46 protein-coding genes (2 of these 46 cut by a window edge) are annotated in these 57,671 nt (G+C 47.7%); 27 read left to right on the top strand and 19 right to left on the bottom strand.

Annotated features, from left to right (window positions below):
* The 3 genes in view from ADIS_RS02930 to ADIS_RS02940 are tightly spaced (at most 3 nt apart) and all read right to left on the bottom strand, a layout consistent with a single transcriptional unit that may run on beyond the window.
* Window positions 1-376: the 5' portion of an MIP/aquaporin family protein gene (locus tag ADIS_RS02930; protein WP_010852810.1), read on the bottom strand. The gene continues 371 nt to the left of window position 1, outside the view; 376 of the gene's 747 nt are visible here — the first part of the coding sequence; its start codon is at window positions 374-376; its stop codon lies beyond the left edge, outside the window.
* A 3-nt stretch (window positions 377-379) separates the two neighbouring features.
* Window positions 380-1,882 carry a glycerol kinase GlpK gene (glpK, locus tag ADIS_RS02935; RefSeq protein ID WP_010852811.1) on the bottom strand — a complete coding sequence of 501 codons (1,503 nt, stop codon included), beginning with the start codon at window positions 1,880-1,882 and terminating at the stop codon, window positions 380-382.
* Window positions 1,883-1,885: 3 nt separating this feature from the next.
* Window positions 1,886-3,454, bottom strand: a complete 1,569-nt coding sequence (locus ADIS_RS02940; RefSeq protein ID WP_035804520.1) for a glycerol-3-phosphate dehydrogenase/oxidase — start codon at window positions 3,452-3,454, stop codon at window positions 1,886-1,888.
* A 187-nt stretch (window positions 3,455-3,641) separates the two neighbouring features.
* Between ADIS_RS02940 and ADIS_RS02945 the strand changes: the two genes are divergently transcribed.
* Window positions 3,642-4,403 carry a DeoR/GlpR family DNA-binding transcription regulator gene (locus ADIS_RS02945; protein WP_010852813.1) on the top strand — a complete coding sequence of 254 codons (762 nt, stop codon included), beginning with the start codon at window positions 3,642-3,644 and terminating at the stop codon, window positions 4,401-4,403.
* A gap of 50 nt (window positions 4,404-4,453) precedes the next feature.
* On the opposite strand, the gene ADIS_RS02950 is transcribed toward ADIS_RS02945, so the two are convergent.
* The 3 genes from ADIS_RS02950 to ADIS_RS02960 all read right to left on the bottom strand — a co-directional run bounded on the left by ADIS_RS02950 (window position 4,454) and on the right by ADIS_RS02960 (window position 8,010).
* On the bottom strand, window positions 4,454-5,761 hold the full coding sequence (locus ADIS_RS02950; RefSeq protein ID WP_035804470.1) for a nucleotide sugar dehydrogenase: 1,308 nt from the start codon (window positions 5,759-5,761) through the stop codon (window positions 4,454-4,456).
* Between the two features lie 240 nt (window positions 5,762-6,001).
* Window positions 6,002-7,093 (bottom strand): non-hydrolyzing UDP-N-acetylglucosamine 2-epimerase, encoded by a 1,092-nt coding sequence (gene wecB, locus ADIS_RS02955; protein WP_010852815.1) that lies wholly within the window; start codon window positions 7,091-7,093, stop codon window positions 6,002-6,004.
* Between the two features lie 92 nt (window positions 7,094-7,185).
* Window positions 7,186-8,010 (bottom strand): endonuclease/exonuclease/phosphatase family protein, encoded by an 825-nt coding sequence (locus ADIS_RS02960; protein WP_010852816.1) that lies wholly within the window; start codon window positions 8,008-8,010, stop codon window positions 7,186-7,188.
* A gap of 366 nt (window positions 8,011-8,376) precedes the next feature.
* Between ADIS_RS02960 and ADIS_RS22160 the strand changes: the two genes are divergently transcribed.
* The 5 genes from ADIS_RS22160 (at window position 8,377) to ADIS_RS02985 (ending at window position 20,220) form a co-directional block, all read left to right on the top strand.
* On the top strand, window positions 8,377-12,336 hold the full coding sequence (locus ADIS_RS22160) for a PAS domain S-box protein (RefSeq protein WP_010852817.1): 3,960 nt from the start codon (window positions 8,377-8,379) through the stop codon (window positions 12,334-12,336).
* A gap of 93 nt (window positions 12,337-12,429) precedes the next feature.
* The gene (locus ADIS_RS02970) at window positions 12,430-13,878 is read left to right on the top strand and encodes a Gfo/Idh/MocA family protein (protein ID WP_010852818.1); all 1,449 of its coding nucleotides are present in this window, start codon (window positions 12,430-12,432) and stop codon (window positions 13,876-13,878) included.
* A gap of 188 nt (window positions 13,879-14,066) precedes the next feature.
* Window positions 14,067-17,408 carry a VCBS repeat-containing protein gene (locus ADIS_RS02975; protein ID WP_155907086.1) on the top strand — a complete coding sequence of 1,114 codons (3,342 nt, stop codon included), beginning with the start codon at window positions 14,067-14,069 and terminating at the stop codon, window positions 17,406-17,408.
* Window positions 17,392-18,807: a vanadium-dependent haloperoxidase gene (locus ADIS_RS02980; RefSeq protein ID WP_238325363.1), complete on the top strand. Its 1,416-nt coding sequence runs from the start codon at window positions 17,392-17,394 to the stop codon at window positions 18,805-18,807. Before ADIS_RS02975 ends, ADIS_RS02980 begins: the two co-directional genes overlap by 17 nt.
* A gap of 63 nt (window positions 18,808-18,870) precedes the next feature.
* Window positions 18,871-20,220: a vanadium-dependent haloperoxidase gene (locus ADIS_RS02985; protein WP_010852822.1), complete on the top strand. Its 1,350-nt coding sequence runs from the start codon at window positions 18,871-18,873 to the stop codon at window positions 20,218-20,220.
* Here ADIS_RS02985 and nadD read toward each other — a convergent pair.
* The 4 genes from nadD to ADIS_RS03005 are packed head-to-tail and all read right to left on the bottom strand — an operon-like array spanning window position 20,214 to window position 22,265.
* A complete protein-coding gene (gene nadD / locus ADIS_RS02990; RefSeq protein ID WP_010852823.1) occupies window positions 20,214-20,780 on the bottom strand; it encodes a nicotinate (nicotinamide) nucleotide adenylyltransferase in 567 nt (188 codons plus the stop codon). The two genes, ADIS_RS02985 and nadD, sit on opposite strands and share 7 nt — an antisense overlap.
* A gap of 2 nt (window positions 20,781-20,782) precedes the next feature.
* Complete coding sequence (gene gmk / locus ADIS_RS02995) at window positions 20,783-21,358, bottom strand: guanylate kinase (protein ID WP_010852824.1); 576 nt, start codon at window positions 21,356-21,358, stop codon at window positions 20,783-20,785.
* A 13-nt stretch (window positions 21,359-21,371) separates the two neighbouring features.
* Window positions 21,372-21,641: an anti-sigma factor gene (locus ADIS_RS03000; RefSeq protein WP_035804474.1), complete on the bottom strand. Its 270-nt coding sequence runs from the start codon at window positions 21,639-21,641 to the stop codon at window positions 21,372-21,374.
* Window positions 21,642-21,668: 27 nt separating this feature from the next.
* Window positions 21,669-22,265: a sigma-70 family RNA polymerase sigma factor gene (locus ADIS_RS03005; protein WP_010852826.1), complete on the bottom strand. Its 597-nt coding sequence runs from the start codon at window positions 22,263-22,265 to the stop codon at window positions 21,669-21,671.
* Window positions 22,266-22,390: 125 nt separating this feature from the next.
* Between ADIS_RS03005 and ADIS_RS03010 the strand changes: the two genes are divergently transcribed.
* The 4 genes from ADIS_RS03010 (at window position 22,391) to murA (ending at window position 27,641) form a co-directional block, all read left to right on the top strand.
* A complete protein-coding gene (locus ADIS_RS03010; RefSeq protein ID WP_010852827.1) occupies window positions 22,391-23,290 on the top strand; it encodes a lysophospholipid acyltransferase family protein in 900 nt (299 codons plus the stop codon).
* 20 nt (window positions 23,291-23,310) lie between these two features.
* Window positions 23,311-25,560 carry an ATP-dependent helicase gene (locus tag ADIS_RS03015; RefSeq protein ID WP_010852828.1) on the top strand — a complete coding sequence of 750 codons (2,250 nt, stop codon included), beginning with the start codon at window positions 23,311-23,313 and terminating at the stop codon, window positions 25,558-25,560.
* 96 nt (window positions 25,561-25,656) lie between these two features.
* The gene (locus ADIS_RS03020) at window positions 25,657-26,334 is read left to right on the top strand and encodes a DUF4290 domain-containing protein (RefSeq protein WP_035804476.1); all 678 of its coding nucleotides are present in this window, start codon (window positions 25,657-25,659) and stop codon (window positions 26,332-26,334) included.
* Window positions 26,334-27,641, top strand: a complete 1,308-nt coding sequence (gene murA / locus ADIS_RS03025) for a UDP-N-acetylglucosamine 1-carboxyvinyltransferase (RefSeq protein ID WP_010852830.1) — start codon at window positions 26,334-26,336, stop codon at window positions 27,639-27,641. The genes ADIS_RS03020 and murA overlap by 1 nt, the downstream gene beginning before the upstream one ends.
* 89 nt (window positions 27,642-27,730) lie before the next feature.
* On the opposite strand, the gene ADIS_RS03030 is transcribed toward murA, so the two are convergent.
* The 3 genes from ADIS_RS03030 to ADIS_RS03040 all read right to left on the bottom strand — a co-directional run bounded on the left by ADIS_RS03030 (window position 27,731) and on the right by ADIS_RS03040 (window position 32,572).
* Window positions 27,731-30,790, bottom strand: coding sequence for an efflux RND transporter permease subunit (locus ADIS_RS03030; RefSeq protein WP_010852831.1), 3,060 nt, complete (start codon window positions 30,788-30,790; stop codon window positions 27,731-27,733).
* The gene (locus tag ADIS_RS03035; RefSeq protein WP_010852832.1) at window positions 30,790-31,875 is read right to left on the bottom strand and encodes an efflux RND transporter periplasmic adaptor subunit; all 1,086 of its coding nucleotides are present in this window, start codon (window positions 31,873-31,875) and stop codon (window positions 30,790-30,792) included. Before ADIS_RS03035 ends, ADIS_RS03030 begins: the two co-directional genes overlap by 1 nt.
* A gap of 190 nt (window positions 31,876-32,065) precedes the next feature.
* Complete coding sequence (locus tag ADIS_RS03040; RefSeq protein ID WP_010852833.1) at window positions 32,066-32,572, bottom strand: septal ring lytic transglycosylase RlpA family protein; 507 nt, start codon at window positions 32,570-32,572, stop codon at window positions 32,066-32,068.
* A 108-nt stretch (window positions 32,573-32,680) separates the two neighbouring features.
* On the opposite strand from ADIS_RS03040, the gene ADIS_RS03045 reads away from it, so the two are divergent.
* Both ADIS_RS03045 and ADIS_RS03050 read left to right on the top strand, forming a co-directional pair.
* Window positions 32,681-33,910 carry a metallophosphoesterase family protein gene (locus ADIS_RS03045; RefSeq protein WP_010852834.1) on the top strand — a complete coding sequence of 410 codons (1,230 nt, stop codon included), beginning with the start codon at window positions 32,681-32,683 and terminating at the stop codon, window positions 33,908-33,910.
* Window positions 33,907-36,942 carry an SbcC/MukB-like Walker B domain-containing protein gene (locus ADIS_RS03050; RefSeq protein WP_010852835.1) on the top strand — a complete coding sequence of 1,012 codons (3,036 nt, stop codon included), beginning with the start codon at window positions 33,907-33,909 and terminating at the stop codon, window positions 36,940-36,942. The genes ADIS_RS03045 and ADIS_RS03050 overlap by 4 nt, the downstream gene beginning before the upstream one ends.
* Window positions 36,943-37,058: 116 nt before the next feature.
* On the opposite strand, the gene ADIS_RS03055 is transcribed toward ADIS_RS03050, so the two are convergent.
* From ADIS_RS03055 to ADIS_RS03065, 3 genes are all read right to left on the bottom strand, one after another.
* Window positions 37,059-37,766 (bottom strand): gluconate 2-dehydrogenase subunit 3 family protein, encoded by a 708-nt coding sequence (locus tag ADIS_RS03055; protein ID WP_010852836.1) that lies wholly within the window; start codon window positions 37,764-37,766, stop codon window positions 37,059-37,061.
* A gap of 4 nt (window positions 37,767-37,770) precedes the next feature.
* Entirely contained in the window at window positions 37,771-39,510 is a 1,740-nt protein-coding gene (locus ADIS_RS03060) for a GMC oxidoreductase (protein WP_010852837.1), read from the bottom strand.
* Window positions 39,511-39,660: 150 nt separating this feature from the next.
* A complete protein-coding gene (locus tag ADIS_RS03065; protein ID WP_010852838.1) occupies window positions 39,661-40,350 on the bottom strand; it encodes an arylesterase in 690 nt (229 codons plus the stop codon).
* 134 nt (window positions 40,351-40,484) lie between these two features.
* Here ADIS_RS03065 and ADIS_RS03070 point away from each other — a divergent pair, with 134 nt between their 5' ends.
* The 7 genes from ADIS_RS03070 to ADIS_RS03100 all read left to right on the top strand — a co-directional run bounded on the left by ADIS_RS03070 (window position 40,485) and on the right by ADIS_RS03100 (window position 47,061).
* Window positions 40,485-41,162, top strand: a complete 678-nt coding sequence (locus ADIS_RS03070) for an ABC transporter ATP-binding protein (RefSeq protein WP_010852839.1) — start codon at window positions 40,485-40,487, stop codon at window positions 41,160-41,162.
* Window positions 41,155-43,674: an ABC transporter permease gene (locus ADIS_RS03075; protein ID WP_010852840.1), complete on the top strand. Its 2,520-nt coding sequence runs from the start codon at window positions 41,155-41,157 to the stop codon at window positions 43,672-43,674. Before ADIS_RS03070 ends, ADIS_RS03075 begins: the two co-directional genes overlap by 8 nt.
* Window positions 43,675-43,682: 8 nt before the next feature.
* Window positions 43,683-44,267, top strand: a complete 585-nt coding sequence (locus tag ADIS_RS03080) for a hypothetical protein (RefSeq protein WP_010852841.1) — start codon at window positions 43,683-43,685, stop codon at window positions 44,265-44,267.
* Window positions 44,268-44,339: 72 nt separating this feature from the next.
* Window positions 44,340-44,795 (top strand): MarR family winged helix-turn-helix transcriptional regulator, encoded by a 456-nt coding sequence (locus ADIS_RS03085; protein WP_010852842.1) that lies wholly within the window; start codon window positions 44,340-44,342, stop codon window positions 44,793-44,795.
* Window positions 44,796-44,915: 120 nt separating this feature from the next.
* Window positions 44,916-45,443: a YceI family protein gene (locus ADIS_RS03090; RefSeq protein ID WP_010852843.1), complete on the top strand. Its 528-nt coding sequence runs from the start codon at window positions 44,916-44,918 to the stop codon at window positions 45,441-45,443.
* 62 nt (window positions 45,444-45,505) lie between these two features.
* Window positions 45,506-46,441, top strand: a complete 936-nt coding sequence (locus ADIS_RS03095) for a ring-cleaving dioxygenase (RefSeq protein ID WP_010852844.1) — start codon at window positions 45,506-45,508, stop codon at window positions 46,439-46,441.
* A 17-nt stretch (window positions 46,442-46,458) separates the two neighbouring features.
* Window positions 46,459-47,061: an alpha/beta hydrolase gene (locus tag ADIS_RS03100; RefSeq protein WP_010852845.1), complete on the top strand. Its 603-nt coding sequence runs from the start codon at window positions 46,459-46,461 to the stop codon at window positions 47,059-47,061.
* Between the two features lie 82 nt (window positions 47,062-47,143).
* On the opposite strand, the gene pruA is transcribed toward ADIS_RS03100, so the two are convergent.
* The 3 genes from pruA to ADIS_RS03115 form a co-directional block, all read right to left on the bottom strand.
* Window positions 47,144-48,781: an L-glutamate gamma-semialdehyde dehydrogenase gene (gene pruA / locus ADIS_RS03105; RefSeq protein ID WP_010852846.1), complete on the bottom strand. Its 1,638-nt coding sequence runs from the start codon at window positions 48,779-48,781 to the stop codon at window positions 47,144-47,146.
* Between the two features lie 128 nt (window positions 48,782-48,909).
* A complete protein-coding gene (locus ADIS_RS03110) occupies window positions 48,910-49,608 on the bottom strand; it encodes a YjjG family noncanonical pyrimidine nucleotidase (protein ID WP_010852847.1) in 699 nt (232 codons plus the stop codon).
* 7 nt (window positions 49,609-49,615) lie between these two features.
* Complete coding sequence (locus ADIS_RS03115) at window positions 49,616-49,999, bottom strand: ArsR/SmtB family transcription factor (protein WP_035804479.1); 384 nt, start codon at window positions 49,997-49,999, stop codon at window positions 49,616-49,618.
* A gap of 143 nt (window positions 50,000-50,142) precedes the next feature.
* On the opposite strand from ADIS_RS03115, the gene ADIS_RS03120 reads away from it, so the two are divergent.
* The 8 genes from ADIS_RS03120 to htpG all read left to right on the top strand — a co-directional run.
* The gene (locus tag ADIS_RS03120) at window positions 50,143-50,787 is read left to right on the top strand and encodes a carboxypeptidase-like regulatory domain-containing protein (protein ID WP_010852849.1); all 645 of its coding nucleotides are present in this window, start codon (window positions 50,143-50,145) and stop codon (window positions 50,785-50,787) included.
* A 162-nt stretch (window positions 50,788-50,949) separates the two neighbouring features.
* Window positions 50,950-52,596, top strand: a complete 1,647-nt coding sequence (gene pafA, locus ADIS_RS03125; protein WP_010852850.1) for an alkaline phosphatase PafA — start codon at window positions 50,950-50,952, stop codon at window positions 52,594-52,596.
* A 634-nt stretch (window positions 52,597-53,230) separates the two neighbouring features.
* The gene (locus ADIS_RS22890; RefSeq protein ID WP_010852852.1) at window positions 53,231-53,374 is read left to right on the top strand and encodes a hypothetical protein; all 144 of its coding nucleotides are present in this window, start codon (window positions 53,231-53,233) and stop codon (window positions 53,372-53,374) included.
* Between the two features lie 343 nt (window positions 53,375-53,717).
* On the top strand, window positions 53,718-54,638 hold the full coding sequence (locus ADIS_RS03130; RefSeq protein ID WP_162141549.1) for a BF3164 family lipoprotein: 921 nt from the start codon (window positions 53,718-53,720) through the stop codon (window positions 54,636-54,638).
* A 260-nt stretch (window positions 54,639-54,898) separates the two neighbouring features.
* Window positions 54,899-55,147, top strand: coding sequence for a helix-turn-helix transcriptional regulator (locus tag ADIS_RS03135; RefSeq protein WP_010852854.1), 249 nt, complete (start codon window positions 54,899-54,901; stop codon window positions 55,145-55,147).
* On the top strand, window positions 55,134-55,469 hold the full coding sequence (locus tag ADIS_RS03140; RefSeq protein WP_035804482.1) for a HipA N-terminal domain-containing protein: 336 nt from the start codon (window positions 55,134-55,136) through the stop codon (window positions 55,467-55,469). The genes ADIS_RS03135 and ADIS_RS03140 overlap by 14 nt, the downstream gene beginning before the upstream one ends.
* The gene (locus tag ADIS_RS03145; protein ID WP_010852856.1) at window positions 55,462-56,412 is read left to right on the top strand and encodes a HipA domain-containing protein; all 951 of its coding nucleotides are present in this window, start codon (window positions 55,462-55,464) and stop codon (window positions 56,410-56,412) included. The genes ADIS_RS03140 and ADIS_RS03145 overlap by 8 nt, the downstream gene beginning before the upstream one ends.
* A 128-nt stretch (window positions 56,413-56,540) precedes the next feature.
* Window positions 56,541-57,671: the 5' portion of a molecular chaperone HtpG gene (htpG, locus tag ADIS_RS03150; RefSeq protein WP_010852857.1), read on the top strand. It continues 756 nt past the right edge of the window; the window shows 1,131 of its 1,887 coding nt (coding positions 1-1,131); the start codon lies at window positions 56,541-56,543; its stop codon lies off the right edge, out of view.

Consider the following 57,671-nt stretch of genomic DNA (forward strand, 5'->3'; position numbering starts at 1 on the left):
CTGGCGCGGTACCAAAGGGAGCAAACTTTAAGCCTGGATCAGGTGTGGCATCAAAATGATCCTTGTATACCAACCAGGCAATGCCCGAACCAAACATTGCCCCAAGCACCTGCGCAAGCACATAGTGAGGAACCATGCTCCACGAAAAATCACCCGTCAATGCCAGCCCTACGCTTACGGCCGGGTTGAGGTGTGCCCCACTGTATGGGCCGGCTACTACCACTCCAATAAAAACCCCCAGCGCCCAGGCCGTGGTGATCACGATCCACCCCGAGTCAAACCCTTTGGTCTTGTTCAGGACCACGTTGGCAACGACCCCGGAGCCCATGGCGATCAACAGGGAGGTTCCTACAAATTCAGCAACAAATGTCGTCATAGTTTAATCCTCCATCCAGTTTAATGTTCTGCCAATCGCCTTATGCCAAAAACGAAGGTTTTTCGACACCTGTTCCTGATCCAATTTCGGCTCAAACGCAGCGTCTGCCTCCCACAGTTCCCGCAAATCCTCCACGCTTTTCCAAAAGCCTACGGCCAGGCCAGCCAGATAGGCCGCTCCAAGTGCCGTCGTTTCCAACATCTGAGGCCGCTTAATCTGGCACTGAATCAAATCTGCCTGAAATTGCATCAAAAAGTCATTTGCAGTGGCTCCTCCGTCCACCCGCATTTCTTTTGTTTCCTCTCCTGAATCCTTTTCCATCGCCTTCAGTACGTCATACACTTGATAGGCAATAGCCTCTAGGGCAGCCCTCGCCATATGGGCGCGGGTGGTTCCACGGGTGATCCCAAAAAAGGCCCCTCTGGCATCCTGATCCCAATACGGCGCACCTAGGCCGGTCAGCGCAGGCACGAAATAAACCCCTTCGTTATCCGTCAAACTTTCGGCGAGTGCTTGGCTGTCACCTGCCTGGCGAATGATTTCAATACCATCCCTAAGCCACTGAATGGCCGCACCTCCGATAAATACACTGCCCTCTAGGGCGTAATTCACTTTCCCGTCAAGTCCCCAAGCGATGGTTGTTAGCAGCTTGTTTTTGGATTGCACCGGCTTTTCTCCCGTATTCATCACCAAAAAACAGCCCGTTCCGTACGTAGTCTTTGCCATCCCCGGCTTCAGGCAAAGCTGCCCGAACAGGGCTGCCTGTTGATCACCGGCAATACCGGCTATCGGAATCTTGGCAGAAAACACATCACCCGCCGTGGTACAAAACCGCTCACTGCTCGGCCTTACCTCCGGCAAAATAGACACCGGGATATCAAACAGATCCAATAATTCCTCGTCCCATTTCAACTCGTGGATATTAAAAATCATCGTCCTACTGGCGTTGGTAAAATCTGTCAGGTGCTCCTTGCCGCTGGTCAGCTTCCAAATCAACCACGTATCCACCGTGCCAAAGCAGACCTCTCCCCGCTCGGCTTTTTCCCTTGCACCCTCCACATGGTCCAAAATCCACTTAATCTTTGTAGCGGAAAAATAGGCATCGATGATCAATCCGGTTTTCCGGTTGATCAACTCGGCATACCCCTGGTCTTTGAGTTGGTTGCAATACGCCGAAGTCCTTCTGTCTTGCCATACGATGGCGTTATACAGCGGTTTGCCTGTCTTTCTGTCCCAAAGGATGGTGGTCTCCCGCTGATTGGTAATCCCGATACCTGCTAGTTGGGACGCCGTAATGCCCGCCTTGGTAATGGCTTCTGTTGCTACACTTGCCTGGGAGGTCCATATCTCGCCCGGATCGTGTTCCACCCAACCGGGTTTGGGAAAATGCTGTTCGAAATCTTTTTGAGCAACCGCCACGGACCGTCCGGAATGATCAAAAAGTAGGGCTCTGGAGCTGGTGGTGCCCTGGTCCAGTGCGAGGATAAATTGGGTTTGGTTTGTCATGAATCAAAGGCTATCTATTCGGTATTTATCTGCTAATTTATTAAAATCTGCCAATTCTTTGTCTTTCCAAGGCTGGTCTTTTCCCAGTTCTTCGGCCATCAGGTCAGCCACCCTCGGAGCCATTGCCATGGCGGCATGGGCATCCAAAATCAGCATGCGCATTCTTCGCGACAAGACATCATCCACTCTCATCGCCATCTCCCGTCGAACAGCCCACACAACCTCTGCCTCGGTATATGGATACGAATCATGCAGGCGACGACCCAATGAAGGATTTTCCTTCACCAGCTTTCTCAGTTCATCGGCATCTGTCCCGTACCACTTCCAATGTCCTTCCTCCACTAGGTCGGTATGTCCGTGAAGCCGGATATCTACAGAAGTACTGGGCCTCAATGCAAGGGCACCCATTTTACCGATGGCTTCCAGGGTATCCTCCCCCATTTTCCTAAAGGTAGTCCATTTACCACCAGTGAGGGTAACCAAGCCGGATTTAGACATAATAATCTTATGGCTTCGAGATATCTCCTTCGTTTTCTGGCTCCCTTCCTTTGGTGCAGCTAAAGGCCGTAGACCGGCAAAAACAGACAACACATCCTTTCTTGAGGGAGGCTTGACCAGATAATGGCTCGCCGTCTCCAAGATAAAGTTAATCTCCTTGGCCAGAGGCCTCGGCTCCATCTTTGCCTTTTCCCGCAGGGTATCAGTAGTACCTACCACCAGCTTATCCTGCCAAGGCACCGCAAATAACACCCTGCCATCTGAAGTCGCTGGGATCATTAGTGCGTCCGAACCGCCCAAAAACGACTTGTCCACCACCAAATGTATGCCCTGACTGGGCTGAATAGTCTTTCGAATCCCGGGTTCATCCATTTGCAAAATTTTGTCGGCAAATACACCGGTCGCGTTTACCACGGCTTTCGCATGTATCCGGTACTTCGATCCGCTTAAGGCATCTTTAACCATCAGACCGTTTAAGCTACCAGTTTCATCCTTTGTCAGATCCAGTACCGGAAAGTGATTTACCAGGCAACCACCCAACTGGTCACAGGTCTGCGCAATGGCCAATGCCAAGCGCGCGTCGTCAAACTGCCCATCGTGGTAAACAATCCCTCCTTTTAGCCTCTTGGCCTTAATTTGGGGTAGTCGGAGGATGGTTTCATCACGGGATATAAACCGGCTCTTTCCCAACCTAAGACTACCGGCCATCCAATCATAAATTTTCAGGCCGACGGAGTATTTCCACCTATCCATCCAAGTGTAAACAGGTATGATAAAAGGCTGATTTTCCGTTAGGTGGGGAGCGTTTCTCAATAGCCTGCCCCGCTCCCTCAATGCCTCAAACACAAGCCCTATCTCTCCCTGAGCAAGGTAACGGACTCCTCCATGCACGAGCTTTGTGCTACGGCTTGAGGTGCCCTGTGCAAAATCCGCTTTTTCAAATAAAACCACACGCAAGCCCCGCGAAAGTGCATCCAACGCCACCCCCAGTCCGGATGCCCCACCACCAATGATGGCCAGGTCCCAAACCGTTCTTTCGTCGCTAATTCTTTTTATGTTGGTTTTTCTGTCCATTTCCGAATCATTTTTCCAAAAGTAGCACAAAAGGAAACAAATAGAAAGAAAGAAAAACATTATCTAGTAAAAATACTTTCTTTTTGACTTACTTTGTGCTAATATTAGGTCTCCATACAGCAACTAAAGATCAATCCTTCAATACAAGACTAAAACTGATCATCCCTTTGGGCAACTAACGGACCGCATGACCATAGCAGAAAGACATAAGTATATCCTGGATAACCTGCACAGGGCAGGCTATGTGAGTGTGGCAGAGCTCAGTAAGGAGCTTAATGTCACCATGGTAACCGTACGGAAAGATCTACGGATTTTGGAGGGTAAGGGACTGCTTTACCGCACCCATGGAAGTGCCACGCCTGCTGCACCCTATGTAAATGATAGACCGGTGGACGAAAAGAAGCTGGTACACGTAGACCAAAAAACCCGAATTGCCCAGAAAGCCGCTTCCTTTTTACAAGATAGTGACGCCATCATCATCGGTTCAGGCACCACGGTGGTTGCGTTTGCCCATGCGATTCCAAAAGACCTACCCCTTACGGTGCTTACAGGCGCCATGAATGTTACAATGGCGCTGATCGCCAATCCAAATGTAGAATTGGTACAGCTAGGGGGAGTGGTACGAAAAAGCAGCAGTTCAGTCGTTGGCCACTACGCAGAAGAAATGATCCGCCATTTTGCCTGTAGTACCTTATACCTAAGTGTGGACGGGATCGATTTGGGATTCGGGCTTACAACAACGAATATGATGGAAGCCCACCTGAACATGCAGATGATCCGATCTGTGCAAAAAACAATCGTACTGGCTGATTCCAGCAAATTTGGCAAAAAAGGATTTGGCAAGATCGCCGCAATTGAGGACGTCGATACGATCATCTCAGATACCGGCCTGTCGCAGCATTACATAGAGAAAATGGAAGAAAAAGGCATTGAGGTGATTGTCGTCTAGCTATTCACAACAAGCTCCTCAATGCCAATAATTTAAATTAAAACCCATTCTTACAGGCGTGCATCCACTAGTTCTTTGTCCAAAACAGCCTTGACGTCGAAGACCACTTTGCTGTCCGACTTGGAAATAGGCCAGTTTTTGAACTCCTTATGGGCTACTGCCAAGATAACCGCGGAGTAGTCGTCCAAGTTCGGCTTTTCTCCACCGTTCAAGATGGAGATACCGTATTCATGCGACACTTCTTCCTTATTGGCCCATGGATCGTACACATCGACGTCCATATCAAAGGTCTTTAGCTCTTGGTAGATATCAATCACCCTGGTATTTCGTACATCGGGGCAATCCTCCTTGAAGGTAAAGCCAAGAATCAGCACTTTGGAATCGATTACCTTCAGGTCCTTTCTCATCATCAACTTAATGACCTCAGTGGCGACATGCTTGCCCATGCTGTCGTTCAGCCGACGGCCGGCCAAGATGATTTCCGGGTGGTACCCTACTTCCTGTGCTTTTTGGGCCAAATAATAGGGATCTACCCCTATACAATGTCCTCCCACGAGACCCGGCCTAAATGGCAGAAAGTTCCATTTGGTCCCGGCGGCAATAAGTACCTCCTGCGTATCGATGCCCATGAGACCAAATATCTTGGACAGCTCGTTTACAAAAGCGATGTTGATGTCCCGCTGCGAGTTTTCTATCACCTTTGCGGCCTCGGCCACTTTGATGGAAGGAGCCTTATGGGTTCCGGCTATGATCACCGTTTGGTATAAGGCATCTACGTAATCCGCCACTTCCGGCGTGCTGCCTGAGGTGACCTTAAGAATCTTCGCCACGGTGTGTTCTTTATCACCGGGATTAATTCGTTCGGGGGAATAGCCCACATAAAAGTCCTCGTTGAATTTCATCCCTGATACCTTCTCCAACACGGGTACGCATTCGTCTTCGGTTACTCCGGGATAGACCGTAGATTCATAAATAACAACGTCTCCCTTTTTAAGAACCTTGCCCACTGTTTCGGAGGCTTTGATCATCGGGGTCAGGACGGGGCGATTATACCGATCGGTAGGCGTGGGCACAGTGACCACAAAAATGTTCGCTTCAGCCAACAGATCCGGCTGATCCGAACAGTAGAGTCCGGGCTTGCCGGTGTATCCATCCGTTACGACCTTTTGCAAATCCTCATCTTCCACCTCTAAGGTAAAATCCTTTCCTCCATTGAGTTCTTTTACCCGCTTAGAAGAAATATCAAATCCTATCACGGGAAATTTTTTGGCAAACTCTACTGCCAGTGGTAGACCTACATAGCCCAAGCCAATGATGGCTATGGTGGAATCAGAAAACGGTTTTAATGGTGCACTCATTTTTTTCAACGAATTTTTTTATATCAAAATTAACTAGCGATCAAGGGATCAGGAAAAAACATGGACTACATGTGTCAATAATTGGTAATCCAATAGTTACCACTTTTCCCAGCTTTTCGGGATAGCCTGTATGGATGAATCCTGTCACTCGGGGACTTTCAACAGTAGTATAGTCACTGCGCTGTATTTGTCATGCCCTAAGTCGAATCTCCATCATGCTGTCCACGGTGAGGAAAAGGACTAAACCTTATCAAGCAATATGGACACGATACGCCGTGCAGTTCCGCCATCCCAAAGTGCCGGGATGCTGCCTTTCTTCCACTCGTCTCCAAAAAGCTTTTTCATGGCCGGAGCGATTGCTTTTGGATCCGTACCCAAAAGCTCATTGGTACCCTCGGTTATGGTCTCGGGCCGTTCGGTGTTATCCCTAAGGGTCATGCACGGAACGCCCATTACCGTTGTCTCCTCGGTTATACCACCTGAATCCGTAACCACGGCTTTGGATCGCTCTACGAGGTAATTGAATTCCAGGTACCCCAATGGTTCCACCATGTGCAGTCTCTCATGGGCGATACCGATTCTGTTGAGCATGGCTTTGGTTCTTGGATGTACCGGGAATATCAACGGCAATCCTTGGGTATTTGCCACAATCTCATCAATCAAAAACTTAAGTTTCTCTTCTTGATCCACGTTTGCAGGCCTGTGGAGCGTCATCACCAGGTACTCCTTATCTTTCAGGCCCAGGGTATTCCAAACCTCAGGCTGCCGAAACCTTGGCCTATGCTTTAACAGCGTATCGATCATGGTATTCCCCACGAAAAATATCCGATCCTCCCCAATACCCGAATTTCTGAGGTTGTTGTTGGCAACATCCGAGGTGGTAAAAAAGAAATTGGTGATGCTGTCCGTCACCAAGCGGTTGATTTCCTCGGGCATGGTCCAGTCTCCCGATCGTATGCCAGCCTCCACGTGGGCGACGCGCACATGTAATTTCTGGGCAGTGATCGCACAGGCCATCGTTGAAGTTACATCCCCCACAACCAAGCAAATATCAGGTTTACCTCCCTCCAAGAGCAGTTTTTCATACCCGATCATGATTGCTGCGGTCTGTTCAGCCTGGGTTCCACCACCGGCACCCAAATTTACATCCGGCTGCGGTATCCCCAGTTGCTCAAAAAAACTGTCGGACATGTTTTTGTCGTAATGTTGTCCTGTGTGGATCAGCCGGAAATCAATATCCTTTCCCTCTCCCTGCGCCGAAATCACCGCATCAATGATGGGGGATATCTTCATAAAATTCGGACGCGCCCCTGCTATCAAATCTACCAGCATAAAATAAGAATTTGTGTACTAAATCAGTGATATATAAAATTTCATTATGCAAAGATGCTCGTTGTAATAAGAAAACAAAACAAAAAACCTAACTAATTCAAAATCAACCTAACCAATACCGGCAAATGATCCGAAGCATAGGTTTCTGTGATCACCTCATGGGAAATAATCCTAAAGGCATCCTTAGGCCTGACCATCACAAAATCTATCTCCTTTACGGGATTAATCTCGGGAATCGTCGGGGCACAATCTACCAAACAACTTCTCAAAAACATCTTGTCCAGGAAATTTATCGGCGACTTACCCGCCTCCGAATTGAAATCCCCAGCCAAAATGAGCGGTCTATCTGATCGTGCACCAAGAAACTCTGCCAGCGATTTCGCCTGCTTTAGGGTGACCTCCTCCCGCTTAAACTCCAGATGGGTTCCTGCAAAGGTAATCGCCCCTCCTCCAGGTAGCATGACATCCACATAGACAGCCGTTCGGGGCTCTGTATCCGCATCATTGGGCAGATCCCACCCACCCTTTGCCAAAATTGGGTACTTCGACAAAATCGCATTGCCATACTCCCCACCTGCGTGATCGATGGACTTATAGAAATACCAATACATTTCAGTCAACTCGCCCAATCGGGCCGCCTGATGCAGGTATCTGCCCGACCGCTCGGTAAAAACATCCACTTCCTGGAGTGCCACCAAGTCTGCGCCACTATCCCTTATCACCCTTGCGATTGCTTCTACATCGATTAATCCAGGCTGGGAGGGTGGATTGCAGTGGTGAATGTTATAAGACAATACACTGATTTGCTGGGCATACACATCCATGATGCCGATTCCACAGATCAAGAAAAGGCTGCTAAGCAAAAGACCAAAAAACGGACGTAAAAAAAAGCTAAATACCCCGGCTGTCTCCTTCATACTTCTATTATACCATTCGTGAAAACGAAAATAGGTACTTCCTAGCGCTTTTCCTAAAAATTCCTTGTAGCCGCGGAGACAGGCATGCGCATACCAACGGTCTTTTTTCCTGACAGCCGGATTTTTTTTTCAAAACCGCTCAAAAAAACCTAATACCAACCCCTTCTATTCAAATACATCTTTTTGTGTTATAAACTATAAAAATTGGTATTCAAAAATTTTTTAAAATTAAACGCTTATTTTTAAAAATAAACTTAACTATTATTAGGAAAAATTTCAGATTTCCCCTAACATTAGCGACTGAAACCCTTCTATCACCTTAAGGCAGCCATGCTTCAAAATCCTGTACAAATACACGCATCCTTCGTGTCCCAGGCAAACCTTTCTGGAAAAGAGGGCGGATCTCATCCGATAAACGGGTGTGAACCTCTTGTTCAGCTGGCTGAAATGCTTTCCCTTTCATTAGGAGCACGCGCAGGCATAATAGCTTCCTCGATAGCCTCCTCGTCGGGTATATACGTAAGTGATCTTGGTATATCAGCATTGGATTTGGAAGAAATCGCATCAGTCTGTCATTCCACTGTACTAGATGCCAAGGAAATATTTTTTGGTGACCTACTAGGTGAACCACTACCCATGGGTCTCCACACCCAATTTGTTGATCCGGAGCAACTCAAGGTGATAGGCAAGCCTATATTGGATGAAAATGAAGTCCCAATTGGGTCTATTTCACTCATTGTGGCTGCCGAAGTTAAAATCAACCATTCGCAAGCCCGTTTTATCGATTTGATCGCCAAACAGAGCCAAATCCACATACAGAGCTTAGAAGACGCTTTACATCCCAACAAGCCTTCCTTGCCTAAATTAAGTATTTTAAAAGTACTGGCTGAATCAGCCGACTTGGCGTTTTTGCTAGATACCGAAAACAAGGTGATTTGCTATCATACCAACCCAGGAAAAAAGCTCTATGTGGATCCATCCTATTTTTTGGGAAAGAGTCCGGCCGACATCCCTTATCTTGGCAGTGTACGCGAGAAGCTGGCATGCCAACTACAGCAGGCAAGGGCTACCTCTGGACGGATACGGGAGCAATATTTTTTTAAAGCGGGCGATCACAGCAGGTGGTACCAGATCAGTGTGGAACGCATTGAGCTGCCGGGTGAAAAACCTGCCATTTACTGTATGGTAGAAGATATTCATGCCCGGAAGAAAAAAGAAGCCTTCATTCGGGAGCGGGAAAGGGAGTTTGACTTCCTTCTCAAGAAAGACTTGGCGTTGCTTTGCAGATGTACCTTAGAAGGTGAAATCATGAGTATCAACCCGGCAGGAGAAAAACTGCTTGGTTATACCCCGGGATCACTCAAAGGCGTTCAGTTCCGGAATATGATCAAAACGGAGGAATCTCTTCGTGTCGCTTTTGAAACATGCCTGAAGGATTTCGGCTCATTCTACGGCCCACTGGAGCTGGGCACCTCAGATGGACAGTCCAAGCATTTTCAGCTGGGGGCCACTGTCACCAGTAGAAGTTCCGAATTCCCGGTATTGCTTATCCACGGCATAGATGTCACGGAAACAATCAACCGGCAATCTGAAGTGGCAAAAGAGCGAAGCCTGCTGCGCACGATTATTGACAACATCCCCGTAAACATCTATACCAAAAACATAAATGGCCAAAAAACCTTGGTCAACCGCGCCGAGCTTGAGTTTATGGGATGTGAAGAAGACGCTGAGGTGCTTGGAAAAACAGATCACGAACTCTTCCCAGATTCCATAGCAGTCGCGGCGCTTGAAGAGGATCAATTGGTATTGGCAAAAGGAGAAAAGATCATCAACAAAGAAACAATCCTCGTTCATGCCGATGGCTCCACCCGCTACTGCCTCATCTCGAAAATCCCTCTGTTGAACGAAAACGGCCAAATCGAAGGAATGGTTGGCATCACCAACGACATCACTCCCCGCAAGGAAACCGAACTGCTGCTTTCAGAAAAAACAAAACGGCTAGACTACATCATAAAAGGCACCCATGCCGGCACATGGGAATGGAACATTCAAACCGGCAAAAGGATTTACAACCAGCGATGGGGCGAAATCATCGGGTACTCGGAAGCTGACATGGCAAACGGTGAACTACCTGGCTTCGGTGAGATCTGCCATCCGGACGATTTATCGAAATCGAATAAATTGCTGGAAGAACACTTCAGGGGAGAATCTGAGTACTACCAATGTGAAATTAGGTTGAAACACCGAAAAGGCCATTGGGTATGGGTCATGGATCGTGGAAAAATAGGATCATGGACTGAGTCCGGCGAGCCCTTATTAATGTATGGAACCCATCAGGATATCAGGGATCGGAAAATTCTGGAACAAGAGATCAAATCAAACCTTGAAAAATTCAGAAGGCTGTTTGACCTTTCACCTATCGGAATTGTCCTGAACGATTACGAAACCGGCCGCTTTCTGGAAGTAAACCATGCGCTTTTGATTGCCACAGGGTACCAAAAGACTGAATTTCTACACCTAAACTTCCGGCAATTGGCACCGAATGACTTTGGGCAGTTTGAACAAAAGCTTAGAGGAGATCTCTCCGAAAAGGGGTATTATGGGCCTTTTGAAAAAGAATTCCTAACCAGGGAAGGCAAAACCATCCCCGTGTTGATGAAAGGTGTCCGATACAAAGACGACCAAGACCGATGGGTAATACTTTCGGTCGTTCAGGATATCTCCGCACACAAAAAGCAGGAAAAACAACTTAAAGAAGCCAAGGAAGTCGCCGAAAACGCAAATATGGCGAAGTCCGCCTTTCTGGCCAATATGAGCCATGAAATCCGAACACCGCTGAACGGTGTAATTGGCTTCACGGATCTATTGATGAAAACGCCACTTTCCGAGACGCAGCTGCAATACATGGAAACGGTGCATCAATCAGCGCATTCATTGCTTGACTTGATAAACGACATCCTCGACTTTTCAAAGATCGAAGCGGGTAAGATGGACCTTTCCATCGAACGGGCGGATCTATTCCAACTTGGCGAGCAGGTGGCTGAAATCACCAAGTACCAAGCCCATTCCAAAGGGTTGGAATTGGTGGTCAACATACCCCGCAGTCTCCCGAGATTCATTTTTGTGGATGATGTACGGCTAAGGCAGGTCTTGGTAAACCTGCTCACCAACGCCGTGAAATTTACCCAAAAAGGAGAAGTGGAGCTAAAGGTCAGCGAGGTTCAAAAACTTGGAGAGCAACGTAGTGTCTACCGGTTTGCCGTCCGCGATACAGGCATTGGCATAGCCGAAGAAAAACAGGAGAAAATCTTCGAGGCATTTTCGCAAGAGGATGCCAGTACCACGCGTAAGTTTGGGGGAACAGGCCTAGGCCTCACCATTTCCAATAAGCTACTCGGGCTGATGGAATCGAAATTGGAATTGAAGAGTGCGGTCGGGGTAGGAAGTGAATTCTATTTCGACCTGCCAATAGCGGTTGAAGTAGGTGAAAAAGCCAGTTCCAAGAATCTCTCAACCATCAAACACATTCTGGTAGTCGACGACAACGCAACCAACCGGGCCCTAATGCAGGAAATGCTTCAGGAAAACGGCATCCTAGTAAGTTTGGCTGAAAACGGTATCGCCTGCCTACGGACGCTGGAAACGAATGAAACCATTGACCTCATTCTGATGGATTACAGAATGCCATTTCTTAACGGATTAGAAACTGCTGAAAAAATCCGGCAGATAAAGTCGGTAGACCAACGTGGTATACCCATCATTCTGCTATCCAGCTCCAGTGAAGAAAACCTGGACGTCAAACGTCTGAGCGAGCTAAATATCAAACAAAAATTGGTAAAGCCCGTGAAGCTGGAGCAGATCAATGATGCGATCAGAAAGCTCAAAAACAAAGCCTCCCATCTGGAAACTGGAAGACATTCGGAACCGGAAGCACCTTCTGAAACTCCCTCCTTTTCGGTGTTGGTAGCAGAAGACAACCCCGTGAACATGAAGCTGACAAAAGCCATTTTACAACGGGTAAGTCCAAACATCGAAGTAATCGAGCGGTTCAACGGCCTGGAAGCCTACGAATACGTTACGACCCATACGCCAGATTTAATCCTAATGGACGTCCAAATGCCCCTGATGAACGGCTATGAAACTTCCCGGGCCATTCGCAATCTGGAAAATGGAGCCTCAGTTCCTATTCTGGCACTGACGGCCGGCACGGTAATGGGCGAAAAGGAACGATGCCTCGAAGCGGGCATGAACGACTACCTGACCAAGCCTATCAACCAGGAAACGTTAATCAAATTTATCAAGGAGCACATTCAGAAAAAGCTTTAAATCACCCAAATAATTGGGCCGATAAATGGTCGGTTTAGCCCAAAACGTGGTATAGACAATATACGTGTACGTTCAATCCATCTACCCCCATTTATGAAAGAAGAAAACAACCCAAAAAACACAGATTCACGGAGAGAGTTCTTAAAGAAAACCTCTCTGGCTGCGGCCTCCTCTTTTTTTATTGTCCCCAGGCATGTGCTGGGTGCTGGGTACATTGCCCCTAGTGACAAACTAAACATCGCAGGCATCGGCGTGGGCGGTAAAGGACGCAGCGATCTCACCTCATTTGCCAAAAGCCCCCATGTCAACATCGTCTCCCTTTGCGATGTAGATGACAGAATGACTGCGGAATCGAAAAAAAACTTTCCCAAGGCTACGTTTTACAAGGATTTCCGGGAAATGCTGTCAAAGGAAAAAGACACCATAGACGCCTGCTCAGTATCTACCCCAGACCATACGCATGCGGTAGCCACCCTAGCGGCCATGCAACTCGGAAAACATGTGTACACCCAAAAACCCCTAACCCACAACATTCAGGAAGCCAGGGTACTGGCAGAGGCTGCAAAGAAATACAAAGTGGTCACCCAAATGGGGAACCAAGGTGGATCCGGGGATGGAGTCCGCAGGATGAAAGAAATCTACGATTCCGGGATCATCGGAACCGTCGAGAAAGTCCAATGCTGGACCAACCGCCCCGTATGGCCCCAAGCCGTACCTACCGACAAATCCTTTAAAATACCGAAAGAGCTTGACTTCGATCTGTGGCTGGGCCCTGCCCCCAAAGTTCCGTATAACGAAGCTTATCTGCCTTGGAACTGGCGGGGTTGGTGGCCCTATGGCACAGGCGCGCTAGGAGACATGGCCTGTCACATCATGGATCCCGTATTTCGTATATTGCCGATCGATTTTCCAAATTCGGTAGAGTGTAGCGTAGCGGGAACCTGGACCTTTACCCTACGGGAGCAAGATCACAACCCCGATTGGACGCCTTTTTCGACATCCATCCACCTAAACTACCCGCGCAAAGACGCCAAAGGAGACATCAAAGTCAGTTGGTACGACGGGGGAATATTACCCGAAAAACCGGAAGAACTTCTTCCAGGCGAGGCATTCGGGAATTCCGACGGTGGGGTATTGTTCATCGGTACCAAGGGAAAACTGATGGCCGACTGCTATGGAGCAAACCCGCGCCTACTCCCGCTAAAAGACAACGAGATCCTAAGTATTCCCGAAACCATCCAACGCGTTCCCGATCAGGATCATTACCTAAACTGGGTCAACGCCTGTCTCGCAGGCTACGGAAACGCAGAGACAAGCTCTCCATTTGAATATGCGGGGCCATTTACCGAAAGCATCCTTATTGGAAACCTGGCAATCAGAAGCTGGATGCTGCGGGACAATCCGGAAGCGCGCAGAAGTGACGAACGTTACCTAGGACGAAAAAAACTCCTGTGGGACGCCGCAAATATGCGGATAACCAACTACGACAATGCCAACCAGTTTATATCACGACCCTATCGGGACGGTTGGAGCTTGGCGTAACAAAAATTGAGAGTGGAATATTCCGAAGCTGCCTGATTGACCGGGCAGCTTTTTTACGTTTTAACAGCAAACGCCTTCTCCAAAAAATGGAAACTTGCACCTCGACCCTATTTAGCGTACTCTGCGGCCTGTTTGGGCCACCATTGGCGTCATACCGCTGGATTTGCCTATATTTGAGGCAGAAACAAATGATAATGGCTTTGTTAAATCACCGAAACTGCCTAGTACTCTTGGGAATGTGCTTTCTCGCAGGATGTTCCTCTCCCAGTGAACCAAACGAGCAAAAAGCCCTAGCTGCCCCCACGCTGTTTACTCTGTTGCCTTCCTCTAGTACAGGAATTACCTTTGAAAACACCCTCACCGAAGGCTTGAACACCAACATACTCATGTACGAGTACTTTTACAATGGTGGAGGCATAGCGGTAGGCGACTTGAACGGAGACGGTCTCGACGATATCTATTTTACCGGCAACATGGTTCCCAATAAGCTGTACCTGAATAAAGGAAACATGCAATTTGAAGACGTTACGGCCATTGCACAGGTGGAAGGCCGCCCAGGGCCCTGGGCAACCGGGGTCACCATGGCAGACGTAAACGGGGATGGGCTATTGGATATCTATGTATGCTATTCCGGAAGCCTACCCCCAGACAAGAGGCGAAACCAGCTATTTATCAACCAAGGTACCAACGAAAACGGTATCCCGATTTTTTCAGAGGAAGCCGCTACGTATGGAATAGATAGTGAGGCAACCTCCACGCAGGCCGTTTTTTTTGACATGGACAATGATGGGGATTTGGATCTTTTTCTGCTGAACCACAACCCAAAATCCTTGCCCATACTGGATGAATCCAATACCGCTGAAATACTAAAGCATCCCGACCTGGCTGGCCCCCAACTTTTCAGGAATGATAATGGAAAATTCGTCGAAATCACCGAAAAAGCGGGCATCCAACATTCATCCCTTTCCTATGGCTTAGGAGCAGTTGTATCAGATATAAACGGAGATGGCTGGATGGACATCTATGTCAGCAACGACTACACCGTACCTGATTACCTTTATATCAACAATGGTGACGGCACTTTCACAGATGTGATCAACGAAAGTATGGGGCACATATCCAACTTCTCGATGGGCAGCGATATCGCAGACATCAATAACGACGGATTTGTCGATATCTTTACCCTCGACATGTTGCCAGAGGACAACAAACGGCAGAAGCTGCTGATGGCCCCCGACAATTACGAGAAGTTCGAGTTCAACCTTCGGGTTGGGTTCCACCATCAATACATGCGAAACATGCTGCACTTGAACCATGGCAACGGGACATTTAGCGAAATAGGCCAACTGGCCGGGATCTCCAATACCGACTGGAGTTGGGCCGCATTGTTTGCCGATTTCGACAATGACGGCTGGAAAGACCTGTATATCACCAATGGATACCACCGCGACTATACCAATCAGGACTTTTTAAAGTATATGGCCGACTACATCAAAAAATACCAAGGGCTCAAACGCGAGAACGTATTGGAATTGGTGTACTCCATGCCATCGTCGAATGTGGTCAACTATGTCTTCCAAAATACCGGGGGTATTACTTTTCAAAATCAGACCAGCTCCTGGGGCTTGGATCAGGTTGCGAACAGCAACGGGGCGGTTTACGCCGACCTCGACAACGATGGGGATTTGGATTTGATTGTCAATAACGTCAGTTTGCCGGCATTTGTCTACCGGAACGAATCAAGTGTCCAATCTTCCAATCGGTTCCTGAAAATAAATCTAGAGGGCGAAGGGAAGAACACCCTTGGACTTGGTGCAAAAATCACGATCTACCACGGCGACACAAAGCAATTTCTGGAACAAATGCCCACGCGTGGGTACCAATCAAGCGTTTCTCCCGTACTGCACCTCGGCCTGGGAGAGGTGAGTACAATCGACTCCCTTCACATCGTGTGGCCCAGCCAGAAAATCCAACGAATCAACCAGGTATCTACCAACCAAACGGTCACGCTGCGCGAATCAGAAGCCGTTAAAGGGAAACTAGTGACAGATAATCCTCGCTCTCTGTTGAAACCCGTAAGGCCACCTTTTGAAAATACCCAAAGATCCAATTCCCTCAACGATTTTAAACGGCAGCCACTTTTGGTAAACCCGCTATCCTTTGGTGGTCCGGTGATGGCAAAAGCGGATGTCAATGGAGATGGACTGGAAGATGTGTTTGTGGGATCCGATGCTGGAGACGTATCCAAGCTATACCTCCAACTTCCCGGAGGCTCTTTTCGGGTAGCCTCTTCCGGAGTTTTTGAAGCGGATGCCGACCATGAAGACACGTATGCCCTTTTTCTGGACGTAGATGGCGATGGCTTTCTTGATCTTTATGTAGCTAGTGGAGGATACGGAGCGTTTCTTCCCCGCGACCCAAAGCTACAGGACCGAATCTACTTGAATGACGGAAAGGGAAATTTCAAAAAGGGAGAGGGTCTCCTTCCGGAAATGCCTACAAGCACAGGGGTGGTTGCCGCCACGGATCTTACCGGTAATGGCCTCCCCGATCTATTTGTAGGCAGCCGCGTAATCCCAGGAAGGTACCCGGAAATACCGGACTCCTATTTGCTCATCAACGGTGGCAACGGCTCGTTTTCAATCCAAACAGATGAGTGGTCAACGGAAATCAAAAAGCTTGGGTTGGTCACCGATGCCGACTGGGTAGACTTGGACGGGGATGGCAGCGACGAGCTGATCATCGTTGGTGAATGGATGCCCGTTCGAATATTTTCGAAAGCCGGTAATCGGCTGACGGACGTCAGGACGGACTATCTGGACGAAGAATATTCCGGGTGGTGGAACTGCCTATGGGCGGGAGACCTAAATGGGGATGGAAAGCCAGATTTGCTGATCGGAAACCACGGATTAAACAGCCAGGTGAAGGTTTCCAGCTCCGAACCTGCAGAGCTTCACTACAAGGACTTTGACAATAACGGTGCGGTGGATCCCATCCTTTCCTTTTACATACAGGGTAAAAGCTATCCCTATCTGACAAGGGATGAACTGCTGGATCAAATCTCTATGATGAGGACACGCTTTACGAGTTACGCGGATTATGCCAATGCAACCTTGTCGGAGATATTTACCGAATCCGAGTTAAAAGATGCCGGGTACGCAAGGGCAACCCACTTGCATACGTCCCTATTTCTTTCCCAGCCTAGCGGGAAACTTGTAGCCACCCCATTGCCCTTGGAGGCACAGTACGCTCCGGTTTTCTCCATACTCGTTGATGATGTGGACAAAGACGGCTATGCAGACATCCTGCTGGGAGGCAACATCGAACGCGCCCGATTACGCTTTGGGAAATACGATGCCAACTACGGAACCTTGCTAAAAGGAAACGGCACGGGAACCTTCCAATATATCCCCCAGCGGGAGAGCGGCTTGGCCCTCAGAGGAGATGTCCGCAGTATGCTATCACTGAACAATTTCCTCCTCTTTGGCATCAACCAAAAAGGGATTGTCGCCTATGAAAAAACGAAGTAAGGGTACCATGCGTCTAATCTATCCATCCCATTATTCAAATCCGTTGCATCGAGTTTGCCGGGCAGGCATCCGGACAACGTTCCTGCTGACAGCTTTTTTAATAAGTGCGTCTTGCGCTTCCAGCTCCGACCAAGATGAAATTGCACTTGACGCAGGTATTATCGGGTGGATCACGGAAGCCATGACCGATATCATGGTGCATGACATCACCAATCCCCCGCTGGCAGCCAGGTTTTATGCCTATGCTACACTGGCAGGATACGAAGTGGTCAGCCAGGAGGATGAGGGGTTTCATTCTATGGCCTTGGTGCTGAATGACTATCCGCAAATCCCAAAAAGAGATGATTTTCCAAACCAGCATACCCAAGTAACGGCAGCGTTGTCGATGATCAAGGTAGCATCCACCCTTCAACCATCTGGTTCAGAATTACTTAAACTGGAGGATTCTTTTTTGGATTCCTGTAGGACATGGGGGCTTCAAGAGAAGACGATCAAAGACTCGGAAGCCTATGCCGATTTTATCGCCAAAGAAGTCCTTGCCTATGCACAGACAGACAGGTATAGAGAGATCAGTAACTATCCCAGGTATACCCCTAGGGAAGCCCCTGGTTCCTGGTACCCCACGCCACCTGGCTACTTTGCCCCGGTAGAGCCGTATTTCAACACCATTAGACCTTTTACGCTCCGATCAGCAGACCAGTTCAAGCCGGTTCCTCCGGCACCATTTTCAGAAAACCCAAGTTCGGAGTTTTTCCAATTGATGCGCCAGGTATATGAGGAGGAGTTGACATCGGAGACACAGCAAATCGCTGCATTTTGGGACTGCAACCCCTTTGCATTGGAAGAAACAGGACATCTCATGGTGGGTCTGAAACAGATTTCTCCCGGAGGGCACTGGATAGGAATCACCGATATTGCCTGCCGTGAGTCAGGCATTGACTTTAACAAAGCAATGGAAATCACTGCCGTTGTAGCGGTGGGCCTGATGGATGGGTTTTTGAGCTGCTGGGATGAAAAATACCGAAGCAACCGCATCAGGCCTGAGACCGCCATCAGAAAATACCTGGACCCCAATTATACCCCGCTTTTGCAAACGCCGCCATTTCCTGAATATCTGAGTGGGCATTCCACCATTTCAACCACATCTGCGGAAATATTGACCCACTTTTTCGGCGAGGAATTCGAATACACCGACACCGTGGAAGAAAAATACTTCTTGGGAACCCGGGATTTTGATTCCTTTTATCATGCGGCCAACGAAGCGAGTATATCTAGGCTATACGGGGGCATACACTTTATGGACGCGATCGAAAATGGGCAGACACAGGGAAAGGCAGTTGGAAAATGGGTAGTAAACCTGCTTGCCGAAAAAAGCATGGCCATGCCTGTACCCAGGTGACGAAAATCATATCTTCTCCCAAACAAAAGTAGTAGCTTTATTCCATCACTCGTATCGCAATAAATGACTAGAAGAATAATACCCATACTGTTGTTGGCAGCAGCTTGGTTTGCCTGCACCGAAAAAACCGACTACATCGCCTATTTGGAATCAAGCGGCAGGTTGGTAGAGGCAGGGGGTACCCTTACCAATGCCATGGTACACGATATCTTTTCCCCTCCCGTGGCAAGCAGAATTTATGCCTACCCGGCCATAGCTGCTTTTGAAGTGGCGGTGCTTGGAGATCCAACCACTTACCGCTCCCTGGCAGGGCAACTCAACGGCTTTGAAGGAGCCACATTTCAGATAACCGAAAACGTCTCCCTACCACTGGCAGCATTGGTTGCCTATTACGAAGTTGGTGCGCGCCTGGTATTTTCTGCCCACATGGTTTCCGATGATAAGGATCGCTTGCTATCCCAAGTAAAGAAGCTCGGTGCCTCCAACGAGACCATAGTCGAATCCCATGCATTAGGCGAGGCCGTGGCCGCGCACATACTGGCGTATGCGTCGAAAGACAATTACCACCAGAGCCGCTCATTCGAAAAATACACCTCAGGTGACGATGCACACGTTTGGAAACCTACCCCACCTGCCTACATGGAGGGCATCGAACCCCATTGGAACAAGATCCGTCCTTTTGCCTTGGACTCGGCCAACCAATTTATCCCAAAGCCCGCCACAAAATTTGGATTCGAACCGGAAAGCCAGTTCTTTCAAGAGGCAAAGGCTGTCATGGACATTGGTAACCAACTGACTCCAGAGCAGCGTGAAATCGCCTATTTCTGGGACTGTAATCCGTACAAAATGAACGTAAAGGGGCATGTCATGTATGCCGAAAAAAAAATAACACCCGGAGGCCACTGGGTGGGCATTGCTGGCATTGCCTCCAAAAATGCAAACCTGGACTGGAAGGCAACCGCTGAAACCCTAGCCCTAACCTCCATTTATGTCTTTGATGCATTCATAGCGTGCTGGGACGAAAAGTACCGCAGCGTCCTGATACGGCCCGAGACCTATATTAACCGGTACATGGACGAAGATTGGGTGCCCCTTCTTCAAACCCCCCCATTCCCAGAGTATACCAGTGGACATAGCGTGATTTCAACCGCTGCCTCCCGTGTGCTCACCGGCCTATTGGGAGAGCCCTTTCATTTTGTGGACACGACTGAGGTAAATTTTGGACTGGGTACGAGGGAATTCAATTCCTTTAATGAAGCGGCGGCAGAAGCGGCCATCAGCCGATTTTACGGTGGCATCCATTATATGCCTGCTATAGAGTACGGATCTGAACAAGGGGAGCACGTAGCTGCCTACCTCGCTACAAAAATCTCAACGAGAACGTCGAAAATGGCTGCTAGAGGGGATCAATAATACAATTTCTTGTCCCGGATATAGTCCAACACGTGTGGGTGTAATAAATACCTCGCGCTCCCGCCCCTACGGAGGGTATCCCGAATAAACGTAGCCGAAATATCGATCAAAGGCGAATCGATAAAATGAATGTTTGGGTGCTCAATGCCGCCGGATCTACCCGGCCTTGGATAGACATACAATCCAAATAAATCGAGAATCTGCTGACTGTTTTTCCATTTGTGGAAATGGGTAAGGTTATCGCTTCCCACTACGAGCCTAAACTCATGCTGAGGATACTTATCGGAAAGGACGGCCAGCGTATCCACGGTGTAGCTCGGCCTGGGCATGTGAAACTCTACGTCCAACACCCTAAACTTAAAATTGTCGGCGATGGCCAGTTCAACCATCTTAAGCCGGTCAAACTCATGCAGCAGAGATCTGCTGGATTTCATGGGATTTTGGGGACTGACCACAAACCACACCTCTTCCAAATCCGTCTGATCCTGCATGATATCGGCTATTATCAAATGGCCGATATGGATAGGGTTAAAGGAACCAAAGAATAGTCCTATTTTCAAAATTACGGCTGGTTGATGAATGCACCTATTAATCGTTCCGCTTGGGCAAAAGAATTTTCCAGATCGTCGTTAACCAATACAACATCAAACTGATCCTGAAAGCTGCTTTCAAATTTGGCTTTATACATTCGCCGGGAGAGGGATTCTTCGGTTTCAGTACCTCGATCGCGCAGGCGGGTGGCGAGATCTTCCAAGTTGGGAACTTTCACGAAAATGGCGAGCCCCTTATCGCCGAAATATTTTTTCAGATTCAGACCACCCTTGACATCCACATCAAAAATCACATGCTTGCCATTATCCCAGATCCGCTGAATTTCCTCTTTCAAGGTACCATAAAAATTACCTTCGTATACCTCTTCCCATTCAATAAACGCATCTTGGTCGATTTTTTGCTTAAATTCCTCGGGAGTCAAAAAATAATAGTCCTTACCATGTTGCTCCAACCTTCCGCGCTTGTCTCTGGTACAGGCCGAAATGGAAAATCCCAGATTTGGAAACTTCTGGATAAGGTGTCTAACAATAGTGGTCTTTCCAGACCCGGAAGGAGCTGAGAAAATGATGGCTTTGCCTGTAGACATGAAGTACTTCGGTTTATTTTATCTCTTGGATTTTTTGCCGAATGCTGTCCACAAGCTCTGTGGGAACCAGGTGCTTGGTGCATTTGGTCTTGAGCACTTCCCGGATGGCCCGTTCTAGGTGAAAGTGCTCGAAGCATGGCTGGCATTTGGCCAACTTTTCATCCAATACGTGCCTATCCTCCAGGGCCGCTTCACCGTCCAAGATGCTTTCCAACAGTTTGAAGCACTTGGTTGCATCACTGCAATTAAGTTTACGTGGTGTAGATGGGTCGAATTTGTCCATTGGTAAATTTAAGTTCTTGACATCTAGTTAATCTTCCTCTCCTTCAGTATCATAACCCATGTGTTGAGCATAATCTTTTAATTTATCTTTCAACAGGTTTCTGGCCCTGTGGAGCCTGGAACGCACGGTACCTATGGGGATATCGAGGATTTTGGCCATTTCCTCGTAGGTAAATCCCTCGAGGTCACACAAAATGATCACTGTCCTGAAATCAACCGCCAGACTATTGAGTGCGTTGGAGATCTCATCCCCAAGCATATCTTTGACAGCATCTACCCGCAGGTCGGAGGTCATATTGTAATCAACGTTATCCGAGTTATAATAAGTTTCAACCTCCTGATAATCTACCTTGGCGGGCTGCTTACTTTTCTTTCGGTATTCATTGATAAAGCTGTTTTTCAAAATTCTGAAAAGCCATGCCTTTGCGTTGGTTCCCCGCTCAAAGGAGTTGATGAACCGATAGGCTTTGAGGTAAGTATCCTGTACCAAGTCCTTGGCATCGTCTTCATCAAAGGTTAGCCGGTAAGCAAAATTGTACATGGAATCTATGTGGGGCATAAATTCCTGATCAAAGATGCTGTTCTTATCGCGTTCTGAATATTTTTTTCTTTGAACCTCTGACATAGGAATTAAAATTACGAATTGACGTAATTTATAACTAATAATTAGGAATAAAGTCGCATGATTTTTACTATTTTGCCGACCGGATTTAGGCGGCGTACCGTCTGAACCCCGTTAGTTCGCCATCCATGCTCTTTTTCAAAGCCCTCTCCTTACTGCCCACAGGCGTTTTATACCTAATCAGCGACTGCTTCTACCTGATCGCATACTACCTGATCGGCTACCGAAAACGGGTTGTACGCGAAAACCTGGCGTATGCCTTCCCAGAGAAAACCAAGGTACAAAGAAAGGCAATAGAAAAGATTTTTTTCAGGAATTTGACCGATTCTTTTGTTGAAACCATCAAGTTGCTGACCCTGTCGGAGTCAGAAATTGACAAACGTTACAAGCTGGTAAACCCGGAACTGGTGACTGACCGTGTAAGGCAGGGGGAAGTAATCATCGGCGTGCAGGCTCATTTCTTTAACTGGGAGGGGCATGTGGTCGCCATGAACCGCCAATTGAACAAAGCCTGTGAGACCGTTTACCTGAAAGTCAGCAATCCGGTATTTGAGCTACTGATGAGATCTATCCGAAGCAGGTTCGGAGGTTCCTTGGTAGAGCGGAACTCCTTCATCAAACACCTGATTGCCAATAGAAATACGCCCCGTATGATTGGGCTGGCAGCTGACCAGCGACCCCAATTTTCAGAATCCCGGTATTGGGCGACGTTTATGAACCGGGAAGCACCCTTTTTTGAAGGGGCTGAGAAAATGGCCAAGAAGTTTAGCTCACCGGTGATTTACGGGGAAATTGAAAAAACCAAGCGCGGACATTATCGTTATACCTATCATCTATTGGCTTCTCCACCTTACAAAGATACCGCTCCCCACAGCATTACCGACGCCTATATTGCGGCGGTAGAAGCCAACATACGGAAGAATCCATCCATCTACCTCTGGTCCCACAACCGCTGGAAGGAGAAAAAGTCGACGGGAAATAGTACCTTTGAACCCGAACCAGACAAATCCGGCCTGAGGACCGGATAGCGTGAACTCAAAAAAAGCGAATGGACTACCTGTCTAATCTCAACCCCCAACAACGTGAGGCTGTAGAATACACGGATGGCCCCCTGATGATCATTGCGGGGGCCGGATCGGGCAAAACACGTGTGCTGACCATACGGATTGCCTACCTTATCCACCAAAAAGGAGTAGACCCTTTTCAGATTCTCTCGCTTACATTTACGAACAAAGCCGCCAATGAGATGAAGCAACGCATCGAAAAGCTCATCGGCTTGGAGGCGCGCAATACGTGGATGGGAACCTTCCACTCGGTCTTTGCCAAGATCCTTCGGGTAGAAGCCGGCAGGTTGGGCTATCCATCCAATTTTACCATTTACGATACTGAGGACAGTAAATCCCTGATCCGTTCGATTGTAAAAGAAAAAAAGCTGGACGATAAGGTGTATAAGCCAAGCACCGTTCTTTCGAGAATTTCCGGTGCCAAGAATCGCCTTGTTTCCTGGGAGGCGTACCTAAACGACCCCTATATCCGCTCCGACGACGAGGCTGCCATGAAGCCAAAAATGGGAGAGCTGTACAAAACCTACCAGGAAAGACTTTTCAAGTCCTCAGCCATGGACTTTGACGACCTGCTGTTTAACACAAATGTGCTCTTTCGCGACCATCCGGACGCGCTTTACAAATACCAACAGCGGTTCCGCTACGTCATGGTAGACGAATTTCAAGACACCAACTTATCCCAATACCTTATTACGAAAAAACTGGCAGCCGTACACCAAAACATCTGCGTGGTAGGAGATGATGCACAAAGCATCTATGCCTTTCGAGGAGCGGATATACAGAACATCCTAAATTTTGAAAAAGACTATCCCGATCTCCACACTGTAAAGCTGGAACAAAACTACCGATCTACCAAAAACATCGTTCATACGGCCAATTCCATTATTGCAAAAAACAAAGCCCAACTGAAAAAAAACATCTGGACGGCAAATGACCATGGTGCACCCATAGAACTGATGAAGGCCGCATCCGACAATGAGGAAGGAAGACTGGTAGCCACGACGATATTTGAAGAAAAAAACAAGCTTCAGTTAAGAAACAGCGACTTTGCCATCCTTTATCGGACCAATTCCCAATCGAGGGCATTGGAAGAAGCACTGCGTAAAATGAACATCAACTACCGGATTATTGGTGGACTGTCCTTTTACCAACGCAGGGAGATCAAAGATCTGATGGCTTACCTCCGCTTTGTGGTCAATCCGTCCGATGAAGAAGCATTCAAGCGGATCGTAAATTATCCGAAAAGGGGCATTGGGGATACCTCGGTGGAAAAAATCCTGATTGCCGCCTATGAGCACGACATCCCCATCTGGGAGGTGATTACAAATGCCTCAAGTTTCCTTAGCGGCAGGGCAGTCACCTCCCTGGAAGATTTTACCACGATGGTACGCAGCTTTGCTATGGAAATGCAGCGAAAAGATGCATACGAGGTAGCCTCACTGGTAGCAAAACAGTCCGGCATCCTACGAGAGCTATACGAAGACAAGACAATCGAAGGGCTGAACCGGTACGAAAACGTACAGGAACTGCTCAATGCAATCAAGGAATACGTTGACGGTCCCGAAAACGAAAACAAAAGTCTAGGCGCATTTCTGCAGGAGATAGCCCTGCTCACGGATGAAGACCAAAACAAAAACAACGACGACGTCGTAACCTTGATGACGATCCATGCGTCCAAAGGATTGGAGTTTAAATTTGTCTTTGTGGTAGGGTTAGAAGAGGATCTCTTCCCCTCCCAAATGATGATGCAAAGCAGGGAGGATCTGGAAGAAGAGCGCAGGTTGTTTTACGTCGCCACCACCCGCGCCATGGAGCGGCTTTATCTCACCCACGCCATGACCCGGTACCGCTACGGTCGCCTGCTAAATTGCGAACCAAGCCGGTTTCTAGAAGAACTAGACCCAACCTATATCAAGGTGACCAAAAAAATGGACACATCGGTAGGTGGCTTTCAGTTTCCTGGTAGAGAAGGTAAAAATGGGTTTGTGGGATTAAAAAGGCCGGCCATCCGGGAAGGGATTACGGCCAAGGTGCACACCCCAAGTCCTGATTTCAAACCTTCCAATACGAACAACCTGGCAGAAGGCATGAAGGTGGAGCATCCCAAGTTTGGGTTTGGTCTTGTAATGAAAGTAGAGACGGAGGGGGCAAACCGAAAAGCCTCAATCCATTTCGATAATTTTGGGGATAAGACTTTATTACTTAGCTTTGCAAAGCTCCGGATAGTGGAATAACGCTCGTCAACACTTTGAGTGGTAGTGGCAATGGTTTCCTGAATCAGAAAATTTTTCTTAAATTGATTCACTCAGGATCCAAAAGACAGAAATGCCATGCCAGTCTCACCGAATACGCAAAATACAGTTATCTTGAAAGAATACGGAAAAAACATCCAAAAGCTGGTAGACTTTATCAAAACGGTTCCCAGCAAAGAAAAGCGTACCGAATACGCGTATGCACTGGTAGAGTTGATGAAGCAGCTCAATCCAAATCTCAAGTTAGAGAGTGATCAAAAGTTATGGGACGACCTGTATATCATGTCCAATTTTGAACTGGACATAGACGCTCCGTTTCCCATGCCTCCAAAAGAACTGCTTGGCAAACGCCCCCAGGTAGTGGGATATCCCGAAGGTGAGGTCAAATTCAAACATTATGGCCGAAACATCGAAAAGCTCATAGAAAATGCGATCCAAATAGAGGACGACGAGGAGCAGGAGGCGGCTATCATTTTTATTGGCCGGCTTATGCGAAGTTTTCATTCTACCTGGAACCGCGAAAACTTTGACGACGGGATAATCATCGACGACATCAAAATACTTTCCAAGGGCAAGCTGCACATAGACCTGGAAAAAGTGAAGGAAAACGGCCTTTTCGAAACCTCCACACGGAGGGATTTCAAGCCACCCTCTGTCCAGGAAAACGAAAACAACAACCTGTCCGCAAGAAAGGGTTTTTCCGGCAACAACAAACGCCGAAACAACAACCCCAATCCTAAAAAGAGACGAAATTAATGGCTTCATTCCGAGTAAAGGGAGGACTGAAACTAAAAGGTGAGATCATACCACAAGGCGCTAAAAACGAAGCCCTACAGGTGATTTGTGCCGTATTGTTGAGTCCAGAGGATATCACTATCGACAAAATCCCGGACATCAGAGATGTCAATAAACTGATAGAACTTCTCAGCGACATGGGGGTAACCGTCAGGAAAAATGGTCCTGAATCCTATACCTTCAATGCGGCGGCCATCGATTTGGATTTCCTGGAAACACAGGATTTCCTTGATAAAGCCTCCGCTCTCCGCGGTTCCGTTATGATACTGGGCCCTTTATTGGCAAGGTTCGGAACGGGCAAGTTGTCAAAGCCGGGAGGGGATAAAATCGGACGCAGACGGATGGACACCCACTTCACCGGTTTTCAAAAATTAGGAGCCACCTTTCGCTACGATAAAAAGAAAGAAATCTACCACATAGACGGCAGTGATCTTCGCGGGTGCTATATGCTGCTGGATGAAGCCTCCGTGACGGGTACTGCCAATATCATTATGGCGGCAGTGATGGCAAAGGGAAAAACCACTATCTACAACGCGGCATGTGAACCCTATATCCAACAGCTTTGTGGCATGTTGAACCGCATGGGAGCAAAAATATCCGGTGTAGGGTCAAATCTATTACAAATCGAAGGAGTAGGCTACCTTGCCGGCACCACCCATACGCTATTGCCCGATATGATTGAAATCGGTTCATTCATTGGCCTGGCCGCCATGACCCAATCCGAAATCACTATCAAACAAGTACAGGCGGATAAGCTGGGGATCATCCCGGAAATCTTTCGTCGAATGGGGATCAAACTTGACATCATCGGAGACGATATTCACGTGCCCTCCCAAAAGCACTACGAAATCGAAACCTTCATAGATGGCTCCATCTTAACGATCGCCGACGCCATTTGGCCGGGCTTCACGCCCGATCTGTTGAGTATCGTGCTGGTAACCGCGACACAGGCCAAAGGCACGGTTTTGGTACATCAGAAGATGTTTGAAAGCCGCTTGTTTTTTGTCGATAAACTGATCGATATGGGTGCCCAGATAATTCTTTGCGACCCGCACAGAGCTACCGTAATCGGGCTAGATCGGAAATACCCGCTACGGGGAATCCGGATGACATCCCCGGATATACGGGCAGGTGTGGCACTGCTGATTGCAGCTATGTCGGCAGAAGGTACTTCCGTCATCGACAACGTCGAGCAGATAGACCGGGGCTACCAGTTCATCGACAAGCGTTTGAATGCACTCGGAGCAAGTATTGAGCGCATCGATTGATTCTGACTCCACCTAAAACGAGCAGCGGATACCTTTCGGCAATGAAGGGTATCCGCTCTTTTTTTTTCTGATTGTCTCCAAGGCGACAATCAGGCAACAGGCTGCACAGATGCGAAGCGGTTTTTCCTCACCAAAAACCAATACATGAGCGGCACAAAGTAAAGCGCGGTAAATGTCCCAATGGTTAACCCACCGATCACACTGAATACCAAGGGACGCTGCAAATCTGCCCCTAGTCCCGAACTGAAAACCACGGGCACTAGTGCCAATATGGTGGTGATTGAGGTCATTAGTATGGGCTTGAGTCGAATTTCCCCCGCCTGATACAGGGCTCGCTCCAAGGCTTGCCGGGCATCAAGCTTGCCGGCATCTTCGTCGTACCTCACTCGTAGACGATTGATGGTATCAATCTTTAGGATGGCATCGTTGACCATAATACCTAACATCACCACCAGGCCTATAGCAGACATGACGTTTAGTGAGGTGCCCGTCAACCAGAGCACAACAAATGCACCTCCCACTCCCAGTGGCAGAGTAAATATCACAATAAGCGGCTGCACAAAACTTTCAAACTGGGCGGCTAGGATAAAATACAGCAACAGCACAGAAATAAAAAGAATGCCGACCAACTGGCGGATGGTTTCCTTGTCCTGAAAGAATTGCCCGGTAAACTCTACTGCGAGATTTCTATCCGTGCCCCACTTCCTTAAATCACCCTCATGGGCATCGGGATTGTCACCTAAAACGAGGATCGACTGATAGATACCGTTTCGGTCAGCGGTAACGTATTTATAATGACTGTCATAGGCTGCCCTTACAAAGTTGCTTAGCAGGTAGGGGGTATCGTCATTTCCCCGAATATAATGAGTGCGCAACACCTGCTGGAAGTCAACCGGGTTTTCTTTCAGCCGTATCGGGGTTACCTCCCCAAAGCGTTTGATATCCGTAATAAGGTAGCTGCCAAACAGCTTTTGAATCTGCTGGAGCAATTGGTCTACGCCGATTCCGTATAAGGCAAGCTTTTCTTGGTCAATTCGGAATATTACTGCAGACTCTTTTTGGAGGCCCGGGCCTCGCTCCCATTCCCTCAGAGGAAGCTCCTCCAGCCATTGGTCCATCTGCCTCTCTTCGATGGGGCGCTTGCTGGCGAGATCCTTCCATCGTAGCTCGTAATAGGCCATTTCGGAGCTAAAGAGCTGATCAAATGCATTGGGTGCATCCTGGATTTCGACACTTGCAAGCGGATAATACTGCCTGAAATACCTTCGGAGAAAGGCAACTTGAGAGTCCTTCTGTTCCTCGCCGGAAAACATAAGGTAGAGAGACGCCTGTTGGATAGAACTTTCCCCCTCAAAAAGAAGAAACTGCCGTAGGCCCACATCACTTTCTGCATGCACGAAAGCTCCCTCCAACTGCTGCATAATAGTCGTAATCCGTTCGCGGTTCTGACTGGCGTTAATCGGCTCATTCCAGTCTACCTGCAACAGAGCGTCAAACTTCTCAATAGGTGGAAGTCCCTGCACAGGAAGCAGCCGACTCAACAGAAGCATCACCGGAATCAATGAAAAAAGAACCGCCAGACTCAGCTTTCTATATGCAAATATCCGTCTGTACACCCGTTTGTAAAGCGATAAAACCACGGAAAACACCCGACTATCTTCCGGTAGGGGTGTTCCTTCTTTTGTCGCAAAAAACATCTTATACAATAACGGCAACAGGATAAAGGCAACCAATAAGGAAACGGATAAAATCGCCGCCACCGAAACCGCCTGATCGTAGAATAACGCTCCTGATATGCCACTCAAAAACACCAGTGGCACGAACACCGCGAGGGTCGTCAACACGGAGCTGATCAATGCGGACATTACCTCGTTCACTCCTGTCACACAAGCCTCAAACAATGGCAACCCCTCCTGTCGCTTCCGGCTGATGTTATCCAATACAATAATGGAGTTGTCTATCAACATTCCCAAACCCAATGCGAGCCCGCTTAGGGAAATCACGTTGATGGAAATATCGAAAAAGTAAAATACCAAAAAACTGATGATCAGGGAGGATGGCAAACTCACCCCAATAATTATAGGCATCCGGTAGTTGCCCATAAAGAAAAACAAGACTCCGAAAGCGAAAATCCCTCCAAACAGCAAACTTGTCTGCAAATTGCTGATACCGGCATTTAGCAACATGGATTGGTCTTGGGTAAGCTCAAACCTTACCTGTGGATAATCCAGCCTAAATTGATCAACGGCGTCTCTGACCAACGGCATCAGTTCATTCATTTTGGCCATGGCCTGCTTGTGTACGGTGATGACCAAACCTTCCTCTCCGTTGAAAAGGTGAAAACCGACCGGTTTGGCTATCTCGTACCCCACATTGGCTACTTTGCCCAAGTTCACCGAAGAACGGCCATCCTTCCTTACCGGAAGCCCCATGATGTCCTCCGGGGTTTCTATACGTGTAGCAAGTCTAAGGTAATACCGAAATTGACCATCTTCTACGCTGATGCCTGGGAGCTCGCTGTTGCCGGCTACGATCGCGTCGATCACATGCTGTTCCGTCATACCCAAGCTGGCCAGTGCCGCCCGGTTGGGCTCTACGGTGATCACGCGCTCCTGCTTACCGTTTATGTCCACCAACGCGATCCCTTCCAATTGTTCCAGCCGCTTCTTCAGAACGTTTTCCACCAGTAATGAAACCTCCGCATAGTCCATCTCTCCCTTTGGAAGCACCTGAATCCTGACTACGGGAATATCATTGGTGTTGATCCGAATTACCTGGGGGCGTGGCAAATCCTCTGGAAGACCGCTGATCAAGCGATCGATTTTTTCGTTCACATCAATGTAGGCAAGCTCCATTTTTGTGCTGAAATCGAAGGTAAGGCGGATATTTCCAACTTCACTGCCCGCCTTGCTTTCCATGTGTTCGAGACCGTTTAAGGTCATCAGCCCCTCCCGGATGGTACTGAGGATGTTTTGTTCGATGGCTTGGGGGGAAGCATTGGGATAATTCACTTTGACGACGATCTGCGGCACATCGATCGGCGGCAGAAGCGACACCGGCAGCGTTCTAAAAACAATCACACTGAAAACGATCAGTGCCAAAAAGGTCATACCAACGGCAATGGGTCTGGCGAGCAAAAATCTAACCATCACAGCGCGTCGTTTAGGATCCGGATAGGTGCCTGATGGGCCAGTTGCACGTTATTGCTCACAATAACTTCCACATCGGCTGTCAAGCCATCTAGAATCTCCATTTCCCTGCCATTGTCCTTGCCCACCTCCACGTAGTTCCAAATGGCTTGATTGTTTTCTATCGTGAATACAACCGGCCTACCCGACCGGTAAACGACCGCCTGCTTGGGTACTACCAGGCTGTTGTTTTGTGGCGCACGTATCACCGCACGTGCATTCATTCCAGGCAGCAGCCTACCTTGATTTTGAAGCTTAATGGTCACCTGCACCAGTCCATTCTCATCCACTTTGGGGTTGATGGCCACCACTTGTCCCCGGAGGCCTTCTTCACCGCCAGACACCGGATATATCTCCGCTGTTTGTCCCGTAGTTATAAAGTTGATATCAGACTCCAGCACCTTAACCCGAATCTCCAACTGGCCTGTACTGATGATTTCGCACACCTCGTCTCCGCTGTTTACCAAGCTGCCTTGTTTGAGTTTGACATCAGCAACTGTGCCGGTAATGGGAGCCTTAATGGTAGATTTCTCAATCTCCAATTCAGCTTCCCTTAGGGAAATCTCAGCGGATAACACTCCGCTTTTGGCTTTAAGACGGGTATCCCACTCGGCGAGGGCCAGGGAATCAAGGGCCGGATCTCCATAGATGGTTGGAAAGCCCAGCTTTTCATTTTCAAATACCGCCATGCTGGAACGTAGCTCGACCCGCGCCTTTTCCAGCGCAAACTTGCTATCTCTGTTATCCAGCTTGGCAATTACCTGTCCGGCCTGTACCCGGTCACCCTCCGAAACAGTCAGGTCGGTTAAGTACCCCTGCCTTTCGACTATTACCATGACGTGGCTACTCGCTTCAATCTTGCCGGTTGCATTGATGAGGTAGTCAAAGGATTTTCGCTGGGAAACGCCCGTCTGAACGGACGTGGGCTGCACCTCTTCTCTAAATGATTCCATGGGAATCTCTTCTCCTTTTTCTTTTTCTTCTTTACAGCCAAAAAATATACTGCTCACGAAAAGGAGGGCACAAAAAACGATTGCTTTGCTCATAGGAAGGTTTTTTATATAGAAGGGAAGCGACCTTTTCGCCCCCTTACTCGTTTGATCCTATAAGTAACTAAAAATTTAAATACAGCCCAACAAAAACTTACTCTTTTTTATAAAAATTAACAATTATCCAATAAAAAAGGGTTGGCATACAGCGTATCCATCCCCTATTTGGTTTTACAAGCCTTAAAACTTAAAATTTTAATTTATAAATCACTTCATCGTTTCGGGCAAGAAATAGCGGTTCATAGTAAAGCCTGAGGCGCAGATCCCTTGAATCTCCCTCGTAATACGCCCGCAATTGCTCGATTACCTGATGGCTCAGCACCCTGAGGTCCACCTCCGTTACCCCATCCAAAACCATATCAAGCTGCTCGGCAACTTTCCGGGATAGATCGATTACCCGTTTGGAACTAGCGGGCAGCCGGTCGTTTATTCGGACAATCGCCTGATTGCCATTGGAAAGATTGGTGACCTTTAGCAGGGTTCCAAACGGTAAATGTTTATGGGCAGCTGTATAGTCCCACATATCGTATACTTCTCCGCTGGCAGTTGGACGTTTGTGAAACCGCTTCCCGTAGAAACTCGCCTCTCCACGTTGAATGCTCAGCAATGAATCGGGTACCGTAAAAGGCGATTGGGCCTTTACCGTACTAAGACCCGAAAACCCAATCACAATTAGAATCAATAGAATTCGCATAATTCGGCGGTTAGCAAATCGTATGCCAATATGATAAATCAGTAGGCAACCTTGCAGGTCCCAGTTTAAGCAGCTAAATTTAGTCATTTATCCGAATTATTTGCTAACATGCTCAAAATACTACACACTGCGGATTGGCACCTTGGCAAACGACTGCAGGAATATTCCCGCATCGAAGAGCAGAAAGAGGTATTGGCGGAACTTGTGGAAATTGCCGATACGGAAAACGTGGATCTTGTTTTGTTGGCCGGAGATGTCTACGACACCTTTAACCCCACCCATGAAGCCGTAGACCTTTTTTACAAAACCCTCCGCAAGCTCTCCCAAGCCGGAAAACGCCCGGTAATCGTCATCTCGGGAAACCACGATAGTACCCAGTTCATCGAAGCCCCCGATCCCCTGGCCCGTCAGCTTGGGATTATCTTTTACAGCCGATACGACACGATAGTACCTCCCGGAGGCCTTACCGAAGACATCTCGGTGTCAAGATCCGACCCGGGATTCATCGAACTAAGCGGCAAAGGACTTCCAGTGCCTGTCCGCATCATCCTGGCTCCTTATGCCAATGAAGTCCTGCTGAAAACCTATTTGGGAGAAGGTGACCGCGAAGCATCGTTTCGCGAAATCCTGGGTAGCAAGTGGAAAAACATCGCCGAATCCTACTGCGATGACAGCGGTATAAACCTGTTTTTGGGGCACTTTTTCTTTATGCAGGAAGGTTCCAAAGCAGAGCCCGAGCCGGAAAGTGAGCGGCCCATCCTTCATGTAGGTGGCACCCAAGCACTATTTGCCGAAAGCATCCCTCCCCAAATCCAATACGCCGCATTGGGACATCTACATCGGTATCATAGCGTTTCCGACATTCCCTGCCCATTGGTGTACGCAAGCTCCCCCCTATCTTATTCGTTTAGTGAAGCAGATCAAAAAAAACAAGTGGTCGTAGTGGAAGCTGAGCCGGGAAAAACCGTCAGCTATCGGCCGATCCCTCTTTCGAAAGGGCGTCCTCTTTACCGGAAAACATTCGATCGCTTGGAAAAAGCGATTGACTGGCTACAAGCACACCCGCATTGCTATGTTGAGTTGACCTTTGCCGCTGATCATGCAATTGACGCAGCCACGAGGAAGGCGCTTTTATCTGCCCATGATGGGATAGTCAATCTGATTCCTTTGATTCGCTCCTCCACCGGAGAAACCAATACTGGACTACAGGTCGAAGACTTGGAAAAGGACATGGTCTCCCTTTTTAGGATGTATTACCACAGCGAAAAACTGCACGAACCCAATGCCGAACTTATTGATCTTTTTAAGGAAGTTATCAGCCAGCCCCAAAACCAATGATCCCAATCAAACTTGAAATCCAAGGATTGTATTCCTATCGGGAAAAACAGACCATTGACTTCAGCCAACTGACCGCTGCGGGGCTTTTTGGCCTTTTCGGGGCAGTAGGCAGCGGTAAGTCCTCCATTTTGGAAGGCATCCTGCTGGCACTTTACGGGAGTACAGAGCGCCTTGCGGATAGGGGAGAAAAAAACAGCATGGTCAACCTTCAAAGTGATGGACTCTTGATTGTTTTTGAATTCAAGGCCGGTCCAAAAAACGCCAAAACGTATGTGGCCAGGTATTCGGTAAAACGCAACAGCAAAAACTTTCAGGAGATACGCCCCGCAGAACACACATTTTATGAGAAGTCCGGTGATCAGCTCACACCCACCGAACTACGGGCAGAGGCCTTGGTTGGAATGAAAAAAGAACATTTCAAGCAGACCGTGATTATTCCACAAGGCAAATTCCGGGAGTTTATAGATCTTACACCCGGCCCAAGGGCTGACATGATGAAAGAACTATTTGGGTTGGAGCGGTTTGATTTGGCTCCCCGAACCGGCAGCTTGTTGAAAACAGTGCGTGAAGAAAAAATCCGTGTCGAAACCCAGCTTGGCGCTTTCCAAGACCTTACAGAAGCATCCTTAGAAAATCTGAGAAATGACGTTAAGTCCTCCAAAACCCTTCTTCAGGAGAGCTTAAATGAACTTACCAAAATCCAAGCAATTTATCAGCAACAGCAGGCATTGAGCAAGGATTTTAACGACTTGAAGGCATTGAATGAGGAACTGAAGCTATTACAGCTAACCAAAATTGAAATAGACCAAAAACGGGCCAGGATCAAAGAATACCGGCGTGCAAAAACATACCTGAAGCCACTAGTCGACGGTGTGGAGTCCCTCAAATTGGACAAAGAAAAATACCGGGTTTCGGTCATTAACTGCCAAAAACACGAAGAGGAGTATAAGAAGGAGATCGATCAGTACGGGATAGAGGTAGAAGAGTTAAGGATCCGCGCAGACCAACGATCCGATCGGGAGGCCAAAATCAGGGATCTCCAAAAAGTGCTGCAGGTGCAGGAGTTGATCACCTCCTTAGACAAAGCGCAGCATGAACTCAAACAGCTCCGCCCGGAAATCGAAAACGCTGAGTTGGACAGGAATAATGCCCTCTCAGAGATCGAAATCTTGCAAATACGTCAGGAGGCCATCACTTTGATTGATCCGGAACAATTGGCCCAGTGGAAGACTTCCCACGCCGAGTGGCTTCGGTTGGAAAAGGAAGAAATCAAGCATGGTAATGACCTAGCGTCACTGAAAAAGGCAGGGCAGGAGTCCACTGCATCCTTGGATCGGTTGATTGGTCAAATGCCTACCTCTGTCCACGAAGTTGGCAATTGGTTTAAATCCCAAGCAGAGCGCATCCTCCATCTGGAGAAGGAACGGGAGGAATTTCAGTACAAATCCGGCTTGGCAGCCCATGTGCACCTATTGGAAGGAGGCAAACCCTGTCCCCTTTGTGGATCTGCCGACCATCCGGACCCGTTGGAACCATCCGACCTAAGCGAAAAGCAGCTAACCATCGCAACGCGAATTACCCGGGAAAAGGAAAGACTGGAGGAAATACGGCTGCTGGAAAACCGGTACCAGCAGGAGCTCTTCAAACGCGAGCAGCTTCAGACACAGGTAGAGAATGCCGAGGTATTACTGGGCACCACCGTTGATCTGCTTGCATCGCTGAAAAAAACGTTTGTCACCGAAAGGATTTCTTCCGCGGCGCAATTGGCTGAAAAAATCGAACGCGCTTCCAAACAACATAAAGAGTGGCAGGCAGTCCACAACCGGATAGGTGAGAAAAGGAAGGAGTTGAACCTGTTCATCGAAGCGGTTGAAGCAAAGAGAACAAAACGGGATGTTGTCCATGAGAAGACCCTTACGCTCAGCAGTGCCTTAGAGAGCAAACGGGAGGAGATCAGTGATCCCCCATTTTGTGCACCCTATTTTGAAAAAGATCGTGGCTTTATATTGGCTGCCATTGACAAGGTAAAAAGGGATATAGAAGAAACCGCATATAGATATGACAGTAAACGGAAGCACCTTCAGGAACTGAAAGAAAAGGCTGCCCGTAATCAGGCCAGTCTGTCCCAGTTTTCAGATCAGCTGGCCGAAACGACTGAAAAGCTGGCGGAACTCGAACAAAAGTACCTGGCGGAAATGAAAGTACAGGGCTTCTCCGACCATGAAACTGTGGTAGACCTATTTCGTAAGTCCTTGGACGCTGATGCAGTGGATGCCGAAATACAGCGCTTTGATGATAAATTCATTCGCATAGAAGACCGAATCGGGCAGCTTAAATCCCGCCCCGGCATACTCGACTTTCGCCCAGACGCCTACCAAGAGATGGGAGGGCAGGTAGCCGAGAAAAAGGCAAAATACGACCTTTCTCAACAACGGGTCACTATCTTGGAGCAACAGCTGGCTTCTGGCATGCAGGACATGGAAACAAAAAAGTCACTGGACATTTCACTTGCCTCTTTGGAAAAGCGTGAATCTAATCTAAAGCAACTTGAAGGCCTCTTCAAGGGCAGCGGCTTTGTAAAATATGTAAGCAGTATTTACCTAAAAGAGTTATGTAATACCGCCAATTCACGTTTTCGGAAGCTCACCAAAAACAGTCTTAGCCTTGAAATAGATGAAAACAACACGTTTTGGGTTATTGACTACTTGAACGGAGGAAAAAAACGCCTTCTCAAGACCCTCTCCGGTGGGCAGACTTTTCAGGCTTCCCTTTGCCTGGCCCTAGCGCTGGCCGAAAAAGTAAAATCGCTCAACCGGGCCGAACAGAGTTTCTTCTTCCTGGACGAGGGATTTGGAGCACTGGACAAGACCTCCCTACGGATTGTATTTGAAACCCTCAAGTCCCTTCGGTTGGAAAACCGAATCGTAGGCATCATCAGCCATGTGGAAGACCTACAGCAGGAAATAGAAGTGTATGCACAGGTGACGTTGGATCCGGAAGCTGGCAGTCAGATTTCCTACTCATTTGAATAGATGGAGCATCGGAGATACCCTGTATACATTGCCCCATTGAAAAGATAGGTGGCAGAAACAAAATATCCAGGCGAGATGGAACCAGCCTGGATATTTTATTTTGGGGAGACCTAGCGTTAGCCTACCAGATTTCCCTCGTCGTCCCATTGGGCGATGGTTCCTCTTGTAGCAACATCAAGGTAAACATCTTTGTATTTTGGATCGTTTTGGAATCCATGCTTTGCCAGCACCTCCTCAGGAACGCCATCCCATGCGTTAGGCCTATTGCCAACATAGCCGAGATCCTTGAACCCCATTTCGCTGGTAAAAAATCCGGTAGCCGTGAGGTTTCTGAGCGTATTGAAAAACCGAACGCCCGTCTGCATCTCAGGTTTTGCCTTATCAGGATACGCAATTTCGTCAATTATCTGCAATCGCTGTTCCTGTGAAATCTCCAAAAACTTCTTGCCGAACAGCTCGTCTGCCTTGTGATCCAACCAAAGGAGTCCTCCCCGCATAGGGGTCTGGTAATCCGGAATATCCTTCATCATAAATTCGATGAAATCCGGAACACCTGCGTCGGTCGCACTGCCCGAAACATCGTCTGACGGAATGATGATGTCCACCAACACATCTACTTTTTTACGTTCCTCGTCGGTAAAGAAGGTGGTTGATTTCAGCATATCATTATGCTTGATCTCTTCGGGTGTTCTTCCGTAACTCCCAAAGTCCCCGATGGTAGGCTGATGTACCACCTCAGTGGTCTCGGAACCGCAGCCGGAAAGAATAAGCCCGGTGCCAAATGAGCCGGCCAGCAAAAGCTTTAAATTCTCGCGTCTATTCATGAGTTTATATGTTTTTCTTTTTCAACTGATCAATGATGTACTCGGATGTCCTCATAGAAAGGGCCAATATCGTCCAGGTTGGATTCTTGTCAGCTTGGGATACGAAAGGCCCGCCGTCCACCACAAAAAGATTTTTGCAGTCATGGGCTTGGCAATTGCTGTTCAACACAGAAGTCTTTGGATCATTGCCCATACGGGTCGTTCCCACCTCGTGGATGATCCTGCCAGGCTTATGCAAGCCGTATTGGCTTTCAGGCCCGGGCTTGTTTCCTAGGATGATCGCCCCCATGCTCGTCAATATCTCCTCGAAAGTGTCGTGCATGTGTTTCGCCTGCTTCAATTCCTGGTCTGTCCACTTGTAGTGGAACTTCAGCACTGGTATCCCATACTTGTCAACCACATTGTTGTCGATTTCGCAATAATTGGAATACTGCGGGATGCTCTCTCCCCTGCCGGACATACCAACCGTACTGCCATAGAACGTACGGATGTCCTTCTTCAGCCCCTCACCATAGCCTCCTGCCGGGCTCGGGTTTCCGAATTCATCCTTAATGTATTTGCGCATGGTATCCATTCCGCCGCCAAATCCATACGAAGGCATACCCATGCCGCCCCAGTACTCGATATGGTATCCTCGGGCGAAGTCCAATCCTTTTTCGTTCAACCACCAGGGCGTATAAATATGCATACCTCCCACACCATCTTCGTTGTAGCGCTCACGTCCCATCAACTCGGGCATGATGCCCATTCGGTCGGCACCGGTAGAGTCATGCAGGTACCTGCCCACATAGCCGGTGGAGTTACCTATGCCGTTCGGGTGGGATTTGGATTTGGAATTCAACATGATACGAGCAGACTCGCAGGCCGATGCACCAAGAACCACTACCCTTGATCGAAGCTTGTACTCCTTCATATCTACCTTGCTGACATAGGAAACGCCGGTAGCCTCACCCTTATCGTCCGTGGTCACTTTTCGCACCATCGCGTGCGTGTAAAGATCCACTTTCCCTTTTTTCATCGCAGGCTTCACCAAGCAGGTACCTGCGGAGAAATCTCCATAAACCTGGCAGGCCCGATTACACTGACTGCAGAAAAAACAAACACCCCGATCGTTGTTGACGGGACGGGTCAAGATAGAGAGGCGCGAAGGAATGATGGGTATATTAGCCTTTTTGGCCCCCCGTTGGATATACAGCTCATGTAAACGGGGCTTGGGAGGTGGAAGGAAAAATCCATCCGGCTCGTTATGAATGCCTTCCTTGGAACCAAAGACACCGATCAACTTATCTACACGGTCATAATAGGGCTTAATATCATCGTAGCCAATGGGCCAGTTGTCGCCCATTCCGTCCAGATCCTTCCGCTTAAAATCCAGCGGTCCGAATCGCAGTGAAATCCTGCCCCAGTGGTTGGTACGTCCTCCCAGCATGCGGGACCTAAACCAATCAAATTCGCTGCCTTGGCCCCGGGTATAGGGTTCTCCATCGATTTCCCAACCCCCTATAGCGGCGTCAAAATCCCCAAACGGACGAACGGTACCCGCTCCGCGTCGCGGTGATTCCCAAGGAAAACGAAGCTGGGTACGATGTTCATCCAGCGCAGGATCGAAATCCGCTCCAGCCTCTACAACAGCCACAGCCAATCCAGCCTCTGCCAAGATCTTGGAGGCCATACCCCCTCCGGCACCGGAACCGACAATGATTGCATCGTATTCCTCTCCGGAAGCCATTATCTGTATACTCATTCTTTTTTTGTTTTTTATTTAAAATCTGCAAAAATTACTACAAAATTCTGACATAAAAAAAATCCTTGTCACCAACGGTAATACTTCGTAGACAAAAAAAGGACTACCGTCTAGCCATGTAATATGGCCTTTCCCAACATCGACAGGAAGTTATAGTAATGGCCTTAAGTACTGCCAAACAGTTGCAGCCACCAAGGCCTGCCCCTCGGCGGTAGGATGGATCCCATCGGGAAGGTTCAGTTCCGGGTCTCCCGCTACACCCTCCAACAAAAAGGGAATAAGATGAACCTGCTCGCTTGCGGCTATTTCCTCGTAAATCCCCTTGAATGCATCCGTATATTCCTGACCCATGTTCGGGGGTATTTGCATGCCCGCAAGTAGAATCTGCACCTCTGGATAGCTGCTTTTCACTTTCTGGATAATTCCGATTAGATTGCCCCTTGTCTCCCCAACAGCGATGCCCCTTAGTCCGTCGTTGCCACCCAACTCCAGGATAAAAACGGCAGGCGCTTCCTCCAAAAACCAATCCAGTCGGTTTAATCCAGACGCCGTTGTTTCACCGCTAAGACCACCATTCACCACGCGATACGCCAGTCCTTCGTTATCAATCTTTTCCTGTATCAACGCAGGAAATGACTCGTCCTCCTCCAGTCCATAACCGGCCGTAAGACTATTTCCAAAAAACAAGATTAGCGGACGATCTTCCTGTACGATGATTTCCTCCACAGAACCTGTACCGCGCCCCCCTGCTTCCTGCTGCTTTGGCCCCGAACAACTGCCGGTAACCGCTAGTACCGTGCAAAGCAACCAAAAAACGAACTTATTGACCCATTTGCTCATAATAAACCATCATCGTAACACCGCTGTAAATTTGAACATAAAATAGGGATAAATACAGGAATATCACGACAAAATAAACTAAATGGCAAGGCTAACGTGTTTACTGTCCGTCCACCCTATTCGGTAAATTTCCCATGAGCATACTGAGTGTTAAAAACCTTTCCAAGACCTACCAAAGCGGAAACCGCCACCTCACCGTATTGGATGAGGTAAGTTTTGAGGTAAATCCCGGTGCCACCATGGCCATCGTAGGGCCATCGGGCAGCGGCAAGACCACTCTTTTGGGGCTTTGCGCCGGCTTGGATACCCCGACCACCGGATCCGTAGTGCTCGCGGGTAGCGCGTTGCAGTCACTATCCGAAGATGAGCGGGCGAAAGTTAGAAACGAATCGGTAGGTTTTATATTCCAAAATTTCCAACTTCTTTCCACGCTGACTGCCCTGGAAAACGTAATGGTCCCCATGGAACTCAAAAAACGAAAGGATGCCAGAGATAGAGCACAGGAACTGCTCGGATTGGTCGGTTTGGGGAACCGGATGACCCATTATCCGTCCCAACTTTCAGGTGGGGAGCAGCAACGGGTTTCCATAGCAAGGGCATTTGCAAACGATCCGAAAATACTTTTCGCAGACGAGCCCACCGGCAACCTGGATACTGAAACGGGGGATTTGATCGAAAACCTGATTTTTCAGCTCAACCGTGACAAAGGCACCACACTGATTTTGGTCACCCATGACCTGCAATTGGCCGAACGTACGCAGCAGACGATACACATCAAGGGAGGCAAAATCCAGGAGGTTACGCATGGATAATTTAGGCTGGATAGCTTTGATGGCCGTGCGGGACTTTCGAAAGAACGGAACCAAACTGGCACTATTTATCTCTTCGATATTGGTCGGAATTGCTGCTTTGGTGGCAATAAGTTCGTTTGGGTATCACCTCACCTCAGACATCGAACGGCAGGCGAAAGAACTACTGGGCGCTGATTTGGTCTTGAGCAAAAACCAATCGTTCGAAGAGCCCGATTTTGGTACCAATGTAGCCTCACGGGCAAAGGAGATCAACTTTGCCTCGATGGTTTCTTTTGTGGGCAAGGACGAAAGCCGACTGACCCAAATCCGCGCACTGGAGGGAGACTTCCCTTTTTATGGGAGCTTTGAAACCAGCCCCGCCATTGGCGAAGAGTCTTTCCGGAAGGGCGGAAAACGAGCCTTGGTTGAACGTATCCTGCTGGCGCAGTTTGACGCCGAAATAGGCGATTCAATCAAAATCGGCGAAGTAGTGTTCGAAATCGCCGGATCCTTGCAACGGGTACCAGGGCAAACCGGTATCACGGCCACCGTCGCGCCGGCGGTCTATATCCCTATGGAGACATTGGACGAAACCGGGTTGATCCAATTTGGAAGTAGGTTAAATTACGAGTTTTATTACGCATTTGCCGACGAAACAGCAATAGATGCCCTAATAGAAGAATATAAAGATAGCTGGGAAGAAGAAAGTATACGCTATGAAACCGTGCAAAGCAGGAAGGAATCTACAGGTAGATCCTTCCAGAACCTCGGCAATTTTCTCAGCCTGGTCGCTTTTATCGCTGTGCTCCTGGGCTGTGTAGGCGTAGCCAGTGCGGTAAATGTTTTTGTCAAAGAAAAGCTCCCGGCAGTGGCGGTACTTCGCTGCATAGGCGTGTCCGCTGGTGTTGTCTTTTCCATTTATCTATGCCAAATACTCCTCATGGGAACCATCGGGTCGGTCGTAGGAGCAGCACTGGGGACCGGCCTGCAATACATGCTGCCAGCTGTTTTTCAAGACTTTTTACCCGTAGACGTCACCGTGGGAATATCCTGGCCAGCCATAGCTCTGGGGATTTTCACAGGCATCCTGATTTCCCTACTTTTTGCACTTATCCCTCTCTTGAAAATCCGGACTGTATCGCCCATGATGACCCTTCGCCCAGAAGAAGGAAATACACGTTTTGTAAACGATCCCTTACGCTGGGCCGTATTGGCCGCCATTCTTTGTTTTTTGGTGGGTTTCAGCTATTACCTGCTGCGGGACTGGATACAGACGGGTTGGTTTACAGCCTTCGTTGTTTTTTCCTTCGGAGTACTGTGGTTGTTTGCCCTAGGCATTATGGGAGGCATCCGACGTTGGCTTCCGATTTCGCTCAGCTACCCCATACGCCAGTCTCTGGCCAATCTGTATAGACCCAATAATCAGACCGTCTCGCTGATAGCGACGATTGGACTGGGCACGGCGATGATTTCCACACTTTTCTTCGTTCAGTACCAACTGCTTGACGAGGTGAAATTCGCAGACAAAGAAGACCAGCCAAATATGCTCTTTTTCGACATCCAAACCCAACAGGTAGAGGCCGTCAGTCAACTGCTAAGAGACGAAGGCCTGCCGATTCTTCAGCAAGTCCCCATCGTGACCATGGGGCTGACCGCCATCAATGGCGTCACCAAGAAGGAAAATGAATCCCTTTCCGAAGAATCAGGCATGTCCAGGAGGCTGTATAACCGCGAATATCGAGTGACCTATCGGGATACGCTTATTCAATCCGAACGACTCACTGACGGAGCGCTTTACAGGTATAAACAGGCCGGCGACAGTATATTTATCTCCTTGGACAAGGGGTATGCGATGCGGACGGGGCTTAAGTTGGGAGATGAACTGACCTTTAACGTACAGGGGAGAACGTTAAATACTTACATTGGCAGCTTTCGGGAGGTAAACTTTAGACAGGTCTCCACCAATTTCCTCGTGCTGTTTCCAGACAACGTTCTTACCAACGCCCCCAAATTCCACGTGGTCGTAACCAAAACCAATAGCGACCAGGAAGCTGCAAAGATCCAAAACCAACTGGTGCGTCATTTTCCCAACGTCTCGGTAATCAACCTCAGTACTATCGTGGATACATTGGAAGAGATCCTGGGGAAAATCAGTTTTGTGATTCAATTTATGGCTTTGTTCAGCATACTTACTGGCCTACTTGTACTCATCAGTTCGTTGATTATCAGCAAATACCAACGTATCAAGGAAACGATTTTACTCAAGACCATCGGAGCCCAGCGAGCCATTTTAATTCGTATAAATACCGTCGAGTATCTTTTCCTGGGCAGTACCGCTGCGTTAAGCGGGATTTTGCTTTCGCTTTTGGCCACCTTTCTGCTGAGTTTCTATGTGTTCGAAATTCCATTTAGGGTGGAATGGATTCCCTTGATTTCTGTATATGGAGCTATTACCAGTATTACCGTGATCTTGGGTTGGTGGAACGGAAGAGATATCCTTAAAACACCCACCATGGAAGTGCTGCGAACCTGATCAAGCCTATGCGAACGCTGTTTTGTATCCTACTTGCCTTTTGGTCGCTACAAGCTCGGGTTGGGTATGCACAGCGCTACTTCGATGATGACAAGCTGCTTTCAAATCAAACCAGAATTGATTTCACCGGACATGGAGTACACCTTGTGAGGGAGATTGCCCTGAATCAGATCGTTGTTTTTGATACCGGTGTGGGGCTCGGAGGCGGGTATACGGATCTTGAACTTGATGGATTGAATCCTTATTGGAGTTTGACAAACCCAGCGATTAGCCTTTACGCCAACCCCAAATATTATTTTTACCGGAAAAAAGTAATCGAAACCTGCGAATTGTGTTTCAACAACGGAGGCGCCTTTTTGGGAGGACGCATTCGATATGTCAGCAGCCATGTTGGCGATCTTTATTTTACCGACCTACGAAGTACCCTACTTTCCAACGTTCACCTAGGATTCCAGATGAGCGGTCGGTCAAAAACGCTCTTTAGGGGACATTTGGGCCTCGGATACGCGGCCACGCTACATAGTCGAAAAGGCTCGTTTTATCGCAGTGTCGATGTTGGAATCAGCAAAATACTGAAGAATAGAAAAAAATAGTGAAAAAAACGCACACTCTTGAAACCTTTTGATTGATATATATGTATATACATTAAATACATTTGAAAGGTAATGGCGAAGTTAGAAGAATCAATCCAGCAAAAGGCGTTCAAAGATCCCTACAACAAAGCGGTTGTAAATATCCTTTACACCAATAGCTACATTGAAACCCGCCAAAACAAGCTGTTTAGGCCTTACGATATTTCCCCCGAGCAGTACAATGTGTTGCGCATACTGAGGGGAAAGCACCCCGAGCCGATAACGGTTTCCTCCATCCAGGAAAGAATGCTCAACAGGATGTCCAACGCTTCTAGGTTGGTGGAGAAACTTAAAACGAAAGGACTGGTGAACCGACAGGAGTGTGCGGCGGACAGGCGGCAGGTGGACATCACCATCACCCAAAAAGGACTGAGCCTCCTGCAGGTATTAGAGGACGAGATAAACCAATTCAACCGGAACATAATCACTCTTTCCCAAGAAGAAGTCGCCGTCTTGAATGAACTGCTTGATAAACTACGCAACGAATAGACATTCGTTTAATCTATTACATGTACAAACATATTTTGTTAATACATGTTTTGATTTGAGAATAAATAGTAAACTAAACCATCTATAAATTAAATTTTCAAACAACAAATTAACACAGCTATGAGCAAATCAAAATGGATTATTGATCCCACCCATTCCGAGGTATCTTTTAAAGTTAAACACTTGGTGATCTCCACAGTGACAGGCTACTTCCGAACGTTTGAAGGTAGTGCCGAAACGGAAAGTGATGACTTCATCGGCGGCAAAGTCGAGTTTAGTGCCGACATAGACAGCATCGACACCAACCAATCCGACCGTGATGCGCACCTGAAGTCAGCAGATTTCTTCGATGCAGCCAACAATCCAAAACTGGTTTTTTCTAATGGCGTCCTTAGTAAAAAAGGAGATGATTATGTACTAAAGGGAGACCTACAAATCCGTGAAACTACTCTTCCCGCCGAATTGGCTGTTGAGTTTGGCGGAGTGGCGGGTGATCCTTATGGAAATACCAAAGCCGGTTTTGAGCTGACAGGCAAGGTAAGCAGAAAAGCCTACGGCCTTACCTGGAATGCCGTGACCGAGGCTGGCAGCGTAGTGGTAAGCGACGAGGTAAAAATAATCGCCAGCATCCAACTGGTAAAACAGTAACCAATGTTTTCCCCGGACCTGCAATGGCCAGATCCGGGGAATTCCCCTAATCCCACGCAGTCATGTCTACACTCATAACAGGGATACACCACATCACGGCCTTGGCCAGTGATCCCCAAAAAAACCTAGATTTCTACACAAGTCTATTGGGTCTACGCTTGGTGAAAAAAACGATCAATTTTGACGCCCCAGATGTTTATCATTTTTATTTCGGTGACAAAATCGGCACACCAGGTACCATACTGACGTTTTTCCCCTTCCCCGGTGCCAGAAAGGGCCAAAAAGGGGTAGGCGAAACGACCTATACTGCCTTTTCCATTCCACCAGACTCATTGTCCTATTGGCAAAAACGTATAAAAGAGCATGGTCTAATTGTTTCCGATGAACAGGAACGGTTTGGGGAAAAACTCTTCCGATTCGAAGACCACGATGGTATGGGCATAGAGCTAATTGCCTCCTCCAATGACCCCCGCCCAGGATGGCAGGGAGGTAAAGTGCCCGCCGATCATGCCATAAAAGGCTTTCATAGCGCGACGCTAAACCTTCGGGCCATGGAATTGACCACTGACCTATTGACCGAGGCCATGGATTATCAGTTTATCGGCGAAGAAAACAACCGATTTCGATTTGGCGTTGCCGGCCAACCCGGCGACCTGATCGACATCGTCCTGAACCAACCGGCCTCACGCTCTGTACAAAGTGCCGGCACGGTACACCATATCGCCTTTAGGACGGCCACACGGGCCAGCCAACTGGAAATACAACACAAACTTCAAAACTATGGCCAGCAAGTGACTGAGGTCAAAGACCGAAACTACTTCTACTCCATTTATTTTCGCGAGCCGGGAGGCATACTCTTTGAGGTTGCCACAGACGAGCCGGGATTCGCCATTGATGAAACTGTCGAAGAACTAGGTAATGGTCTAAAGCTGCCCACATGGGCGGAACCTCACCGCGACCGAATCGAAAAAAGCCTGCCCAAACTACAAATGAGGTAGCTATATCCGCTGAAGCTATGATTCAACACGGAAAAAAACTAACAGAAGCAACAAGAGTAGCCATTCTCGTTCACGGACGAGGATCGACTGCCCACCAAATTCTTAGCCTAACCGATTATCTAAAACTGGATGATTTTGCGGTTCTGGCACCTCAGGCCGCGGGCAATACTTGGTATCCCTACAGCTTTATGGCAGCTAGGCAGCAAAACCAGCCCTTTTTGAACCAATCCCTTTCCCAGCTGCACGGCGTGGTACAACAGGCTATTACCCAAGGAAAAACCTCCCAACAACTATATTTTTTTGGGTTTTCACAAGGTGCCTGTCTTGTATTGGAATACACTGCGAGGCATGCAGCGCAGTATGGGGGGATAGCCGCCTTCACCGGTGGGCTAATCGGAGACAAGCTGGATACCAACGTGTATACCGGAGACTTTGGTCAAACACCTGTCCTTCTGGCTGCCAGCCACCGGGACTTTCATGTTCCGCTTGCCCGGATTGAAGAATCCGAGCAGATACTCCTTTCGATGAACGCCAAAGTACACAAAATCATCGCTCCCGACACCGACCATACCATACGGGAGGAGGAAATCAACTGGGTAAACAATCACATCCTGGCCTAAGCGGTTACAACAAAACGGGCTGTTTCCTATCGATCCGATGGAAAACAGCCCGTTTTTGTTTGAAGCAGCGTAAAAGATTGTTTTATTCTTCTGATTCCAAAAATGGATATCGGTAATCAACCGGACTGACGAATGTTTCCTTTATCGTTCGGGGGCTTACCCAACGGAGTAAGTTGATCATTGAGCCCGCTTTGTCATTGGTTCCGGAGGCCCGTGAGCCACCAAAGGGCTGCTGCCCAACCACTGCCCCGGTAGGCTTGTCATTGACATAAAAGTTCCCGGCTGCATGCCTCAGCTTTTGGGTCGCCAACTCGATGGCATACCGATCTCTGGAAAATATAGCACCCGTAAGTCCATAGGAGGAAGTTTGATCTACCAGTTCCAATGCCTCCTCGAAATGCTCCGAATGATAGACATATATCGTCAAGACGGGGCCAAAAATCTCCTCACACATGGTTTTGTACATGGGATCCTCAACCAACAGGACGGTTGGAGCGATGAAGTAGCCTTTGGATTTATCGTAGGTTCCCCCGGCAAGTACTTGTACACCCTCTGAATTCTTTGCCTCTTCGATATAGGCCATAATTTTATCAAAGGCTCGTTCATCTATTACAGCATTGACAAAATTGGTAAAGTCTTCGGTACCTCCCATTTTCATACCGGCCAAGTCAGCCAACAAATACCCCTTCACCTGCTCCCAGCTATTCGACGGGATATAGGCACGGGAAGCTGCGGAACACTTCTGACCCTGAAACTCAAACGCACCTCGGGCAAGCGCCGTGGCCACTTCCTTCGGATTTGCTGATTTATGGGCAATCACAAAATCCTTGCCTCCTGTCTCTCCGACTACCCTGGGATAGGTTTTATACCTTCTGATATTCGAGCCTATGGTTTCCCATATCGTTTGAAAAACGGCCGTAGACCCGGTAAAATGGATCCCCGCAAAATCGGGGTGTTGGAATACTACTTCACCCGCTATTGGTCCATCTACGTAAATCAAGTTGATTACGCCATCCGGCAAACCCGCAAGCCTAAACACTTCCATGATGATATTGGCAGAATAAACCTGGGTATAGGCCGGCTTCCAAACGACCGTATTCCCCATCATCGCAGGGGCAGCGGGCAGGTTGGCGGCTATTGCCGTGAAGTTGAATGGTGTCAACGCAAACACAAACCCCTCCAACGGTCGCTGCTCCAGTCGGTTCCAAACGCCCGGATCGTTTTTCGAGGGTTGCTGCGAATAGATTTCGGTCATGTATTTTACATTGAACCGCAAGAAATCAGCTGTCTCGCAAGCAGCATCGATTTCAGCTTGAAAAACATTCTTGGACTGGCCCAACATCGTCGCTGCATTGATCTTGTACCGATACGGTCCTGCAATCAACTCCGCCGCTTTTAAGAAAATAGCCGCCCTTTGCTCCCATTGCATGTTTTCCCACGCATACTTGGCGCCCAAAGCAGACTGGATCGCCTGCTCCACATGAGAGGAATCCCCTTCGTGAAAATACCCCAACAAATGTTGATGGTCATGGGGTGGGCTGAGTCTGATTTTTTTCCCCGTCCGTACCTCATCAGATCCTATAAACATTGGGATGTCCACGACTTTCCCCCTAGCCTCGGCAATAGCGGCCTGAAGTTCTACCCGTTCCCGACTTCCAGGTGCATAGCTTTTCACAGGTTCGTTGATCGGCTCCGGAACATTAAAAAACCCTTTAAGCATGGTATGTTTGGTTTAGTTGAAAGCTTGATTTTCCTACAAATATACGAAGTTCTGCACAGCTTATGACAAGCTCCTGCCGGACTCGCCCCCCAATTTACGCTTTCATCACGCCATTGCGGAGATACGCACTACAAAATGTCCCTCAGCTCAGTCAACGACTTGACCATATAGGTAGGCACTATCCCGCTATTTCGATTTTTGGGGTTGAAAAAAACCTGATCGATCCCCGCATTCTGCGCCCCCAAAATATCAGATTGAGGATTGTCTCCGATCATAAGGCATTCGTGGGGGCGGGTCCCGAGCGCAGATAATGCGTACTCAAATATCCGCTTATCGGGCTTTCTATAGCCCATCGTTTCGGATGTTACGACCAACTGAAAATACATTGTAAGGCCGGCTGATTTTAGTTTCATCCCCTGACTTTCATCAAACCCATTGGTAATGATATGCATGGGATACTTTGTGGCCAAGTAATCCAGTACAGGGAAGGTATCTGCGAACACATGGGGTTTTGACGATGTTCTTGCCAGAAAATCCGTTTCCATCTCCTGCGGTACCTGGCTCGGATCCAATCCAAAACGCTCGAAAATACTTCTAAACCGGCGAAACCTGAGCATATCCTTCGTAACTGCCCCCACATTGTACAGGTCCCACAACTCATAGTTGACCTGTTCGAAGGCATCAAAAAAAGCATCGAACCCTGGAATACCGAAGTGAACAAGGTCATAAAGCTGAAAAAGCTCGCTCAGGGATTCCCGAACGTTCCGATCGTAATCCCAAAGGGTATGGTCGAGATCGAAAAATAGGTGGCTGTATTTCTTTGTCATAGGTTGACTAGAGTCCGTACTTGGTGTCTTGAATCTTGTTTTTGGCCAGCTCTCGATTAGAGAAGAGAATAGTATACACCTCTTGGTCGCGGAGCAAGTTGCTGTCTTTTTGGATAAACTTAAAAATCTGCTGAATGATTTCAACAGCCTCGTCCAGTATGTAATAAAACGTCCATTGATCCCGCTTCTTACTGCCTACCAGACCTGCGTTTTTCAAGTAGGTGATATGCCGACTGGTTTTGGTCTGTGTAAAATCCAGAATGTGCTCCAGGTCAGAGATACTCATTTCCTTGTTTTGCAGCAAAAGGTGCAGTATCCGTACCCTTGGTTCTTCGGAAAGCGCCTTAAAAACCCGCATTCCATAACTTAAGCTTATGTTTTTTAGCCGCATTTAATTAATTTTAACAATTAAAAATCCAGTCAAATTACGTAAATCAAGCGAAAATACCGTATCTATGACGTTTAAATCGGTGACAATTTCAGAACAACCGAAAAAGAATCCCGTTAGCCATTAGTAAAGAAAAGATCACAGCCGTGAAAAGTACCCATATATCCATCCTTGTAATATTCTTTGTTCTCGTTGGTTTTGTCCCGGGAGCCTATGCGCAGGATGCGCCGCAACGAAAAATTGTGCAGCTGTCCGGAGTAATTCTCAACTCAGACAGTACCGTAGCCATTCCCGGTGTCAACATATACGTACCGCGCAAAGGAAGGGGCACCAGCAGCAACCGATACGGGTATTTCTCCATGCCAGTCGTGGCTGGGGATAGCGTCGTTTTTTCGTTTATTGGACTCAAAAGACAGTCTTTAAAAATCCCTGAAAACATAGAGGATGACAAGGTGAGCTACATTCTCACCATGGTAGAGGACGAGTATGCGCTCTCCGAAATCGAAGTTATGCCCTACCCCACGGAAGAAGAATTCAAAAATGCCATCCTCGCTCTTAACATAGAGGACGAAATCCAACTAAACCGGGGCAACCTAAGCCCGCAGCTACTGCTCAGGTGGGCAGAAGAAATGCCGGCGTCGGGCAACGAGAATTTCCGTCAATTTACCAATCAGCAGATGATGCAGACCATGGATCGCTACGGGCCTCGCCCGCTGCCCCTGCTGAATCCATTTGCTTGGTCCCAATTTATCCAATCCATCAAAAGAGGGGATCTTCGAAACAGGGATTAGTCATCAAAGAAGGCTAAGCCCATCCATTTTCCCAAGGAACACGCTGCTTTCATGTAACACCTAATATATTCGGTCTCACGCCGGAGGGTGACTAAGAAAAGCATTCCCTGACCGGCGTTATCGGGGCGGGTACCCGTCCTTTGAAAAATCAAATACTAGCACATGACAAAAAACATCTACTGCCTTTTTTTGGCTCTGTTGCCGTTCGTGGCAAGTGCCCAAACCTCTGAACCTTCCCACGAAATCACCCGACCCAAGCTGGTGGTAGGCATTGTGGTGGACCAAATGCGCCAGGAATATTTTTACAAGTTCCATGACCGATATGTGGATGGCGGATTTAAGCGGCTAATGCACGAAGGCTTCATGATGAAAAACGGACATTACAATTACATTCCCACCTATACAGGCCCCGGACATGCCTCGGTGTACACCGGTGCTACACCCGCGACCCATGGGATCATAGCAAACGACTGGTATGTACGGCAATTGGGCCGGACTGTTTATTGTGCAGAAGATAGTACAGTCAGCTATGTGGGAGGAAGCGAATCTGCCGGAAAAATCTCCCCCCGCAATATGCTGACAACGACGATTACCGACGAACTAAGGTTTGCCACCAACAAGCGTTCGAAAGTAGTAGCCATATCCCTGAAGGACAGAGGGGCAGCCCTCCCCGCCGGGCATTTGGGTACCGCTTATTGGTACGATGGAAAAACAGGGGAATTCATGAATTCCTCCTATTACGGAGAAAAGTTACCCGCCTGGGTGGTGGACTTCAACAAACGCCAACTCCCCCAAAACTACCTAAGGCAGACATGGGAACCATTATTCCCGCTTGCGTCCTATTTGCAGAGTGTGTCAGATGACAACGAATTCGAGGCAGTGCCCATCGGGAAAGATGCTCCTGTGTTCCCCTATGTATTGCCCGAGCTTATGCAAAACAATGGCGGCCTGGGCATGATCAGCAGCACTCCCTTTGGCAATAGCCTGACGCTCGACATGGCCTATGCCGCCTTGGAATCCGAGGAGCTGGGCAGACGAGGAGAGACTGACTTTTTGGCCATCAGTTTTTCGGCTACTGACTACGTTGGCCATGCGTTCGGCCCATCCTCCATTGAATTGGAAGATACTTACCTACGATTGGACCGGGAGCTAGCCGCATTCTTTGCCCACCTGGATCGGGAAATCGGTGTGGGTGAGTACTTGGTGTTCCTCTCCGCAGACCATGGCGTAGCCGACGTGGTTCGTTTTATGCAAAGCGAAAATGTGCCTGCTGGCAGCCTAAATACCCGTTTCGTTCTTACCCAACTGCGTGGCTACACTACCCAAAAATACGGTGAGGGTAATTGGATAGAGAACTTCTCGAATGAACAGGTGTTTCTAAATCATCAGTTGATTCGCGAAAAAGGCATCGATCTACATGCCATGCAAGAAGATGTGGCTGCTTTCTTGCTGCGCTTTGAGGGCATCAAAGAAACCTATACCGCCCAAGACATGCGAAGGCATGAATTCACCTTGGGCAGAAGGCACCTTCTCCAAATGGGATTTAACCATAAAGCCTCGGGCGATGTGCTCTTGGTGTTGGACGCAGCCTGGCTTACAGATGCTTCAAGGGGAACAACCCACGGAACCGGATACACTTACGACACGCATGTTCCGATAGTTTTCTATGGCTGGGGCATTAAGCCGGGCTCCAGTTCCCGCTACGCCAATGTGACGGATATTGCCCCTACCTTGGCCATGCTACTACATACCCGGCTGCCTAACGGGGCTACCGGGCAGCCTATTGGGGAGATCTTAGATAGGGAATAAATTTTATTTGGAAGTCTCATCGAAAAAACTCCTTATCGGGTCAGATAAGGAGTTTTTTTAATTTTGAAACCACTTTTTTACAAATGTAACAAGTCGTTCATTCAACCACCCGCACAACTGACTTATCCCTTTTAGTCCCGTAGGCACCATTTGCTAATGAAGCCCCAGACTATTGATTCCGCGCCTTTGGCGCTTAAGTGGTGTTGTCTCATTCTCCCTTGGGCGATGCCCAAGGCTATTGATTTGGCACCTTTGGTGCCGGTGATGAAATAAGCACCGACGGTACGGTAATCATTCACACGGCCTGCGAGGGATACTCAGGCATGGCATTCGATGACCCGCAAGCACCAAAGGTGCGACAATCAATCCCACAAACTCCGCTCATCCTATTCAATCTTCTACGCGCTTGGAAACGCAAAGTATACGCAATAGATTAGGACATTATTTTATTCGTCTTTTCAAGCACTACCCTCCCTTATATGCTTTAAAACAGATTATTTGTTGTTTTTTCAGAATTTTCTAAGGCAATAGTTGCAACTATCGTTTTTTTTTATCAATTTAAGTGCCATTCAATCAATGTTCTACTTAAACTCAAAGAAACATGAAAAGATAGATTAACAATTCAAAAAAAGGAATGGCGACTCTGGGCGCACTTGCGTTTATCCTGGTGGCTAGCTGGCAGTTTGGTATTAGTGGTACGGAAGCGACGTTTTCTGCAAACGAAGTAGCGTTGGAGAAGGCGATTGCGGGGTCAAATCAATATGGTGGGGTATGTTGAGATTGGTACACGGGAGAATGCGAGCATCCTATTGGGCAAACTTTTTTAAAATCTTTGTGGTATGGTGGTTATGAAACTTGCTTTTAATCTTCCCCACTCCAATAACTATTTGAAATGTTTGAGTGGAAAAATTCCACTCAAACTCTCTTTACTAATTAATACCATATTAGCCAATATGATAACTCCCCAAAAGTTAATTGTATTTTGTGTTTTCGCCTTTCTTCTATCTTGTAGTACTCCTGTCAAAGAAACACAGGATTCCGATTATTTCATCCGCACCTTTAACCTTGAAGATGTTCCGGCACCAGATACCTTAAGAGGTAAAAAACTTAATTTAACAAACTTGATTAATCCCGAATCTATACTTTGGACTGGAAAATACCTTGTGGTGGGTGAGGGCAAAACCCTAGACTTTTTTCTTTACGTTGTCGATCCTACAAGAGAAACACTAATCAAAGCATTTGGAAAGGATGGTTTCGGGCCGGGGGAGATAACCACCGCCTATCAATTAGAGAAAGGTAAATCCGTAAATGAGATCTGGGTATATGACCATAACCAAAAACTGATTGCCTTGTTTGATTTGGAATCACCGGATGAACTTTATCAAAAAGCTTTTCGTCAGCCACAAAATATGTATTTGGCTACAGATATACGTTGGTTTTCGGATGAGGTACTTATATGCCGGTTGGCAGATGGGGATGATAAGTATGTACTTTACGATACACTTGGAAATCAGCTTACCACTTATGGTACCTGGAGCCAACTGATTGCGGATCCTTCACTCCCTCCCAATGTAGTCAAATCCATTCACCAAGGGAGAACGTCCTTTAACCCAGCTCAAAAAAAATATGTATTGGGAGGACGTTTTAGGGATTTTATAGAAATTTTGGATCTTTCAAGTGGGAAAATCATTTCCACTCGTGGTCCGGAGCACAATATCCCGGCGTTTGAGGTAGATTACTCAGCAGGCTACCCCATGGCACAGTTTACCGATAGAAGCCTTTCCAGCTACTATATGGACATCTTGGCAGGAAATGAATTTATTTATGCCCTGTATTTCGGAAAGTCTGCGGATTGGTATTATCAGAAAGGCGAATTGTCAAAAGAAATCTTTGTGTTCGATTACGCCGGCAAATTGGTAAAGACCTACACCCTGGATCATTCGCTGGTTTCCATAGCGGTAGACGAGAAAAGCAAACGCTTTTTCGGTATTTCATCAGATAAGGATCCGAATGTGGTGATATTTGATTACGGTGATTGGTAGTACATACGATATAGGCTTTCCCTTATTATAACTTACAATATTGCCGTAATCGCTTAGGCCCTTGTAATTCCCAGCCCATGAGCCATTTGTTTTTATGGCTGGGGAAAGTGAACTGGATTTCGACTTATGGAACAGGCACTCTATACCATATTATACCCATACGGGTACTCTCTATAGTCAAAGACACTCTTCTATACCCGATGGGGTATATTTTAATCAAAATTTGTATATTTGTACCCGAACGGGTAAATTGTTTATGAATGAATACAGGGAATAACTATGCTGCTTCACCCTTAAGCAGCTTTGTAAAAGCCAAGAGAAAGGAACTGGGGCTTACTCAAAACGATTTAGCAGATAAAGCTGGTGTAGGCTTACGCTTTGTACGGGAATTGGAACGTGATAAACCCTCCCTCCAAAAGGATAAGGTAAACCAGGTATTGGTATTGTTTGGTTATGAACTCGGTCCGGTGCCAATAAACCGCAGTAAACTGATCCATGAGAAAGGCTAAAGTGTATATGCATTCCGATTGGGCAGGAATTCTCAAAGAGGATGAGGAAGGGTATTATTTTCAATATAGGGATGTTTATCTGAAAAAAGAGGATGCAGAGCCTGTAAGTTTGACCCTTCCGCTACAAGAAAAACCATTTCAGGATAAAGTGCTTTTTCCGTTTTTTGACGGTCTGATACCGGAAGGGTGGTTACTGAATATCGCTGAAAGAAACTGGAAACTAAGCGCACGTGATCGGATGGGTTTGTTACTTAAAACCTGTCACGACTGCATAGGTGCAGTGAGCATTGAACCAATGGAAGAAGAAAAAGAAGATGAGTAAAAATTGCTGTCTATATTGTTATAAGGAACTGGATGGAGGCGAAATGGATTTTCATTCAAAATGCAGCAAAAAAATATTTGGTAAGCCTGTTCCTCCCCTATTGGACTATACCAATGATCAAATGCTGGAACTGGCTGAAAAGGTAATACAGAGTCAGTCCTCAGTAACCGGCGTACAGGCAAAGCTTTCCTTAGGGCTGGAAAACATGACCGAAAAAGATAAGCCTCAAAAACTGACTATTATGGGTGTTTGGGGCGGATACATATTGAAACCGCCGAGTGAACATTATCCAAGTTTGCCCGAGCTAGAAGACCTCACGATGCATCTGGCAGCTATAGCCGGAATAAGAACCGTTCCGCATACCTTAATCCGCTTAAAGTCAGGTGAACTTGCTTACATCACCCGCCGAATTGATAGAAAAGGAAAGCAAAAATTCCACATGGAAGACATGTGCCAACTTACCGAACGGTTAACAGAATCGAAGTATCGGGGTTCCTATGAACAGATTGGAAAAGCACTGGTTCACTTTTCGACCAATCCCGGATTTGATATCATCAACTTCTTTGAGCAAGTGGTATTTTGTTTCCTTACCGGTAACAATGACATGCACCTGAAAAACTTCTCTCTCTTTAAGGATCCGAAAAGGGGATACAACCTTAGTCCCGCCTATGACATGGTAGCTGCCCAGTTGGTGGTTGAAGGAGATAGCGAAGAATTGGCACTCACTCTTAACGGAAAAAAAAGGAAACTAACCCGCAGGGATTTTGAAGCAGCTATAGGAAGGTTCGAACTTGATCAAAAAGTATTTGACAACATTTTCCTGCGTTTCAAAAAATCGATACCCAAATGGCATGAGTTTGTGGAAATAAGCTTTCTTCCGAGTAAAATGAAGGAAGCCTATCACGTAATGATTGATAAAAAAGCCAAACAGCTCGAACTATAATCGAGTTGATTAAAAGTGCTCAACGTTAGGAGTCTGCCATTTTGACACCCTTTTGATTTTGGAACAGGTCTTGATTACCCTGGTTCAGTTAACGTACGAAATTGTTTTAATCAAAATCATATAAAGCCATGCAGGAAAAAGGTACCATTTCGATCCATACCGAAAATATTTTCCCCATTATCAAAAAATTTCTCTACTCTGATAATGAGATTTTTTTAAGAGAACTGGTTTCCAACGCAGTTGATGCCACACAGAAAATCAAGCGATTGGCCCAATTGGGTCAATACGCAGGGGAGCTGGGAGATACCACCGTGAAGGTAAACTTTGACAAAGACAAAAAAACCATCACCGTATCGGACAGCGGACTGGGCATGACCGCGGAAGAAATCAAAAAATACATCAATCAGATTGCTTTCTCCGGTGCAGCAGAATTCGTAGAGAAATTCAAGGAAGCCAAGGATGCCAACGAGATCATCGGTAAGTTTGGACTTGGCTTTTACTCCGCTTTCATGGTAGCCGATAAAGTGGAAATCCAAACCCTTTCTTATCATGATGGAGCTGCTCCCGCTAGCTGGACCTGTGACGGCAGTACGGAATTTGAAATAGGCCCCGGAACCCGTACCACACGCGGAACCGACGTGATCCTTTACGTTAACAGCGAATCCGAGGAATTTCTGGAAAAGTTTAAGCTCCAGGAAATCTTGGACAAATACGCCAAATTCTTGCCTGTCCCTATCCAATTTGGCACCAAAACCGAAAGTGTGGAAGACGGAGAAGACGAGGAAGGCAAGAAAAAATGGAAATCGGTAGAGGTCGACAACATCATCAACGACACCACCCCTATTTGGACCAAATCTCCCAACGAGCTCAATGACGAGGATTACCTAAAATTCTACAAAGAACTGTATCCCTTCAGTGAGGATCCGCTATTCTGGATTCACCTGAATGTAGACTACCCGTTTAACCTAACCGGAGTGCTGTATTTCCCAAAAGTCAAGAACGAATTTGAGCTACAGCGCAACAAAATCAAGCTCTTTAGCCGACAAGTCTTCATTACAGACGAGGTAAAGGACATCGTTCCGGAATTTCTGATGCTCCTGCACGGGGTGATCGACTCCCCGGACATTCCGCTAAACGTATCCCGCAGCTTCCTGCAAGCGGACGGCAACGTGAAAAAAATCAACAATTACATCACCAAAAAAGTAGCCGATAAACTCTCGGAGCTGTTCAAAAAAGACCGGCAAGCTTACGAGGCAAAA

Origin of the sequence: Lunatimonas lonarensis (genome assembly GCF_000390185.1) — a bacterium.
Classification (GTDB): Bacteria; Bacteroidota; Bacteroidia; order Cytophagales; family Cyclobacteriaceae; genus Lunatimonas; species Lunatimonas lonarensis.

Bases quoted from the DNA above. Each gene is read 5' to 3' on its own strand.
- glpK (WP_010852811.1), bottom strand. From the start codon at position 1,882: ATGACAAACCAAACCCAATTTATCCTCGCACTGGACCAGGGCACCACC.
- ADIS_RS02940 (WP_035804520.1), bottom strand. From the start codon at position 3,454: ATGGACAGAAAAACCAACATAAAAAGAATTAGCGACGAAAGAACGGTT.
- ADIS_RS02945 (WP_010852813.1), top strand. From the start codon at position 3,642: ATGACCATAGCAGAAAGACATAAGTATATCCTGGATAACCTGCACAGG.
- ADIS_RS02950 (WP_035804470.1), bottom strand. From the start codon at position 5,761: ATGAGTGCACCATTAAAACCGTTTTCTGATTCCACCATAGCCATCATT.
- wecB (WP_010852815.1), bottom strand. From the start codon at position 7,093: ATGCTGGTAGATTTGATAGCAGGGGCGCGTCCGAATTTTATGAAGATA.
- ADIS_RS02960 (WP_010852816.1), bottom strand. From the start codon at position 8,010: ATGAAGGAGACAGCCGGGGTATTTAGCTTTTTTTTACGTCCGTTTTTT.
- ADIS_RS02970 (WP_010852818.1), top strand. From the start codon at position 12,430: ATGAAAGAAGAAAACAACCCAAAAAACACAGATTCACGGAGAGAGTTC.
- ADIS_RS02975 (WP_155907086.1), top strand. From the start codon at position 14,067: ATGATAATGGCTTTGTTAAATCACCGAAACTGCCTAGTACTCTTGGGA.
- ADIS_RS02980 (WP_238325363.1), top strand. From the start codon at position 17,392: ATGAAAAAACGAAGTAAGGGTACCATGCGTCTAATCTATCCATCCCAT.
- ADIS_RS02985 (WP_010852822.1), top strand. From the start codon at position 18,871: ATGACTAGAAGAATAATACCCATACTGTTGTTGGCAGCAGCTTGGTTT.
- gmk (WP_010852824.1), bottom strand. From the start codon at position 21,358: ATGTCTACAGGCAAAGCCATCATTTTCTCAGCTCCTTCCGGGTCTGGA.
- ADIS_RS03000 (WP_035804474.1), bottom strand. From the start codon at position 21,641: ATGGACAAATTCGACCCATCTACACCACGTAAACTTAATTGCAGTGAT.
- ADIS_RS03005 (WP_010852826.1), bottom strand. From the start codon at position 22,265: ATGTCAGAGGTTCAAAGAAAAAAATATTCAGAACGCGATAAGAACAGC.
- ADIS_RS03010 (WP_010852827.1), top strand. From the start codon at position 22,391: ATGCTCTTTTTCAAAGCCCTCTCCTTACTGCCCACAGGCGTTTTATAC.
- ADIS_RS03015 (WP_010852828.1), top strand. From the start codon at position 23,311: ATGGACTACCTGTCTAATCTCAACCCCCAACAACGTGAGGCTGTAGAA.
- ADIS_RS03020 (WP_035804476.1), top strand. From the start codon at position 25,657: ATGCCAGTCTCACCGAATACGCAAAATACAGTTATCTTGAAAGAATAC.
- murA (WP_010852830.1), top strand. From the start codon at position 26,334: ATGGCTTCATTCCGAGTAAAGGGAGGACTGAAACTAAAAGGTGAGATC.
- ADIS_RS03030 (WP_010852831.1), bottom strand. From the start codon at position 30,790: ATGGTTAGATTTTTGCTCGCCAGACCCATTGCCGTTGGTATGACCTTT.
- ADIS_RS03035 (WP_010852832.1), bottom strand. From the start codon at position 31,875: ATGAGCAAAGCAATCGTTTTTTGTGCCCTCCTTTTCGTGAGCAGTATA.
- ADIS_RS03040 (WP_010852833.1), bottom strand. From the start codon at position 32,572: ATGCGAATTCTATTGATTCTAATTGTGATTGGGTTTTCGGGTCTTAGT.
- ADIS_RS03045 (WP_010852834.1), top strand. From the start codon at position 32,681: ATGCTCAAAATACTACACACTGCGGATTGGCACCTTGGCAAACGACTG.
- ADIS_RS03050 (WP_010852835.1), top strand. From the start codon at position 33,907: ATGATCCCAATCAAACTTGAAATCCAAGGATTGTATTCCTATCGGGAA.
- ADIS_RS03055 (WP_010852836.1), bottom strand. From the start codon at position 37,766: ATGAATAGACGCGAGAATTTAAAGCTTTTGCTGGCCGGCTCATTTGGC.
- ADIS_RS03060 (WP_010852837.1), bottom strand. From the start codon at position 39,510: ATGAGTATACAGATAATGGCTTCCGGAGAGGAATACGATGCAATCATT.
- ADIS_RS03065 (WP_010852838.1), bottom strand. From the start codon at position 40,350: ATGAGCAAATGGGTCAATAAGTTCGTTTTTTGGTTGCTTTGCACGGTA.
- ADIS_RS03070 (WP_010852839.1), top strand. From the start codon at position 40,485: ATGAGCATACTGAGTGTTAAAAACCTTTCCAAGACCTACCAAAGCGGA.
- ADIS_RS03075 (WP_010852840.1), top strand. From the start codon at position 41,155: ATGGATAATTTAGGCTGGATAGCTTTGATGGCCGTGCGGGACTTTCGA.
- ADIS_RS03080 (WP_010852841.1), top strand. From the start codon at position 43,683: ATGCGAACGCTGTTTTGTATCCTACTTGCCTTTTGGTCGCTACAAGCT.
- ADIS_RS03085 (WP_010852842.1), top strand. From the start codon at position 44,340: ATGGCGAAGTTAGAAGAATCAATCCAGCAAAAGGCGTTCAAAGATCCC.
- ADIS_RS03090 (WP_010852843.1), top strand. From the start codon at position 44,916: ATGAGCAAATCAAAATGGATTATTGATCCCACCCATTCCGAGGTATCT.
- ADIS_RS03095 (WP_010852844.1), top strand. From the start codon at position 45,506: ATGTCTACACTCATAACAGGGATACACCACATCACGGCCTTGGCCAGT.
- ADIS_RS03100 (WP_010852845.1), top strand. From the start codon at position 46,459: ATGATTCAACACGGAAAAAAACTAACAGAAGCAACAAGAGTAGCCATT.
- pruA (WP_010852846.1), bottom strand. From the start codon at position 48,781: ATGCTTAAAGGGTTTTTTAATGTTCCGGAGCCGATCAACGAACCTGTG.
- ADIS_RS03110 (WP_010852847.1), bottom strand. From the start codon at position 49,608: ATGACAAAGAAATACAGCCACCTATTTTTCGATCTCGACCATACCCTT.
- ADIS_RS03115 (WP_035804479.1), bottom strand. From the start codon at position 49,999: ATGCGGCTAAAAAACATAAGCTTAAGTTATGGAATGCGGGTTTTTAAG.
- pafA (WP_010852850.1), top strand. From the start codon at position 50,950: ATGACAAAAAACATCTACTGCCTTTTTTTGGCTCTGTTGCCGTTCGTG.
- ADIS_RS22890 (WP_010852852.1), top strand. From the start codon at position 53,231: ATGGCGACTCTGGGCGCACTTGCGTTTATCCTGGTGGCTAGCTGGCAG.
- ADIS_RS03135 (WP_010852854.1), top strand. From the start codon at position 54,899: ATGAATACAGGGAATAACTATGCTGCTTCACCCTTAAGCAGCTTTGTA.
- ADIS_RS03140 (WP_035804482.1), top strand. From the start codon at position 55,134: ATGAGAAAGGCTAAAGTGTATATGCATTCCGATTGGGCAGGAATTCTC.
- ADIS_RS03145 (WP_010852856.1), top strand. From the start codon at position 55,462: ATGAGTAAAAATTGCTGTCTATATTGTTATAAGGAACTGGATGGAGGC.